Below are 55,557 nucleotides of genomic sequence, written 5' to 3' on the forward strand. Positions count from 1 at the left end.
GTCTCCTGAACCCTCCCTCGGCGGATTACGACGTCGTCATAGCCGGGACCTACTGAGAGGCGGGCTTCAATCTCGTCGCCACGGTGCAACTGGTCGAGGGCACGAACGCGGGTTATGTGGGCTTTGGCTTCCTTTAACATTGCTGGCCTCCTGGTTGGAGCTGGCGCCGGCTGTTCCGGCACTTCCAGTCTGCCGCCCCATTATTGCCAAGGCGTTTCACGACGGTAAGCGCTGGGTTAGGTTTCTGCGCCTCACTTGTTTCTTGGGTTTCTGCCCGCTTGAAACCTTTTTGGTGTTGCCGGACACTTCAGGGCAATGGCACTGGAACGGGACCAGCAGGGGGAAACGGTGATCGGGTTCAAAGATCGGGGCAGGCGCCTAATGGCCGGGCTGGTTGCTGCGGCACTGCTGCTCGCCGGATGTGCGCCGTCGGACACGCCAACTGCTGTCCTGCCGGATTCAGGCTCGTCCGGTACCGACGGTCGGGAAGCATACGTCGAGGAGGATACGCTCAACGCTTTCGCAGGCAACGGCTCAACTGGTGACTATGATCCTTTTCAATCTCCGGATGAACTGGCAACGGTCAGCGAGTTGGTAATTTCCGGAACGGTCGCGGGCGTCCGGGAGGGCCGAACCCTCTACTACCCGCAAAATGACCAGGCGCAGGGGACGACGTCCATCGTACTGATAGTGAACGTCACCGAGGCGGTGAAGGGTAAACTGCAGCCGGGAACCGACGGGCGGGCCTACATTGAGTTCTTTCAACCCGTCCAGAGCGATCTTTCGTCTTATGGCCGGGCCTTCCCTGAAGGCAGCTCGGTAGTGGCCTACCTGGCTCCTGCCGGAGAGGGTGAACCGAACGAACGTGTCGACGTCGCGATAGAAAACCCGGAGGCCGGAAGGCCGACTGGGCAGGTGTTGTACCGTCCAGTCAGTCCCCAGGGCCTGATTCTGCAGGTTGGAGGACACGACGTCGTGTGGCCCCTTCTGCGAGCTCAGAAGACGGGGCCCATCTCCCGGGCGCTGCCTGGTGGCGACCTGATCGCCGTTTAGGAACCCGCCGCGGTTACAGAATCCGGCGGTCCTCCGGGTGCTGGAGCCTGAACCACCGGAAGCCGTAACGGTCCAACTGGAGTTCGAACCCGCCGTCGTCCTCCACCTCGATGTCCTCCCCGTCCAGCAGGTCCAGCAGGACCGTCCCCCCGTAGCTTCGTTCGGGCTCATTAGGTGATGCCACGCTGGCTATCAGGGCCGCAGGTTGGGAGCCCATGTTGTGGGCCAGAACCAGGGTGGAACCATCGCTGGTGCAGCGGTGGAGCAGAACCCGTGGATGCGGCTGCTCGATTACCTCGAAGCGGCCCCAGCCCAACTCGGGACTTTCCCGGTAGCGCTGGATGAGTGTGGCCATGAAGTTCCACAGCGAGCCGGGATCGCGTTTGGCGCCGGCCGCATTGACGTTCTTTGGCCCAAAGTAGCCTTCGACGAGCGGTGCCACCAGCTGGTCCGCGGGGGCAGTAGAGAAGCCGCCGTTTTGTGTGTCGTTCCATTGCATAGGGGAGCGGACTGCGCCCCGCCCCTTGATCTCGAGGTTTTCGCCCATGCCGATTTCCTCACCGTAGAAGAGCACGGGGGTGCCCGGCAAGGAGAACAGCAGAGAATAGACCATGCGGATCCTGGCCGGATCACCGTTCAGCATGGTGGGCAGACGGCGACGAAGTCCCCGCCCGTACATCTGCATGTCCTCGTCCGGTCCGAAGGCCGCAAACACCTCTGCGCGTTCGGTATCGCTGAGCTTATCCAGGGTCAGCTCGTCATGATTGCGCACAAACATGGCCCATTGGTTGTCCGGATGGATGGCAGGCCGGCCAGCCAGCGATTTCGCTAAGGGACGTGCGTCTTCCCGTGCCAGGGAGAGGTACATGTTCTGCATTGTCAGAAAGTCGAACTGCATATTCAGTTCATTGCCCTCGGGCCCGCCGAAGTATTTCAGCTGCTCCTTGTAGGGCAGATTGACCTCTCCCAGCAGTACTGCGCTCCCGTTGCGCCTGTTGAGGAAGCTGCGCAGGGCGCTCAGGTAGTCGTGGGGATCGGTCCTTGCGGCCTCGTCCTCCGGTTCTCCGCGCAGCTCGAGGAAAAACGGAACTGCGTCCAGCCGGAAACCGTCCAGTCCAACCTGCAGCCAGAAGCCCATGGACTTGGCGATTTCGTCCCTGACCTTGGGATTTGCCACGTTGAGATCCGGCTGGTGCTTGGCGAACATGTGCAGGTACCACTCACCCGTGGCTGAGTCCTGAGTCCAGATGGCGGTTTCCTCTCCGGGGAAGACCACCTGGTCAGAAGTGTCAGGCGGAGTATCGCTGCGCCAGACGTAGTAGTCGCGGTATGGGTTGTCCACCGACTTGCGGGCTTCCTTGAACCAGGGGTGCTGGTCAGAGGTGTGGTTGATGACGAAGTCGGCAATGACCCGCATTCCCCTGTCCTTGGCTGCCCTGATGAACTCCACCACGTCCCCCAGCGTTCCCAGGCGCGGATCCACGCCATAAAAGCCCGTGACGTCATAGCCGTCATCCCGGTCGGGGGAGGGATAGAAGGGCATGAGCCAGAGGCAGCTCACACCCAAAGCGGCCAGATAGTCCACACGCTGCGTGAGGCCGCCGAAATCGCCGATGCCGTCGCCGTCGTTGTCGAAGAAAGTTTCGGGGTCCACGCAGTAGATCACGGCGTTCTTCCACCAGAGATCAGAAGTTTGAGCGAGTCTCACGGCGAAACCTCCTGGTCCAGGGTGACAGAGCCGTCAAGAGTGACTGAATTTAGGGGACCGGCGTTGGATCCCCGGAGTTCGGGCAGGACCCGTTCGGCGAAGGTGTTGATGAACGGTTCCTGATGCTGGCCGACGAAGTGCAGATACAACTCGTCAAAGCCAAGGTCCACGTATTCCTGCAGCCAGGCTGCATGCTGGGCTGTGTCCGCCGAGACGTTCACCACCTTGCGGATCTGTTCCTCTCCCACGGCCGCGCTGACGCCGTCGAAATGCGCTGCTGTAGGCAGGTCCCAGATCACCGGCGGCGAGAAGACGTTCGAGTGCCACTGGTCCAGGGCTATGGCCACGGCATCTTCTTCCCGCTCCGCCCAGGACAGATGCACCTGAAGCACTGCCTTACCTTGGCCGCCGTTGTCCCGGTACGCCGCAAGCATTTCCCGGAGCTTTTCAGCGGGCTGGTTGACGGTGACCAGCCCGTCAGCCCACGCCGCGGAACGACGCGCAGTGTCCACACTCACGGCAGGCGCGATCAGCAAGGGCTTGATCTCCGGAACATCCCAGAGCCTTGCCTGTTGCACCGTGACCACTCCGTGGTGCGTGACTTCCTCACCCGCATGCAGGCGACGAATGATCTCAACGCACTCCTCCAACCGTTGCTGGCGGATCTCTTTCGGGGGCCAGGGATCACCGGTGACGTGCTCGTTCATGTTTTCGCCGGACCCGGGGGCCAGCCAGAACCTGCCGGGAAACATGTCCGCTAGGGTTGCTGAGGCATGGGCAATGATCGTGGGGTGATAGCGCTGGCCAGGTGCTGTGACGACACCGAAGCGAAGGGATGTGGTGGCGAGTGCTGCCCCCAGCCAGGACCATGCAAAGCCGGAATGCCCTTGGCTTGCTGACCAGGGCTCGATGTGGTCGGAGCACATTGCGGCGTCGAACCCCGCTTGCTCTGCGAGCTGGACGTCCTTCAGCAGCTGGCCTGGACTGATCTGTTCATGCGACGCGTGAAATCCGAAGGTAGCCATCGTTAAGGTCTACCGTCGCTGCCCTCCGGATGTCGAGGATTTCTCCGCCCTGTTGCAGGCTTTGTTGCTGCGTCCAGATAAGGCAACGGGGGTAGCGCTGAGCGGGTGTCCGGGCAAGAATGGGCCTCATGCAGCTGCCTGTCATGCCCCCTGTCGCCCCCATGCTCGCCAAATCCGTCACCGCCATCCCGGACGGCAACCTGAGCTACGAGCCGAAGTGGGACGGATTCCGGTCCATCATCTTCCGCGACGGAGAGGAAGTGGAAATCGGCAGCCGCAACGGCAAGCCAATGACCCGCTATTTCCCTGAGCTGGTGGAAGCACTGAAAGCCAACCTGCCAACGCGCTGCGTGCTCGACGGCGAAATCATCCTGGTTGGACCATCCGGGGACCGCCTCGACTTTGATGCCCTCCAGCAGCGGATCCACCCGGCCGCGAGCCGGGTAAAGTTGCTGTCCGAGCAGACGCCCGTGAAGTTTGTGGCCTTTGACCTGCTGGCCCTGGAGGACCAGGACTTCACCAGCCAGCCGTTCTCCCAACGGCGCAGTGCCCTGGAAGAGGCGCTTTCCGGTGCCGACGCCCCGATCCATCTCACCGCCATCACCCACGACAGGACGAGGGCCGAGCAATGGTTCCATCAGTTTGAGGGTGCAGGACTGGATGGCATCATCGCCAAACCAATGGACGGCAAGTACCAGCCGGATAAACGGACAATGTTCAAAGTCAAGCACGCCCGCACAGCTGATTGCGTCCTGGCCGGCTATCGGGTGCATACCAGCGGAACGGACCTGATCGGCTCCCTGCTGCTGGGGCTTTATAACGACGACGGAGTGCTCGCCAGTGTGGGGGTGGTGGGCGCTTTTCCCATGAAGCGCCGCAAAGAACTTTTCGAGGAACTGCAGCCCCTGGTCACCGACTTCGATGACCACCCCTGGGCCTGGGCGAAGCAGGAGGAAGGCAAACGCACCCCGCGCAACGCTGAGGGCAGCCGGTGGAGTGCAGGCAAGGACCTGTCGTTCACGCCGCTCCGGCCGGAACGCGTCCTCGAGGTTGCCTATGACCACATGGAAGGCGAGCGTTTCCGCCACGTGGCGCAGTTCGTGCGCTGGCGCCCGGACAGGGACCCCCGGTCCTGCACCTATGACCAGCTCGAAGAACCCGTTAATTATGATCTGGCCGAGGTGCTGGCCACCAAGCCCTAGCACCAAACCCCAGCGGCCCTCCCTGCGCAGCGCGAGGGGAGGACCGCCGTCGTGACCTTTTTTGAAGCTGACCTGACCTTTTAGACAGACGACTGGCCGTGGTGTCGTGACCTTCGCAAGGAAACAGGGTCACGACGACGGAGCAGGCTACTTGCTTGACCTCACTTGTTCGGCATAAGAACAAGAGTGCGTATAGTGAACAGTTGGAGTACTCTAGAACCAGTCACACCGATAACCCGAAGGAGGTTGCTGTGCCAGAGAATTTCACGGCCGAAACGTACAAAGCTGATTCCCTCACCGAGGATCTGTCCGATGCAGCCGAAGTTCCCCCGATAGCGGCAACACCAAAAGTGGAGACGCAAGCGGATTTGAGTGCTGAGCTCAAGGCCATCGGCGATGCCTATGCCGCCAAGCTCAGCAGCGGCGGCGAGCCGGAGACCCAGCCACGGCTGGACTTCGCCCCCTACCGCAGCAGCATCCTCCGCCACCCCACCAAAAGCCTGCACCACGCGGATCCTGAAACCATCGAGCTCTACTCGCCGGCTTTCGGGCACCAGGACGTGCACGCGCTGGAATCCGACCTCACCATCCAGCACAACGGCGAGCCCCAGGGCGAACGCATCATCGTGGCCGGCCGGGTGCTCGACGGCGATGGCCGCCCTGTCGCCGGGCAGCTCGTGGAGATCTGGCAGGCCAATGCCTCCGGCCGCTACATCCACAAGCGGGACCAGCATCCCGCCCCGATCGATCCCCACTTCACCGGTGTAGGGCGCTGCATCACCGGGCCGGATGGATCCTACCGATTCATCACCATCAAGCCTGGCGCCTATCCGTGGAAGAACCATCTCAACGCCTGGCGTCCTGCGCACATTCACTTCTCGCTGTTCGGCAATGAGTTCACGCAGCGAATCGTCACCCAGATGTACTTCCCGGGCGATCAGTTGTTCCCGCTGGACCCGATCTACCAGTCGATCGTTGACCAGGACGCCCGCGACCGTCTCGTGGCCAGCTATGACCACGAGCTGACCGAACCCGAATGGGCTCTGGGCTACAACTGGGACATCGTGCTGACGGGGTCGAAGCGGACCTGGACCGAAAATGAGGCCCTCGGGGCGGAAGGTGACCACCATGAGTGACTCCATACTCACCGCGACACCAGGCCAGACGGTTGGCCCGTTCTATGGTTATGCCCTGCCCTACGAGAAGGACTGCGAGCTCCTTGCGCCCGGGTCGCCCGGATCCATCCGCCTCCAAGGGACGGTGTACGACGGCGCGGGTCACCCCGTTCCGGACGCCATGCTGGAAATCTGGCAGCCTGACGCTGACGGGAAGATCGTGCAGGGGACAGGCTCCCTTGTCCGTGACGGCTACACCTTCACCGGCTGGGGCCGCAGTTCGGTGGGCTATTCCGGCGTCTATACGTTCACCACAGTCAACCCGGGCCCCACCGGTCCTGGCGCTGCCCCGTTCATTGCCGTGGCGGTGTTCGCCAGGGGCCTGATGGACCGCCTGTTCACCCGTATTTATCTGCCGGAGAACCAGCAGGCACTTGCCGCGGACCCGCTGCTGAGCTCTCTCGATCCCGATCGCCGGCAGACCCTGATTGCCCGGCGTGATCCGGACGGCGGACTGACGTGGGATGTCCGGCTGCAGGGTGAGGGCGAGGCGGTTTTCCTTGATTTCGATGGCGGGTCCGCTGGTGGCAAGGACCGTCAATGACCGGTCCCGAGCCCCGCTTCGACGGCGACGTCGGCCTGCTGGCTCCCGTTTCGGCGTCGCCCCTTGTAGCGATCCTGACGGGCGACCGGGCGGTACTGGCGGCGATCCTGGCCGTCGAGGCAGCCTGGGCCTCGGTCCTGGAGAAGGCAGGCCTGGCACCGGCAGGGTCGGCCGCCGTCGTCACCGCGGCCGCTGACGTCAGCCGCTACGACGCAGGGGACATCGCTGTGCGTGCCCAAGGCGGCGGAAATCCGGTCATACCTTTGCTCGCCGATCTCCGCGCGCAGGTCAAGAAACTGGACACCGGCAATATCGGGGCCATTCGCGCGGTTCACACCTCGCTGACCAGCCAGGACGTCCTGGATTCGGCCCTTATGCTGCTGGCCCGCAACGCCGTTGCTGCGCTGCTGGCAGACGTCCACAGCACGACGACGGCGCTTGCGTCCCTCGCCGAACAGCATGCGGACACGCTGTGCGTGGGCCGCAGCCTGACCCAGCATTCCCTTCCAGTGACCTTTGGCCTCAGGACGGCGCAGTGGTTTTACGGACTGGCTGCTGCTGCCCGGAAGCTCGAATCGGTCCCGCTGCCGGTGCAGTGCGGTGGCGCCGCCGGAACCCTGGCGTCCGGAACCGTGTTGGCTGAAACCACGTCGGCGCGGACCACGTCGGGGAGGGAAACCGGACGGACAGCGAGAACAGCCGTGAGCGCGCTGGATCTCTCGGACCGGCTCGCCGCACAGTTGGGCCTCACCCCAACTCCGGCTCCTTGGCACACCAACCGATTCGCAGTGACTTCCCTCGGGGATGCACTGGCGGGGATGACCGACGCCCTGGGTAAAATCGCGGCCGACATCCTCTTCCTCAGCAGGCCGGAAGTTGCTGAAGTGGCCGAACCCCGGGCGGCAGGGCGGGGAGTATCCTCTGCCATGCCGCAGAAGCAAAACCCCGTACTCTCTGTCCTGGTCCGCAGCGCTGCCCTCCAGGCCCCCAACCTTGCCGCTCAGCTGCACCAGGCCGCCGCCAGCTTCAACGACGAACGCCCCGACGGCGCCTGGCACAGCGAATGGCAGGCATTCCGGGAACTGCTCCGGCTGTCCCTCGGAGCAGCCGGACTGGCCCGGGAACTCGCCGAAGGCCTGCAGGTCTTCCCGGGAGCGATGCGCCGCAACCTGGATCTTTCCGGACCGCTCCTGCTGAGTGAAGCCGTGACCAGCGCCGTGGCTCCACTGTTGGGTGAGGATGGCAGGGATCGGCTTCAGGCCGCGGTGGACCAGACTCTTCTGGCGCCGGCAGCAGAGCAGGGTGCCACCTACCGTCGCTTGCTGCGCGAAGCCGTCGAGGAGGACAAGCTTTCGGATCAGCGCCTCGAGGAGCTCCTGGACCCTGCCAACTACCTGGGCCAGAGCCATGAGATCTCGCGCCGTATTTTCGCTGCCTTCCCCGAATTTTCAGCGAAGCAAACGCAAGGAACCGAAGGGAGGCCGTTATGACAAGGCCTGCACTCAAGGCATCGCTGCTTTCACCCCAGCGGGAACTTGGCCGGAAGCCTCTATTGGTGGCGGGCCCCTCCCTCGGCACCTCGTCCGCAGTGCTGTGGGGGCACGCCGCCGCACTCCTGGGCAATGACTACGACGTCGTGGCCTGGGACCTGCCCGGACATGGCGTCTCACCTGCCGCGAAAGAGGCGTTCGACGTCGGCGAGCTGGCGGACGCCGTCGTCGAACTTGTTGATTCCATCGCGCCGGGCGCCACCTTCCATTACGCCGGGGTTTCCCTGGGCGGTGCAACCGGCCTGCAGCTCGGCATCAAGCACGGTGAGCGCCTCACCAGCCTCTGTGTTCAGTGCAGCGGAGCCAAACTCGGCACCCCTGATGGCTGGTTGGAGCGAGCGGAAACAGTCCGGAATCAAGGTACGCCGGTGATGATCCAAGGGTCAGCGCAGCGCTGGTTCGCCCCGGGCTTCATGGACCGCGAACCGGAACTGAGCAGCCGGTTGCTTCACTCCCTGCGCGACGCCGACAGATTCAGTTACGCCTTCTGCTGCGAGGCCCTCGCGTCCTTTGACGTCCGTGACGAACTCGGCAGCGTCCAGGTCCCAACCCTTGCAGCGGCAGGTGTGGAGGACGGGGTGGCCCCGCCATCCTTCGCTGAAGAGGTGGTTGCCGGCATTCGAGCCGGAGGAGGCTCAGCAAGGCTGGTTGCCCTGGATGGCGTTGCCCACCTGGCACCTGCGGAGGCGCCGGTCAGGGTAGCCAAACTGCTGCAGGACTTCATCGGAGGAATTGACAATGAGTGACGCAGAACGAAGTGGAGTGGTCCGCCCCGACGCCACGAGCCAGGAAATTTACGATGGCGGTATGGTGGTCCGCCGCGAAGTGCTGGGGGATGCGCATGTGGACCGCGCGAACGCGAACATGGATTCCTTTACTGAGGACTTCCAGGACATGATCACGCGGATTGCGTGGGGTGGAATCTGGACCAGGCCAGGACTTTCCCGGCAGATGCGGTCGGCCGTCACCATCACGGCGATGGTTGCGCACGGGCATTGGGAAGAACTGGCCATGCATATCCGCGCGGCCGTCACTAACGGCCTGAGCCGGGATGAGATCAAGGAAATCCTGCTGCAGACAGCCATCTATTGCGGGGTTCCCTCCGCCAACACAGCTTTTAAGACCGCCCAGCAGGTGTTCCATGCAATGGACGACACAGCAATGGACAGCACAGCAATGGACAACATAGCCATGGATGACAGAGGAATGGACCATACTTCATGAACCAGGCATACATTTACGACGCCGTCCGCACGCCTTTCGGTAAATTCGGTTCCGCGCTTGCCTCCATCCGGCCCGACGATCTGGCCGCCCATGTGATCGCTGAGTCAGTTAAGCGTGCACCCCAACTCGACGTAGAGCGCATCGATGAGGTTGTGTTCGGCAATGCCAACGGCGCGGGCGAAGAAAACCGGAACATCGCCCGAATGGGTACCCTGCTCGCAGGCCTGCCGGTCTCCATTGCCGGCACAACGGTCAACCGCCTTTGCGGCTCCTCTCTCGACGCGGCGATCATTGCCTCTCGCCAGATCAACGCCGGCGACGCCGAGCTCATGCTGGTGGGTGGCGCCGAATCCATGAGCCGCGCGCCGTGGGTGCTGCCCAAGACGGAGAAGCCCTACCCCGCCGGTGATCTCACGCTGGCCTCGACCACGCTGGGCTGGCGCCTGGTGAACAAAGCAATGCCCTCCGAATGGACCACTTCCCTTGGCGAAGCCACGGAGCGGCTCCGCGAAAAGTACGGTGTGACGCGCGAACAGCAGGATGAATTCGCCGCGGACTCGCACAATCTTTCCGCCAAGGCCTGGGACGAGGGCTTTTATGACAACCTCGTCTCAGTGGTGCCAGGAACCGATCTAACGCGGGATGAGGGCATCCGGGCCGGCTCCTCGGCCGAAAAACTGAGAGGGCTCAAAACCGTCTTCCGCACCGAGAACGGCACCGTCACCGCCGGCAACGCCTCCCCATTGTCCGACGGCGCCTCGGCTGCCTGGATCGGCAGCGAACGTGCCGCCGGGCTTCTCGCCATGGACCCCCTGGCCCGTATTGCTGGCCGCGGAGCCCACGCGAACGACCCCCAGTACTTTGGCTACGCTCCCGTGGAAGCCGCGAACAAGGCCCTCGCGAAGGCGGGGATCGGCTGGGACCAGGTGGGCGCCGTCGAACTTAACGAAGCGTTTGCCGCGCAGTCTGTTGCCTGCATCAACGCCTGGGGTGTGGATCCTTCCATCGTGAACCGGCACGGCGGGGCGATCGCCATGGGACATCCGCTCGGTGCCTCCGGTGCGCGGATCCTGGGCACTCTGGCGCGGAGCCTGCAGGCATCCGGCCAGCGGTGGGGCGTGGCTGCGATCTGCATCGGTGTGGGACAGGGGCTGGCGGTGGTGCTGGAAAACGTCACTGCTGATTCTGAGCCGGATAACAGGAAGGCCTAGGACATGCTGAATCTCATGGACACTGTGGAGGAGGCCGTTGCCGGAATCCAGGACGGCTCCACGGTGATGATTGGCGGGTTCGGCAACGCCGGACAGCCGTTCGAGCTGATCGACGCCTTGATGGATTGCGGCGCGAAGGAGCTGACCGTGGTCAACAACAATGCAGGCCAGGGGGATCAAGGGCTGGCTCTGTTGATCAGGGAGGGCCGGGTCCGCAAGATGATCTGTTCCTTCCCCCGGCAGTCTGACTCCTGGCATTTCGACGCCAAGTACAAGGCCGGCGAGATCGAGTTGGAACTGGTACCGCAAGGGAACCTGGCCGAACGTATCCGTGCCGCAGGTGCCGGGATCGGCGGTTTCTTCACCCCCACCGGCTACGGCACCATCCTGGCTGAAGGTAAGGAAACCCGGATAATCGATGGAAGGGGACAGGTTTTCGAGACGCCCATCCACGCCGACGTCGCCCTCATCAAAGCCCTCAAGGCTGACGGGAAGGGAAACCTCGTGTACCGCAAAACTGCCCGCAACTTCGGGCCCATTATGGCGGCGGCCGCCAAGCACACGGTGGTGCAAGTATCGGAGATCGTTCCGGTGGGCGGGCTGGACCCGGAGAACGTTGTGACGCCCGGCATCTACGTGAACAGCATTGTGAAGGTGGCCTGAGATGACTGTCCAGCCCAATAATCAGATCGGCCTTCAGACTGTGTCAATCAAGAGCAGGGAAAAGCCGCTGGGCCGCGATGACCTCGCGAGTCTGGTGGCACGTGACATAAAGCCCGGGTCCTTCGTAAACCTGGGAATCGGCCAGCCAACGCTGGTATCCAACTACCTCCAGCCTGAGCAGGACATCACGCTCCATACCGAGAACGGCATGCTGGGTATGGGTCCGGAAGCCACCCGTGACCAGATTGACGGGGACCTCATTAACGCCGGCAAAATCCCCGTTACAGAACTGCCCGGGGCCTCCTACTTCCACCATGCCGACTCGTTCGCCATGATGCGGGGCGGGCATCTGGACATCTGCGTTCTGGGGGCATTCCAGGTCTCTGCCGCGGGGGATCTTGCAAACTGGCACACGGGCGCCCCGGATGCGATTCCGGCGGTCGGCGGAGCCATGGACTTGGCGACCGGGGCAAAGGATGTCTTCGTGATGATGACGCTGCTGACCCGTGAGGGAGCGTCCAAGCTCGTGGAGACCTGTACATATCCGCTCACGGGGGTTGGCTGCGTGACCCGCGTGTATACCGATATGGCCGTATTCCTCACCGGACCCGACGGCGTTCAGGTGCGGGAAACCTTTGGCTGCACCTTCGAGGAGCTCCAGGCGCTGGTGCCCGTCCCGCTGGTGCCGGTCCCGGTTAAGGCTGCGCCCGCCGTCGAGCCCTAACTCCGCCAAGCCAATAGGATTGCTAACCATGACCAACCCAGCAGCGCCCCCACCGGCCGGCGACCAGTACGTGCAGTCGCTCGCGCGCGGGCTGGCCGTCATCCGTGCGTTCGACACCGACCATCCGCTGATGACCCTCACCGAGGTGGCAGCGCGCACCGATCTGACACGCGCTACGGCCCGCAGGTTCCTGCACACCCTGGTGGAGCTCGGATACGTGCGTACCGACGGCAAGACGTTCGGGCTCACGGCTCAGGTGCTGCAGCTCGGCTATGCCTACCTGTCAGGCCTGTCCCTGCCGCAACTTGCCCAGCCCCATCTGGAGGAGTTGTCGCTCAAACTGGGGGAGTCGACGTCGGCTGCCGTCCTTGACGGGACGGACATCGCCTACATCGCGCGGATCACCACGCGCCGGATCATGAACGTGGGCATCACCGTGGGCACCCGCTTCCCCGCCTATGCGACGTCGATGGGCCGCGTCCTCCTGGCTGCCCTGCCGCCGGCCAAGTTGCAGGAGTACCTGGCGGCGGCCGAAATCCGGCCATTGACGCCGCGGGGAGTCGGCACCAAGCAGGAACTGCTGTGGGTGCTTGACACGGTCCGGGCCCAGGGGTGGTGCCTTCTGGACCAGGAGCTTGAAATGGGCCTGATGTCTGTCGCAGCGCCTGTGTATGACGGACCAGGCAAGGTAGTGGCCGCCGTCAACGTTTCCCTGCAGGCACAGGCCGTGGCGGCCCAACCCGACCCCGACGCTTACCTGGATTCTGTGCGCCAGGAGATCGTGGAGACCGCCAAGCTCATCTCGGCTGACCTTTCGGCCAAGCACTAGCCACCTGCTGCCGCCCTGAGGGGTGGCTCACGGGACTACTTCCTGGTCTCAGCGAACATCCTTCGAAGCGTGAAAAAGCATCCGAGGGCACCGAGGAGCACAGCCACAAGGAAGTCCAGCTTGTAGGTTTCCACCAGGTCAGCGTTTGTCGTCAGGTTGTATCCGAGGAGCTCCCAAGCCTGAGGATCCAGGAGCATGGCAAAGGGAGATGCGCCGCCCATGAACTGAGCCATGTCCAACCACATACCTCCCACGAACGAGACCAGGACAGTAATCAGTGTTACGGCTGCAATAACCCAGACACCATTCCGACTGAAGCTTCCGCTGCCCAGCACGTACATACGGGCTGCACCTGCGGCTGCCACAAAACCGACGATCGAGGCCATAAAGCCTACGTTCCACAGGATCAGCCAAAGGATGACGCCGGCAGGAATGGCGACAAGCGAAAACAACGTCCCACGGACCACGTCTTCCCTGGCTGCCTGGGGGGCGGGCGGTGCGGTCCTGCCTGGAATGACTCCCTGCTGGTACTCCCCATAGTTCTGGAGACCGGCAGTCTGCTCGTTTTGGAAACCGGAGGAGTGTTCAGCTGCAGCAGGGTCTTGAGGCAGCCTTTGTCCATACTGCGGGCGTGGCGGTGTGTGACCGGATCCCTGTTCCGGTTTGGTCGCTTCGAAGTCCGCCCGCTCTTGCATGAATCCCCCAAATTTCGGTGTTACCTCAACAAATTCCGCTCATTGTTCCACGCGATTTAGGACTTGGCGATGGGCAAGTCTGGAACCAACGGATTGTGACGCGCCAACTCAGGGGACGGTTGCATGCTGGAGCCTTGTGGAAGGAGTAATAGACGCATCGGATGGCCGTTTCAGGATCTTGAGCTGTGGGGGCTGAAGGAGCCCGGTTGCCGAGAGCAGGAGGGGGCCTTCGAGGAACGGCAGCGGCACAGCCACCAATCCACTATGCGTCGATACCTCGAGCAGCCCTTGGTCGATGATGGCTCTTATGCGGTTTCCATCGGGAAGGGGGATATGCACATCCCTGAAGGCAGCATTGTCCGGGACACTGAGGATGAGCGAGTTTCCTGCATGCCTGATGGTTGCAACCGTCTTTTCGCCGGCCTTGAATTCAATGGCGGTCCGTTCTCCGGAGATCCAGGTGAAATCCGCTCCACCGGCCAACAGTGCGTCCGAGGATCCAGGATCATTGCCGGCTTGGTGCACTGAGACCGCGTAGGCTTCCAGATCCTGATGCGGGGTTGCAATCAGCGTGTCGTCCTCCAGCGTAAGTGTGTGGGGGATACTCAGCGCGCTGGCCCACTTCCCGTCCTGGCTGATGACCCCTCGGATCCAGAAGATCAGGGCTGGGTTTCCTTCCTTGTCGCGGAAAAACGAGGGAGCGTAGTATCCGGGACCGTACGTCAGCTGTTTCCAGGTGCGTGCCGTGAAGACGCCGTCACTGTAGGACCCCACGCCGTAGGCCACGTAGTGAAGGACGTCGTCCTCCCACACCGATGTCACCAGGACGTGGACGCCGTCAATTTCAAACAGCTGCGGGCACTCCCACATGGTTCCGGTCCAGGCCTGGTCCGTTTCTGAGGTCTGATCCCGTTCTGAACCGGGCCTTTCTGAGCCGGGCCGTTGGGCGGCGATGCCGTCGAGTTCCCACGTGTCCAAGTCGTGCGAGCTGTAGGAGATCGCCGCTCCGATTCCGCCTTCGAGCCCGGCCCCTACAAACATCCGCCACTTGTTCCCGTCCCTGAACACGAACGGATCCCGGTATGCCACGAGGCCCATATCCGGAGCCTTAATGACTGCTGGGCCCTTCGTCCAGTGGTTCCAGCTGTCGTCGTCGGGGATGGCTGAGCGGATAGTCCCGATTCCTATTCCCGGCTCCTGTACTGAGGTGTAGAAGAGCTTCGAATGGCCTGAGGCGTCGGTGGCGATGGATCCGGACCAGATTCCGTCATCGCCGTCCCCGGGCGCCAGGGCTATTCCTTCCTCAGTCCAAATGACTAGGTCGGGCGAAGTGGCGTGGCCCCAGTGGCAGTTGGACGCCCACGTGGTCCGGCCGGGGACGTACTGATAGAAGAGGTGGTATTTTCCGTCCTTCCAGGTCAGCCCCAGCGGGTCATTGATCCAGCCTGCGTCGGTGGTGAAGTGGAATTGGGGACGGGGATCTTGCTCGATCATGGGGTTCCTTCTTGTTTCTGGTCTCCGGCGGCATCTTTGGCCCCGGCTCGTAGACATGCAGAGATAGTCGGGCGTCCGAGGAGGTCCGTCCGAAGCGTCTTGCTGACTGCTAACTGCTGAGTGCTGTTAGCGGAGCGGTGGCCCCGCTACGGATTTCCGTACTACCAGCGGGCATCCCAGCACGGTCGGGTGGGCTGCGAATAAGGCCAGGTCTGTTTTGCCTTCGATGGCATCAATGAGGTTTTCAGTTGCCCATGCCCCCATTTCGTAATGCGGGAGCGCGACCGTGGTCAGGGCTGGATGGAGGTTTTCGGCGATGAGCGCCTGGTTGTCGAAGCCGACAAGGGAAAGGTCGTCAGGAATTTTCAGGCCAAGTTCTCCTGCTGCCCGATAGGCTCCCATGGCCATGCGGTCGTTGTAGCAGAAGATCGCGGTGGGCCGGTCCTTCCGTTTCAGCAGCCTCAGGGTCGCCTGGTAGCCGCCGGGCACTTCCGACTCTTCGGCCTCAACAAGATCGGGATGGAAGGTCAGGCCGGCCTCCGAGAGCGTGCTCTGGAAGGCCTCCAACCGCGAGTGGGTGGCGGGGACGTCGTCGGTGTTGATGATCATTCCGATCCGCTCGTGGCCGGCCTCGATCAGCGTCCTGACGGCTGCTGTGGCTCCTCCGAATTCGTCCGGGATAACTGAGGAGATTGAGCGGTTGATGTCCTCGGAGTCCACAAGGATCGCGGGGACGCCACGCAGGTTGTCCGGTACTGCCAGTTTGCGGTGATACATGGTGGCATACAGGACCCCATCCACTTGTCCCTTCAGCATTGCTGCTACGTCAGCCTGGCGGGATTCGTCTGTGGCAGTGCTGGAGGTATTGATGATCATGAGGTTGTAGCCGCGCCGCCGGGCAGTCTCCTCCGCACCCAGAATTATCCGTCCGGCGTGGGGTGTGGTGGCGATTTCTTCGCTGATGAATCCGAGCATGCCGGAGCGCTGGGTGCGCAGCGCCTGCGCCATGCGGTTTGGGTCGTACCCGAGTTCTCCCGCAACCGCTTTTACCCGTTCACGGGTTAGCGGGCTGACGCGGGCGTAGCCAACGTCATTGAGCACGTGGGAGACGGTGGTTACAGAGACCCCGGCCGCGGCTGCCACATCCTTGATACCGACTGATCTATTGGTCATTGGTCTCCCACGTCCTCATAGTGTTGGTACTGATCCTACGGTCGGCTTATCCGCATGTGCCGCCTCGAAACCGACCGTGGGTGTTGCCCTGAAGGCGTTAACAGTCCTGTCTGCGATAACTTGGGCGTCACTTCCGGAATCGAGGATCGTATTCCGAGCTGATTCGGAATCGACCATGACGGCGGTAACGGCGAGGCCGTCCGAAGCCTCGGTCGTCAAAAGAGCGTCCACCTGCGCCGAGAAGCAGGAGTCACTTGACTTGGATTGAACGTCCATCGCCACCACGTGGTTGTTGGAGACGAAGTTGCCATCCCCAGCCCTCAGCCGGATGATGACAGGCATCGCCCCTGTGGGCCGGATGCTTTGGGAGTCGAGGATCTGCGAGAAGTGGTTGCCGACGACTGAGTTGTTGCTGCCGTTGACACAGAGAAGTCCGTAGACGTCGTTCAGCCCGTTGTCGACTCCCAGGAAGGGCGTCCAGGGCTCGTGGTCACGCAAGAAGTGATTCGTGGCCACGAGATTCTCTGAACTGTTCGCTGCGAGAATCAGCATCCCGGGGTAGAACGAATGAAAACGGTTGTTGGTGACGCTTGAACGCGTGACGCCGTCGAAACGGACGCTGCTCGCACCACGGGGGAAGACGTTGTTTGCGGTTATCAGGAGCCCGCCATGCTTCTCGGCGTAGATTGAGTGACCCTTGAAGCCAGCTCCGATCAAGTTGTCGGTGATCTTTGATGCCTGTCCCCACCCGCGCAGTTCGATACAGCTTCCGCATTCAGCGATGAAGTTGTCATGAATGGAAAGCGCGTCCGCGTGGTAGATAGTGAGAGCATTCTCAAGGTAGACGAACCCCATGCCGGTTATGCGGAATGAGTCATTGGCGTTCGCCACAAAGATGCCGGTCTTGCCGTTGACGTACGTGTTCTCCGGATGCATCCCGGATCCATCCGGGTTGAAGTGCAACCCGTCGACGCAGAAGTTGGAGAACTCGACCGAGCTGATCCGCGGGCTCCCGCTTCGCTCAACATAGAAGGCGGCTCCCTTGGATTCATCCCCGTCTCTGTCGAGGGGAATGTCGACGAGAATGCGACTCCCTCCCGGCCACAGCTCATGCAGGCCGGGCCATTCCTCTTGGGGGACGTTGAACCGGATGCTCGACGACGTAAAGCCGTGTCCCGAGCCATGGATCCTCAGGAAGCTGACGTCGATCACCACCTGCGTCCGGAGGCGGTAGTCCCCGGGCGGAATGTAGATTACCGCGCCTGGCTTTCCTCCATCGTTCGCAGCAGTGACCGTCTGCCGGTCCTTGATGTCAGCGATGATGCTGTTGATTACTTCGCCGACGTCCTCGAACGGATCGCCGACTGGCCACGTAGTCACGTCGTAGCAGTTGTTGCTTGACATAGGTACTTCCCCTTGGGTTGTGGTTTCTTAGCCCTTGACCGCGCCGAGCGTCATGCCGGCGACGATCTTGCGCTGTAAGAGAAGCGTGAGAAGGATGACGGGGATCGAATAGACGGCAGCCAGGGCCGTCATGGATCCCCAGTCCAGCCCGAACTGGGTCTGGAAGTTCGCGATGACCACCGGGGTGGTCTGGGACCTGATGGCTGTCATCAGGAGTGCGAACAGGAACTCGTTCCAGGACGCGAGGAAAGCGAAGATCGCCGTGACCGCAATGCCCCCGGACACCACCGGAATGACCACCCGCCACAGCGCGCCAAGCCGGCTGCAACCGTCCACGGTGGCCGCCTCTTCAAGGTCCTGCGGCACGGCCTCAAAGAAGCTGGACATAAGCCAGATCGAGAGCGGGAGGGAGATGGTGGTGTGCGCGATCGACAGCGCGATGGGCGTATCCGCAAGTCCCGCCGTCGCCATCATGGAAGCCAGCGGGATACCGATGGCAACCGGCGGCACCATACGGGTCACCAGCGCAGCCATGATGAACACCCGGCCACTCGGGGTCTTGTACCTGGTGATCCCATAGGCCGCCGGCACCGCCAGGACCAGGGACAGTGCCGTGCTGATGATGGCCGTCTGGGTGCTGTTGATGAAAGAAGCGAGCACCCCGCTGCGTCCCAGAGCGTTGGTGTAGTTTTCCAGCGTCCAGTCCTTGGGCAGGATGGTCGGCGGCACAGCGATGGTGTCGATCGGAGTCCTGAAGGAGGTGAACAGCAGATAGAGGAACGGGAACCCATACAGCACCATGGCTATCGCGAGGAGAATCCAGAGCAGGGTCCTGGTGCTGCGCTTGCCCGCTTCGAGGCCCTCCGCGTGGTGGCGCGGGCGGCGCGCCTTGCCTCCCCCTGCCTCTGTTTGGTTTCCGTGACCCTTCCGGGAAGCGATGGATGCCGGTGGCAGAGCGGTTTCCGGTGCGCGGGTGCCGCCAAGGCGTGAGTTTGCGATGCTCATCAGTTGTCCTTTCCTGGCCGCCAGATGGTGGCGACGGCGAAGAAGGCGACGCCGAGCATGGCCAGCAGGTAGATGGTGCCCATGGCGCTTGCCAGCCCCGGATCGCCGAAGCGGATCATGGTGCGGTAGATCAGCAGGCTCATGGTTTCCGAGGCGGACTGCGGACCGCCGTTGGTTTGAATGAGGATGGTGTCGAAGGCCCTGGCGGCATCAATGCCGCGCACCACAAGGGCGACGGCGATGACGGGCCGGAGCAGGGGAAGGATGATACGGAAGAGCAAGGCCGGTGCCCGCGCCCCGTCCAGCCGGGCCGCCTCGATGAGGTCTCCGGGGATGTTCTGCAGTCCCGCAAACAGCACAAGGCACATGAACGACGTCGTCAGCCAGATGTCCGGAATCGCCACCGAGAAGAGCACGATATTCGGGTCCGAGAGCCAGCCGATCTGGTTGGGGTTCTGCAGTATTCCGGCCTGGTGCAGGAGCGTCCCGATCAGTCCGAAGTTGTCGATCATGAGGAACTTCCAGAGCAGGCCTGCCACGATCGGGGCAATCATCAGGGGGTACAGGAAGACGGTCCGCCAGATCTGGGAATTGCGGCCGAGCATGGTGAACAGCAGGGCCATACCCAGACCGAGGGCGAATTCGAGGGTAACCACTATGAGGGTGTAGGCGAGCGTGCGCCAGCCGGCTCCCATGAATGCCTCTGAGGCGAAGGCACGGAAGTAGTTGTCCAGCCCCACGAAATCACGGGATCCGCCAGCCATGGGCGAGATTTTGAAGAAGCTGTCTGTCACAAGACGGAACAGCGGGTAGGCCACGAATACGGCGAGGAACACAGCCGCCGGGGCCATGAGGAACATTGCGAAGCGGCGATCGGAGATGCGCACGGTTTTCTCTTCCGCTGGTTGGGGCCGCGGCCGGCACTGGCGGAAGCCAGGTGCCGGCCGCGGGGTCTTACTTAAGGAGGTCCTGGATCTGCTTCTTGGCATCGGCCAGGAGGGCTGTGGAGTCCCCGCCGGCTACAGCTTTTTGCAGGAGGGGCACCAGAACGGTGTCAACGATCTGCTGCCACTTTTCGGTCGCCGGACGGGTGGCAGTGGCCTTCCCGTTGAGGGTCTCGATCAAAGGGCCGAAGCTTTCATAACCGGGCTGGTCCTGGTACTTCTCGAAGGCCGAGATGCGCGAGGCCAAGCCAAGGCTGGACTGAATGCCGAGGTCGTTGTGGTCGTAGGCGCACTTGATGAACTTCTTGGCGTTGTCCGTGTTCTTGGTGGCCTTGGGAACCGTCAGGTACCACGGGCCCGGAACACCTGCTACGCCAGCGCTGCCGCCGATCATCGGAGCTGTACCAACCTTGCCGGCCACCGGGGAGTCCTTGGGGATCTGCCGGTAGGCGTGGGCCCAGAAGCGCGTCATGGCCGTCTTGCCCTGGTTGAACAGGTTCTGGGCGGCTGCCCAGTCAACCTGTGCTGCGCCCGGAGGGGCGGACGACGCAAGGCTGGTGTAGAAGTCCAGGGCTTCCTTGTGTGCTGCGTTGTCTATGACGACGTTGTTGTTTTCGTCCAGCACCATGGGGGAACCCGCCTGGAGGACGTGGGCCAGCCATTCGGTCTCCACCCCGCCCTTCACGTCGGTTCCATACATCCCGTCCTTGGTGAAAAACTCCGAGACTTCCTGGTACTGCTTCCATGTGGTGGGCGCGGCCAGATCGTAGCCGTACCTGGCCTTGAAACCGGCCTGGTTCTGCGGGTCCTCGAACAGGTCCTTCCGGTAGAGGATGATTTCGGCGTTGGTCCAAGCGGGCATGCCAATGAAGTGGCCATCAACATTCGCTTCCTTGACGAGGGCCGGGAAGATGTCCTTTTTGGCCTCGTCGGTGAAGAGTTCGTCGATGGGCTGGACCACGTCCTTGAAGCTGGGCAGCCAGACGGAGTCCAGGGCGGCGACGTCAAAGGAGACGTTGCCGGAGGAGAACTCGCTGGAAAGCCTGTTGAACATGCCGTCGTAGGGGAGTTCGACGAAGTTGACGTCTATCCCGGCGTCCTTCTTGCACTGCTCGGCGACACCGGTCAGTTCGGCGTGGCCGCCGGCCTCCACCAGGACGTTCACGGTGCTGGCGGCGCTGCCCGACGACGTCGGGCCCCCAGCACCGCAGCCGGCGGCTGTAAGTGCGACGGCGGTGCAGAGGCCGCCAATAGTGGCAAACCTGTTGATGGTTTTTCGAGTGGACATCGCTGTCGACTCACTTTCTCTGGGGAACGGAAAATTCAGAAGAGGAGGGAGGAACGCTGACAAATCGTTTTGGTAAAACGACTTGGCACCAAGAGTAAGCGTCGCTTCCGGCGAGTGTCAAGGGTCACATTTGGCACTGCCCCGTTAAAGCGGATGAGCCCGGGCCCACTGAAGGAACCGGCAGTACCTTCCCGCAAATCCCCAATTTGAGGGAATTACCTTTCTCTTCGCGCCAAGCGGACCCAAGGGGCCATAGACTCGTGCCAACCACGTGCAGCAGTGTTGCTCCGCAAGGCGTCCGCCCCAAGGCGAAGAGCCAGGAGGTCCGCCGCTGCACTCGTCGGAAGGGGAGTGGCGGGTGAAGCTAGGAATACCGCGGGAACGCCGGGATGGAGAGCGGCGGGTGGCTGCGACGCCGGAAACGGTGAAGAAGCTGACGGGCCTTGGTCTCGACGTGTTGGTAGAGGCGGGGGCCGGAATGGCTGCCGGACACAGCGACGACGATTACCGCCAGTCCGGAGCCCACATCATCCCCGAGCTGGGCCTTGCCGAAGTGGATGTCTACGCCCACGTGCGCCCGCTGGGATCGGCAACGGCGCAGAGCCTCAAACCTGGAGCAATCACGGTTGGTCTTGCCTCGCCGTCGTCGGAGCTTCCCACAGTCCAGGCGCTCGCGGCAGCCGGGGTGACCTCCTTCGCGCTTGAACTGGTGCCGCGCATCTCACGCGCCCAATCCATGGACGCCCTCTCTTCCCAAGCCCTGGTGGCCGGTTACCGCTGCGTTCTTGAGGCGGCGATGCGCCTTCCCCGCTTTTTTCCGCTGTACATGACCGCGGCCGGAACAATCCCTCCGGCCCGCGTGCTGGTGCTCGGCGTCGGGGTGGCCGGACTCCAGGCCATCGGCACCGCAAAGCGCCTGGGTGCCCGCGTTTCGGCCAACGACATCAGGCCTTCCTCTGCGGAGGAAGTCACGTCCATGGGAGGCACGTTCATCAAACTGGATCTTGAAACTGCGGAGGCGTCCGGGGGCTACGCCCGGGAGCTCAGCGCCGATCGCGGCGCCCTGCAACGCCAGTTGTTGGCCCCGCACGTGGCCCAGTCAGATGTACTGATCACGACGGCGGCAGTCCCCGGACGGCGTGCCCCTCTCCTGGTGACCCGGGAAATGGTGCAGGGCATGCGCCCCGGCTCCGTCGTCGTCGACCTCGCGGCTGAGTCTGGCGGAAACGTGGAGGGCTCCGTTCCCGGAGAGGATCTCCAGGTTCCCACCGCAGATGGCAAGGGAGCTGTCACTGTGGTGGGCATGAAGGATGCGGCGTCCGCAATGCCGGCAGATGCGTCACGGCTCTACGCCAAGAATGTGGCGAACCTGCTGGCCCTGATGACGAAGGACGGCGTTGTGGCGCCGCACTTTGAGGATGAGGTCCTGGCAGCTTCCTGCCTGACGCACGACGGCGTTGTGCGGCACGAGCCGACCGCCCAAGCGCTGCATCTGCTCGCCTTGGAGAGCGCCCCCGCACCCAACGTCCCTTCGCCAAACGCAGCCTCGCTGAATGTCGCTTCGCAAAACGCCCCTTCGCGAAATGAGGGGGTGTCCTGATGGATCCGATCAGTTTGCTCACCATCACCGTGTTGGCGGTTTTTGTGGGCTTCGAAGTGGTTTCCAAGGTTTCCAGCACCCTGCATACCCCGCTGATGTCGGGGGCCAACGCCATCCACGGCATCATCCTGGTGGGCGCCATCATCGTTGCCGGCCAGGCCGCCGACCCTTGGGTGCTCGCGGTGGCCCTGCTCGCAGTAGTCCTGGCCACAGCCAACCTGGTGGGCGGCTTTGTGGTGACGGACCGCATGCTGGAAATGTTCCGGGGACGTAAGAAGGCGGGCCTGGAGAAACCCGGTACCGCAAACCGGGAGGTCCAAAAGTGATACTCCTTGATCCTGTATGGACGGCGCTGCTGTATCTGGCTGCTGCTGTTTTCTTTATCCTCGCGCTCAAGGGCCTCAACTCCCCCCGCACTGCCCGCCAGGGAAACCTCCTCGGCGCCTTCGGGGCGCTGGTGGCGGTCATCACCGTATTCCTCTCGGCAAGACTGGACAACGTTCCCTGGATCCTTGGTGCCATTGCCGTCGGCACAGCTGTGGCCGCGCCAGTTGCCCGTCGCGTGCAAATGACCCAGATGCCTCAGCTCGTGGCCCTCTTCAACGGGGTGGGAGGCGGTGCCGCGGCGCTCGTTGCGCTTCTGGAACTGGGACATGCCGGGGAATCCTGGGTGCGCCTGGCGGTTGCCTTCACTTTGCTGGTGGGTGCCGTCTCCTTCGCCGGCTCGGCCATTACGTTTGCCAAACTGCAGGAGCTAATGACCACCCGGCCGATTGTGTTCCCGGGCCTGCCGGTGCTGATGGCCGCTGTGCTGATCGCAGCGCTGGGCGCCGCTACCGCCGTTGTACTGACCGGTTCGTTGGCGCTGGCGTTGATACTGATGGTGCTGGGACTGGCTGCAGGTGTTCTGCTGGTGCTTCCGGTGGGTGGGGCGGACGTCCCCATCGTCATTTCGCTGCTGAACGCCTTCACCGGCCTCGCCGTCGCGGCCAGCGGACTGGTGCTGGGCAACGTTCTTCTCCTCGTCGCCGGTACGCTGGTGGGCGCCTCGGGTACCATCCTCACCCGGGCCATGGCCGCAGCGATGGGCAGGAGCGTAGCAGGCATCCTCTTCGGGGCATTCCGCGGAGGCTCGACGGCGGGTTCGACGACGGCGAGTGACCGGCCGGTCCGGTCCTCCAGTGCCGAGGACGTCGCTGTGCTGCTGGGCTACGCGCAACGCGTGATCATCGTTCCCGGGTACGGCCTGGCCGTTGCCCAGGGGCAGCACACGGCAGCGGAACTGGCCCAAGCCCTTGAGGCCCGCGGCATCCAAGTGGACTTCGCCATCCACCCCGTGGCAGGACGCATGCCCGGACACATGAACGTCCTCCTCGCCGAGGCCAACGTTCCGTACGAGTCGCTCAAGGAAATGGGCGAGATCAACTCCGAGTTCAGGACTGCCGACGTCGCTTTGGTGGTAGGAGCCAACGATGTGGTCAACCCGGCAGCCAAGACTTCCTCGGGCTCGCCGATCTACGGCATGCCCATCCTCGAAGTCGCCGACGCGCGGCAGGTGGTCTTCCTCAAGCGCTCCATGCGCCCCGGCTTTGCCGGCATCGAAAATGACCTCATGTTCGAACCGCAGACAACCCTGCTGTTCGGGGACGCCAAGGAATCCCTCACCAAGGTGCTCGGCGCAGTCAAGGGACTCTAAAAGTCACGACGCTTTATGTGGCCTTCGCCGGGGTGACCGCGTTTCAGTCCTGGTGGTTGGCTCGATCCCCCGAGAACTGTGTGGACACCGTGATTAGAACGCCGTCGGGATCGTCCCTGATGGTGAGGCACAGTTCCCTGTCCACCACCGAGGCGTGGATGTCTTCGCTTCCCTCCGGAGCGAGCTGCTCAGCAAGCCTCGTTACTGCCCGGGCCATGGCCCGGCCCCAATCATGCGGGTCCCTGCTGTTCGCCTCGGCCTCTGCTGAAATGTTCTCCGCTTCGGTCATGCTCCGCCGCCTTCCGCATTGCTTTCACGGCCCCCCAGGAGTATCCCGGACAGGCCGGAGTCTTCCATAACGTAGCCAGCCTATGGGTCGAAGGGGTGGAGCGTCCACGACCCCGCGCCGCTGCTGCCTATCCCGGTCAATCCCCGATACGATTTCAGTTCGGGGCTTTCCCGTCGCCATGCGGCGAAGACGCCACTCTTTCAAGGACGCTATGACAGCCACTAACGCCATCCCCACTTTGCGGGCAGCCGTCGTCATCAATCCTGCAAAATCTGTCGGCCCGGAGTTACGCGGTTCCATTTTCAGGCTGTGCGAGACCCAGGGATGGGCCGAGCCGCTATGGCTGGAGACCACCATCGAGGACCCTGGCGAGGGCCAGACCCGGGAAGCGCTGGAAGCAGGAGTCGACGTCGTTATTGCGGCAGGCGGTGACGGTACGGTCCGCTGCGTGGCCGAGATCCTTGCAGGCAGCGGGGTTCCGCTGGGCCTGGTGCCGCTGGGCACCGGGAACCTGCTGGCACGGAACCTGGGCGTCAACATCACAGACCCGGTAGCCGCTGCCTACGACGTGCTGAACGGCACGGAGCGGACGGTGGACGTGATCCGGACCAACCTGGACGGCTCTGCCGACCGGCAGGTTTTCCTGGTGATGGGCGGCCTGGGCTATGACGCAGCCATCATGGCGGACACTATCGATGTGCTCAAAGACAGGATGGGCTGGCTGGCCTACGTAGAAGCCGGCATCCGGAAGCTTCCCGGAAAGCCGGTGCGTGCAAGGATCAGCATGGACGGAAAACATCCTGTGCGGCGGCGCATCCGCAGTGTGATGATCGGCAATTGCGGAAGGATTATGGGCGGCGTGGAGATATTCCCCGAGGCCAAGGTGGACGACGGCGCCCTGGACCTCCTGATCCTCGCGCCACGCGGCCGCCTGGGTTGGCTGGGTGTGGTGGCGGGCATCTTCGGCCGGAACAAGCGCACGAACACCTCGGTGGAATACTTCCAGGGCAAGTCTGCCGAAATCACCTTGGAGCACGAACAGGAATTCCAGCTCGACGGGGACCACGTCGGCACGGGTAAGCACCTCGCAGTGGCCCTCGAGCCTGCGGCGCTCAAGATCAGGATGATGAACGACTGAGGGATAGCGGTGCTTGCGAAGGTGTCCAAGTACTAGGGCTGGTGACGTCCAGGACTTCGGAGTCGCGGGATGAGCTTCGGTCGCCGCAATGAGGACTTGTGAGGACGTTTTTGCCCAGCATGGGGACGGCTGTCCTGCTAGATAGCTTCGGCTTCGGAGATGATGGCGGGCAGAGCGGATGTTCGGGGGCAGGGCATTTTCCTTCCCTGTTATTTGTCGTCGTGGGTTTATCCTGTGCAAGGGGGTAAACATGCTGGAGTCTCGCAGTAACAGGTTTCTGTCCTTTGTAGGCAGCCACTTGCTGGTGAGCGTTTTATGCGTTCAGGTCGCGTTCACTGTCGCGATTCTGACCTTGCTGGGCTCTGGACATTTGGTTTCGCTGGATTCTCCTGAGCTGCGGGGGCTTCTGGGTTCCGTGGCGGGATTGCTGATCCTTTTGGCACTCCATGCCGCGTGGCGCGACAGGAGGGCCCGGCATGGTGAGAGATCCAGGGCCGAGGGTCTTTCGGATCTTATGGACTCCGTGCTGCACCCCCGCCGGGAATGGTGGTGGGCTATGGATGAGGCCGGAACGTTCACTTTCTCCAGCAGCGCCTCGCTGGATCTCCTGGGCTACGCTCCTTTTGAGCTGGAAGGGCAACCGGCGAGCATTGTGATCGACCTGGACGATCTGGCCAAGGCCCGCCAATCCGTCGCCGCTGCCCTGGCACCTGATGGTTCCAGCTGGTCCGGAGTCGTTGTAAGGTGCCGGCACCGGGACGGGACCCCGTTATGGATGGAGGTATCAGGACACACCCGCCCGACAATCCACGGCGCCAACACAGGATTCGAAGGCGCTTGCAGGCCTCTGCGCCCGCAAACCGAGCGGGTGCTGGCTCTGGAGCGCACCAGGGGACGGATCGAGCAGGTGCTAAGGGAACGGACGTTCCTCACGGCCTTCCAACCCATTCACGAACTCGCCACGGGTAGGGTCGTCGGAGTCGAGGCGTTGGCGCGCTTCGTGGACGATGACGGCGGCAGCCCGGAGCGCTGGTTTTCCGAGGCTGCGACGGTGGGTCTGGCCGCCGATCTGGAGTTCGCAGCCCTGGAATCAGCGCTCGCCGCCGCGACCGGGCTGCCATCCCACCTGTATGTGGCACTTAATCTTTCACCGGAGACCTGCCTGGATCCGCGGCTGCCGGGGTTTCTCGCCAGATCAGGTATCAGTGCGGACCGGTTGGTGCTGGAACTGACCGAAAACCTGGCCGTAGCAGCTTATGCCCCGCTTGTCGCGGCGCTGGCACCGCTCCGCTCGCGCGGTTTGCGGATAGCGGTCGACGACGCCGGCGCGGGTTTCGCCTCCATGCGCCATATCCTCCACCTGCACCCGGACATCATCAAACTCGACAGGAGCCTCATCGCCGGAATCGATCAGGACCCCGGCCAGCGCGCCCTCGGCGCGGCAATGGTGGAATTCGCACAACGGATCCGGGCGCACCTCATCGCTGAGGGCATCGAGAGCGAAGCTGAGTTGGCCGCGGTGACAGGGCTGGGGATGTACGCCGGTCAAGGGTACGTGTTGGGTCGGCCCACAGCCGATCCTCAGAAATGGGTCACCTGGGAAGCTGTGCAAGGACGGGACACGGCCTGAAGCGTCCCTTCCCGTCTGGGGCAGTAAAAAGCCTTGGTGGCCGGTTCCCCGGCCACCAAGGCTGGCAATGTACATTCAGTGGTGCACGTGTTCTTAGCCGCGGGCTGAGGTGCGGGTTGCTGTCACGCTGCGCGCCAGGACAACGCCCAAGGCGACCATGGCCAGACCCAAGATGAGGTGCAGCCAGTCGTCGGCGTCGTTAAACGGAACGAAGTTGGCGTTTGAATCATGCGGCACTACCAGGCCGTAGAGCCAGAGGACCAGGTAAAGAGCGCCGCCGCCGATCAGGTAGTTCCGGGCTTGGGTGGCGCTGCGTGCCATAACGATTCCTGCCACACCGAACAGCAGATGGACGATGTTATGGAGAATGGAAACCTGGAAGATGCCCAGAAGCAGAGCCTCTGAACCGGGTCCCGCTGCTCCGAGGGCCGCGTAGTTGCTGGTAACACCGGGGATGAATCCCAAGATGCCCACCAGCAAGAACACTGCTCCAACCACCATTGCTGCCGTCTGGATGGTTGTCCGGCGACCTGTCTGGTTGGTATTTACCATGATGTTCTCCTGCCTTATACGGCAACTGTTTAACAGATGTTGCGTTGCAGGGTGCCACGCTCCGGTTCGGCCGATCTACGTCGCATCCTTGAGATACATCATAAGTATGCTTATCAAATTACGGAAGTGTTTGGAGTAACGTTTTTAGCTCTACTTGACGGGCGATCTGTCAGGGCCATGGGCCAGGATTTCCGCCAGTTCAGCCAGCCGGTGGGCGCGGGCGGATTCCGCGGGAGTGAAGGGTTCGCCAGGCCTGGAGAAGATAAGCGGCCCATGCCACGCCGTCGGGATCTTCAAAGCAGTGCCGGCAACCCGTGATCCGGATGCTGCACGCCCGGTTCCAGGTTCTGCAGGTGGTGTGTTTCCTCCGGGAGGGCCGTCCGTACTGACCACATGTGCCCGTAGCAGTTCGGCAACTGCCAAAGGAAGCTCGGCCGGGTTTGCAGCGATTCGCGAGGCGAGGCTGAGGGCTTTGGTCTGGCCATCAGCCATAGCCAGTGCGGTGGTGGGCCAAATATGCGGGTGTCGCCCGCCGGCCTCCCTCAAAGCCGCCAAAATCTCGGTTTCTCCCAGGTTTCCCGGCGCTGCCAGCACAAATTCATCGAGCACTCCGCCAGCGACGGGATGGACGTGAATGCTGAGGATGTTCGTGTCCAGTCTGGCCAGGGCACGGGTGACCTTCTGGAGCGAGCCCGGCTGGTCACGAAGTACGGTTCGTGCCCGCCACAGAGCCGGTGCCTCCACCAGCCGGCTGCGGTGGCGGAGGGCGGGGGCGTGAAGCCACTTCTTCAGGAGCCGGGCGGCCGAAGGCTCAGCTACCCAGATCACCAGGAAAGTAGCTGTGAAGGTCAGGACCAGGACCTTGGCAACGTATGGCAGATGGGTTTCCACAACGGCAGCGTGCACCAGGAGCTCGATGGGGAGCATCACTGCGATGTTGGCCAGGGTCAGCCGGGCTCTAGTAGGTTCAGGCATCTGGCCGCAGACCTCGCAGCTCAGGTCAGCCGGGAGCGGGATGTTCACCTTTGGCTTCATAAGCCCATACTGTCCGCTGGCTGTTTCGGCTGTATTGCCCCCGCGTAAGGATCAGCGGAAGGTTTCGCAGCCCTTGCTTCCGCCGCCGGCGTCTATAGACACCGGTTAGCGGGAGTTCTCGCTGCTGCGGTCAGCTTCCGCCATTTTCGTCAGCAGATCGCGGATCTCGGCCAGAAGGGCGGTGTCTGCCGGGATCGGTTCCTCTTCGGGTTCCTCAGTGGCGAGGCGTTGCTTGACGAGGGAGTTGATCCTGTTCATGGGCGCCACAAAGATGAAATAGACCACGGCCGCCGTAATCAGGAAAGTCACTAACGCTGTGAGGACCCCGCCAATGTTGACGAACGTCTTGTCGTTTCCGGGCCAGATAGTGAAGCCCAGCCCTTCTGTCTCCACCCCGCCGGCCGCTGCAATGATCGGGTTAACAATGTTGGTGGTGAAGGCCGCAACCAGCGCTGTGAACGCTGTACCGACGACGACGGCGATCGACAGTTCGATGACATTGCCGCGAAGAATAAAGTCTTTGAACCCTTTGAACACGGGACCTCCAGTTGTGCGTAAATACCTCGGAATCAACCGATAGAAGATACCACTGCGAGGAAGGTTTGCTCGGCTTCGGGGCTCATCCGAAATCCTTCAGCGGAGTCTGTGAACGCATTGCCGGGTGCTTTTAGGCTCATCGGGGCTGGTGCCTGCAGTCATCCTCTGCGAGGGCAGTCTCGATGGCGTCGATGACCTCAGCTGAGTCGGGCTCAACGGTTGGAGCAAAGCGGGCCACCACGTCGCCGTCGCGGTTTACCAGGAACTTCTCGAAGTTCCACTTCACCAGGCCGGGGAGCACACCGCTGTTGAACTTGGTCAGCTCCGCGTAGAGCGGATGCTGGTCCTTGCCCCGGACATTCGACTTCACGGTCAATGGGAAGGTCACGCCGAAATTCCGCTGGCAGAACTCGGCGATTTCGCTGTCGTTGCCAGGCTCCTGGCCGGCGAACTGGTTGCAGGGGACCCCGAGGACCTCAAAGCCACGGTCCTTGAACTTTTCGTAGAGCGTCTCCAACCCCGTGTATTGGGGCGTAAATCCGCAGTTGGAGGCCACGTTGACCACCATCACCACGTTTCCCTCGAAACGGCCGAAGTCTGTCTGGGTTCCGTCGTTCAGGGTGAGGGGAATGGAGTACAGGGATGACACGGTCTGGGTCCTCGCAAAGTGGGTCTTACCGGAAATTCGTTGCCACCATCAGCCTAAGGGCTCAGACTGGGGGTTTCCTGCCAGATACTGGATGCTGGGAACGTCGATTAAAGGGGGCCGCCGGAGTGGGCGTCGCAGGACCAACTGATGCAGGACAAACTGAACCGCAAACGACCGAGGTCCTCACCGTCCAAGGGTTGGCCAAGCGCTATGGGGACCTGGCCGCCGTCGACGGTGTCTCCTTCACCATCGCTCCGGGCGAAACCTTCGGCCTCCTGGGCCCGAACGGTGCAGGTAAAACAACCACCATCTCCATGGTTGCCGGCCTGATTGCGGCCGACGCCGGTACCGTCACGGTCGCCGGAAAGGGGATGGGCCCAACCGAAACTTCTGCCAAGCGGCATCTCGGCCTGGTCCCCCAGGAGCTGGCGATCTATCCCGACCTGACCGGGAAGGAGAACCTGAACTTCTTCGGCCGGCTCCAGGGTTTGAACGGCAGGGACCTCTCCAGGCGTACGCAGGAGGTGCTGGAACTCATCGGCCTGGCCGATCGGGCCGGCGACCTCACCAAGAACTACTCTGGCGGGATGAAGCGCCGGCTCAACATCGGCATCGGCCTACTGCACCGCCCCACGCTGCTGATCCTCGATGAGCCGACTGTCGGCGTCGACCCCCAATCCCGCAATTCCATACTGGAAGCGGTGGAGGCGTTGTCTTCAGAGGGAATGGCTGTCCTGTACACGACGCACTACATGGAGGAAGCCGAGCGGCTCTGCGACCGGATAGCCATCATTGACGAGGGCAGCGTCCAGGCAGAGGGGACGCGTGACCAGCTGATCAAGCTGACCGGCGGAGTGGACCGCATCAACCTTCATGGCAGCGGAAATTCCGCGGCCGCCGCCGCTGCCTTGCGGCTCGTTCCGGGAGTGCAGCACGTGGACGGCGACGGCTCAGCCCTCTCGCTGACCGTGCAGGATGGCCCGAGCGTCCTGGCTGGAATCGTCACTGGTGCAGGTAACGCCGGGATGTCGGTGACGTCTGTGGAAATCACCCGTCCGGACCTGGAATCCGTGTTTCTCCATCTCACCGGAAAGGCGCTCCGGGACTGATATGCGCCAGCTGTGGATCATGATTCTCAAAGACCTGAGGCAACGCGTCCGCGATAGGTCAGTCTTCGTTTTTTCACTCGTTGTTCCGCTCGCCTTGATGGGTGTGCTGAGCCTCGTCACTGGCGGTTTCGGCAGCGACGACCCCGGGCTGGAGCCTGTGACGGTTGCCGCAAGCGCCGTCAAAGATGACCAGTTGGCTAAAACCGTTTTGGACACCGTTGAGTCCCAGGAGGTAGTGGACGTTACTCTCAATAGGATGTCGGCCGACGACGCCCGTGCGGCCGCCCGGTCAGGGGCAGCCGACGTGGCAATCATCATCCCTGATGACTTCGGCGGCTCGCTCGGATCGGGGTCATCACCCACGGTGCAGGTGGTTCAGGGCGACGGCGCCGGGCTGGAAACGGACGTCCTCATCTCCGTGGTGGTTGGAGTTGTGGACCAGTTGCATGCCGCTTCCGTAGCAGCGGCCGCGGCGGGTTCTGCCGGACTTCCCCCTGAAGCAATTCCCGCAATCGGGAACCAGGCGGCGGCGGGAGCCCCTGCTCTGACCCTTAAGGAAGGGCGGGCCTCGGACGAGCAGCTTTCTTTCCAGGGAACACTGGTTGCCGGCCAGGCCGGCCTCTTCCTGATGTTTACCGTCGGTTTCGGAGTCCTGGGACTGCTGGCGGAGCGCGAGCAAGGCACCCTGGCGCGTCTGAAGTCCATGCCCCTCGGCCACGGAACCATCGTGGCGTCCAAGGCCGCCGTCGGGTTTATCCTCGGCGTGGCGGCCACCGGAGTGTTGCTGGTGACCGGATCGCTGCTGTTCGGAGTGGATTTCGGATCCCCTCTGGTGGTTGGTGCGCTGATTCTCAGCGTGGTGGCCGCGGCAACAAGCCTCACCTTCATCGTGGCCCGCATGGTCAGGACTGCCGAACAGGCGAATGTGGCGCAGTCCATCCTGGCCATGGTGCTGGGTATAGCAGGCGGGGCATTCTTTCCCATCCAAGGCTCCGGCTTTGCCCAGACGCTTTTGGACATCAACCCGGTTGGCGCGTTCATCCGCGGTCTGGGGATTTCCGCCGGCGGGGGCGGTTTGGCAGAGGTTAGTACTCCCATCGCTGTGATGCTGGTGTTCGCCGGGATCTGTCTGGTCATAGCCAGGATCATTCCGGACCGGGGGGCGCGGGCATGACGGCAGTGCTGGCGCTCGCGGGTGTGGAGCTGAAACGGTTCCTGCGGGACAGGTCAAACATCTTCTTTGTGTTCATCTTTCCGCTCATGCTGATCCTGCTGATCGGCTCACAGTTCGGAGCGGGTGCGGGGCAGTCTCGCGTAGCCATTTCGGGTTCCGGAACCTCGCTGGCGGAAGCCATCAAGACGAAACTCGAAGCAGCCGACGTCGACGTCACCTTCGCGGGCGCGGATGCCGTGCGGCAGGAGCTGAGCCGCGGCAGCACCGACGTCGGGCTGTTCATCTCAGAGGCGGCCGCTGCAGAGTTTGATGCCCGCGGGTCCGTAGTCGGGCGGCCCGCTGAGGTTGAGGTGGTGATGGGGTCGCAGTCCGGCGCGCAGGCAGTATTGCAACAGGTGCGTACGGCCATTCAATCGGTCAACGTGGAGCGCGGCCAGCTCGCAGCCCTGACCCAGGCAGGCCTGCCGGCTGCGCAGGCGGGTGATGCGCTGGCTGCCGCCTCGCAGAGGCTCTCGGCCCCGAAAGTGGAGGTGGTGGATACCAGTGAAATCGCTCAGGAGTTCCGGGGCCTGGGCCAGTTCGACCTTGGAGCAGCCCAGCAGCTGCTGCTTTTTGTGTTCTTGAGTTCACTGACAGGCGCCACCACCCTGATCCAGGCAAGGAGACTTGGCGTGATCCCGCGGATGTTGGCAGCACCTGTTTCAAGCGGGCAAGCCATAGCCGGGCAGGCTCTGGGCAGGTTCGCTATTGCGCTGGTGCAGGGCGGCTACATCATGCTGGGCACTGCACTGCTCTTCGGTGTCCAGTGGGGCAGCATTTCACTGTCAGTGCTGGTTTTGGCGTTGTTCTGCACTGTTTCAGCGGCGGCTGCCATGGTGATCGGATCCGTGATGGACAACGACGGCGCTGCTTCCGGAGTGGGGGTCGGAGCGGGCTTGGTTCTGGCCGGGTTGGGCGGCTGTATGGTGCCTCCTGAACTGTTCCCCGAAACCCTCAGGACGGTCTCCTACATCACTCCACACCGGTATGCGTACGACGCGTTTGCTGAGATCCAGCGGCATGAAGGCGGATTAGGGGACATCCTGCCTCAACTCGGAGTGCTTGCGGCCATGGCGGTTGCGCTGTTGCTGCTGGGTTCCTGGCTGTTGCGCCGGAGCCTCAACAGATCCCTCTGACTCTCCTGAGGCGGGGTAGGGTTCGCCCTGATCAGCCAGCGCACTCCCACCGTTCAGCGCATGTACTTTCAGTACGACCCAGACGAAAATGTGGCCGAGTGGAACGATGACCGCATCTGGGAGACCTTCCGCAGCCGGGTGAATGGCAACGGGTTCACGCTCAAGGAGGGTCCGGTCATCGACAAAATGGTGCTGAAATTCCGCAGTTTCGTGCACACGCCCATACGCCATGGCAACCTCTTCCTGGCCGGGGATGCCGCCCACACCGTTCCCCCAACCGGGGCGAAGGGCCTCAACCTGGCGATCCACGACGTGAAGATGTTGTTCGAGGGGCTGGACAGCTATTACTCCCGTGGCTCCACAGAGCTGTTGGACTCGTACAGCAGCCGCGCCCTGGACCGTGTGTGGAAAGCCCAGCAATTCTCGTACTGGATGACTTCGATCCTCCATACCCCGGCGGACGCTGACGACTTTTCACGCGCCCGCCAACTGGGGGAGCTTACCTCGGTGGTTTCCTCCCGCCACGGCCAGGCGTACCTGGCTGAGGCTTACACCGGCTGGCCGGGAGCAGCGTAGGGAGGCACCGCCGTCGGCGTTTTCCCTTCCTCCCGCGCGGACGGGCGGTCTGGCTAGGGAGCAGCGCTGGAAACGGTGGCTGGAAGGGGGCTCTCGGACGTTGCTGGCGACGGCGGAAGTTCCTGCGGCGTACGGCCAGCCCGTCGGCGTGCCCGCCCCCGTCTGTGTACGGACGGCCCTGGCCCGCATAGACGGCCCTGGCCAGCAACGGTTATGCGGGGGAGGGCCGCCCGAGGCACACGGCCGCCCGGCAACATGGCCACACGGCTACCCGGTGACGGGGCCACCGGGCCGCCGTCGAGCGCGTACACTCAGCCCGTGCAGGAGATCACAATCGTTGGTGGCGGAATAGCCGGCCTGGCCCTTGCAGCGCGCCTGGATCCCCGGCGCTTCCAGGTAACGCTTCACGAGCAGCGGACGCAGCTGCCCACCGTAGGCACATCCCTGCTGATGTGGCCGAAGGCGCAGGAGGCACTTGCTGCGGTGGGGGTTCTCGATGCTGTCAGGGATTCCAGCCCGGCCTTGGCTGTCGGGTCCCTCCGCAGCGCTGGGGGTGACCCATGGCTGGTGGTCCCCGCCGGCGGGACCATCGCTGTGTCCCGGCCGGAACTCATCCGGCTGCTCGAGTCGGCTCTACCGGATTCCGTCCGCCGTGAAACCGGACGCTTTGAGGGCGTCAGCCCAAAGAACCACAGCCCAAAGGGATCAGAAGTATTGGTTGGAGCAGATGGAGTAGGCAGCGTTGTTCGCTGCAGCGTATGGGGCGAGTCCACGCGACCCCGCCTGACTCCCTATGTGGCAGTCCGCGGTGTTGTTCCGGGGAGGCTCTGGGAGGATTGCTCGGGGGAGTACTGGGGGCGAGGGGACCTGTTCGGCATTGGTCCCGCCGCCGGAGGCACCAACTGGTACGCCTCCTTCCACTCCGGCTTCCGGCCTGAACTGGCACCGGGCGAGATAGACGTCGGGAGGGCCCTTGAGTTGGCCCGCTTGCGGTTTGACGGGCATGCAGCGGCCATTCGCGAGGTTCTCACAACCGCCGAAACCGAGGCGACCCTGGCGCAGCGGATCTGGACCACGCCCCCGCTGGCCGGGTACGTCCGGAGCCGGGTGGCGCTGGTGGGAGATGCAGCCCATGCCATGACGCCCAATCTGGGGCGGGGAGCCTGCGAGGCGGTGATCGACGCCGTGACCCTGGCCGACCTCCTCAACTCCCGGCCAGTTGACACCGCCCTCCGGGCCTATGACCGTCAGAGACTCCTGCGTACCCAGGCCTTGCGTCTTGGCTCGGCCGCCATGATGCGCCTCGCGCTGGCGGGACGCCTGCAGCCCGTCCGCGATCTGGTACTGCAGGCAGCCAGCGGTCGACGGCGGAAATTTCCACCGCCGTCGAACTAAGGGTGTTAGGCCATGGCCGTGTGGGCTGCGGTGTGCGAATCGATTGTCTTTGCATAGCAGTGCGAATGCTCCTGGCCGATGTAGGGGCCGAAGCTCGGCACTTCCGCAAATCCGCTGTGCTCGTAGAAATGCCGCCCATCGGGCTGCGCCGATCCCGCCTCGGCAGTCACCGTGGTGAAACCCTGCTGGTGGGCATGCCCTTCCAGCGCCGCCAGGATGGAGCTGGCGACTCCGGAGCCGCGCATGTACGGAATGACATAAAGACGTTTGATCTCGACAGTACGGTCATCCAGCATCCGCAATCCGCCGCAGCCTACTGGCTGTCCGGAGCTCTTCTCGTAGGCCACCAGGAACACGGCAGTATCAGCTTCCGACGGCGGCGGGCCAGGCTCGTGATCGGCCGTTCCGAAGCGGGCATCCAGTTCCGCCTGCTGGGCTGCTCGAAGATCGGCACCAACGGGGTTCGCCCAGGTGACCTGACGGATGTTGAGACGCGGGTTGGTCTGCATGACTGCCTCGATTCGAGATCGCATTCGCCGAAGGGGTATGCAACTCAAGACTAGAAACCAGCGGTTACCGCAGTGTTTCGCGGCGGTAAGGGCCGGGAGAACTTTTCAGTTTGGCTTAATCCGGTTCAAAATCAGTAGGAGTCGCCCGTGGGGTCTTCCGCCGTCGGGTCTGCCAAAGCCAGCCCGCCCACCGGGCTGCCGTCCCAGTGGAGGAGGTTCCAGCCGCCGTCGGGGTCTCCCTCCAAGGCAACGATGCCCGTGTTCGCCAGGATGTGCCTTGCGGCGAAGTCGATGTCGATGTTGTGGGTGCGGGCGGCAGCCCAGACGCGGATGGCAGCGCCGTGGCTGACCACTGCAACCGATCCGGAGCCGTCTGTTCCAACTGGCGCTGCCGCCGCCGCAATGGTGGCGATGGCGGCGTCGTAACGGCCGAAAAAATCGTGGCCGTTCGGGCCATCAGGCATTCGGCGGTCCAGATCGCCGGAGGTCCAGGCGAATGCCGTACGCATGTAGCGCATGTGCGATTCGTGGTCCGTCAGTTTCTCCAGTGCGCCGGCCTCAATCTCGTGCAACCCGTCCATCACCTGGATCTCCAGGCCGCGGGCCCGGGCCAACGGGGTGGCGGTAACCTGGGTCCGGAACAGCCTGGAGGCATAAAGGGCGTCGATCTGCTCATTCGCCAAGGCCCTGGCCAGCGCCGCCGCCTGCCGCTGACCGAGCTCGGTCAGGCCAGGGCCTGGGTGCGCAGTATCCAGCTGCCCGAGAACGTTCCCGGGCGTCTGGCCGTGGCGAATGAGCAGGAGCCTCATTTCAGATGATCGACCAGCTGATCAGCGATCCCCGTGTACTTGGCCGGGGTCAGTGCCAGCAGCCGGGATTCCGCCTCTGGAGAGAGGCCCAGGCTCTGGACGAACTCCCGCATGCGGGCTGCGTCCACGCGCTGGCCCCGCGTGAGGTCCTTGAGTCGTTCGTACGGGTTCTCCATGCCTTCGACGCCTGCGATTGCCTCTGCGCGCATCACCATCTGGATGGCTTCACCCAGGACTTCCCAGTTGGTGTCCAGGTCCCTGGCGAGGACGTCCTCAGCCACATCAAGGCGCTCCAGCCCCTTGGCCACATTGGAGATGGCGAGGAGCGAATGTCCGAATGCAACGCCGATATTGCGCTGGGAAGAGGAGTCCGTCAGGTCACGCTGCCAGCGGGAGGTCACCAACGTGGAGCCCAGTACGTCCAGCAGCCCGGAGGAGATCTCCAGGTTTGCCTCGGCGTTCTCGAAACGGATGGGGTTGACCTTGTGAGGCATGGTGGAGGAACCCGTGGCTCCCTCTACCGGAACCTGCGCGAAATAGCCGATGGAAATGTAGCTCCAGATGTCCGTGCAGACGTTGTGCAGGATCCGGTTGAAGCGGGCGACGTCGGCGTACAGCTCTGCCTGCCAGTCGTGGCTTTCGATCTGCGTCGTCAGCGGGTTCCAGGTGAGGCCGAGTCCTTCAACGAAGGACTTGGAGACCTGCTGCCAGTCAGCGCCGGGCACCGATGCGACGTGGGCGGCGTAGGTTCCCGTGGCACCGTTGATTTTTCCGAGATATTCGGTCTTTGCGATCCGCTCCAGCTGGCGGTTCAGGCGGTGCGCAACGACGGCCAGCTCCTTGCCCAGCGTGGTGGGTGTGGCGGGCTGGCCGTGCGTGCGTGAGAGCATGGGGATGGCACGGTTGTCTTCCGCCATCCTCTCGATCTGCGCCACCAGGGACCGTGCAGCCGGCAGCCACACGTCCTCCACAGCACCCTTCACGCCCAGCGCGTAGGAGAGGTTGTTGATGTCCTCGGATGTGCAGCCGAAGTGCACCAGAGCGGTGAGGTTTTCGATGCCGATTTCCTGCAGCCTGCGGCCGATGTAATACTCCACAGCCTTGACGTCGTGGACAGTTACTGCCTCGATCTCCGCCAGTTCCTGAACGCCGGCGGCATCGAATTCAGTGACGATGGCGCGGAGCCGCTCCTGCTGCTCCTTCGTGAGGGGTCCGGCTCCGGGGAGAACGTTGTTGCCTGTGAGGTGAATCAGCCACTCGACCTCCACAGCGACGCGGTCCCGGTTCAGGGCTGCTTCTGACAGGTAGTCAACGAGCGGCGCGACGGCGGACTGGTAGCGGCCGTCCAGCGGGCCGAGCGCGATCTGGACCGGGGAAGCGGCAAGCGCAATGCGTCCGGAGGGCGTACGGGTGTCAGCTGTGGCGGCAGTTTGAGGCATGCGGCAATTCTTTCATGAACTTCGACTCTGCCTAAGCCGGGCGAGCATGTGACTTCCCGCCAGCAGCAGCATGGATGGTAATGCCCGCTTATCCACATAGCCGCCATGGTCTGTTCACGCCGGAAAGGAGGTTCTTTACAGTCAAAGTTCAGTGACAGCCGTGAACTTCCCTGGACGCCGATGAGCCCGGGATTCCGCTGCCACATATCCACTTTTTTGGGGGGTCCAAAACAATGAGCAGCGCCATCACGCCGGTGGATCTTAATCAGTGCGCTTCCCGGAGCTATGAGGTCCAGCTGTTGGCTGGACGGGTAGAGGCGGGGATAACTGAAGTCGAAACTGTACATCGCCGGCTTTCCCAACTGGAGCTCACAAGCTGGGAGTCGCCGGCCGGCAGGGCCTACCGCCTGAGTGTAGGGCTCCAGGCTGCCGCCTTGCGTCGGGCGATGGAGAAGCTGAATCAGGCGGCCGCCGCGGTGCGGTACCACGCCCAGAATGTGGCGGAGTCCTCCACGCGGACTGCGGCAGGCGGTTACTGATGGCTGAGATTTCGCCAGGAGGTGCAGGTGGGCCAGTCCGCCCTCAGTTGCCTCCGCCTGATGGGGATCTATCCATCAGGGGCGGAGTTGGTGGCATCAGCTTCCAGCTTTCCGAGCTTGCGGCGGGCGCGGCGGCGCTGGACGTCCTCGTCGGCATCCTCACGGCAGTTGAGGCCGCCACGCACAGCGTCTGGCAGGAGCTGTGCAATTACGCGGACGAGCCTAGGTCCAGCGGAGTGGCGGCCCTCGATGCCGTGGGGGAGGGTCGCCGAGCGGTCGGGGCGGTTCGGCAGGAACTGCAGGACATCGGCAACCAGGTGCGTGCCTGTCAGCGTGAGTATGAGGCAGCCGAGAGCCAGAGTGGCCAGAATCTCCGCATGGGAACGGGGTCCTTTGAACTGTTCTCTGCCCAGATCACAGATAGCCGACTCACCGGATTCATGAACCGGGAAACAACAGAAGCCCTCGCCCGAAATTTGCCTCTGAGCCTGGGCCTCCTCCTCGGAGTGCGGCCGGATCTGGCTTTAGCGGCAGCGAAGGCTCTTGGTGCTGGTTCCAGGGGATTTGGTGTCCCGTCCATTATCCGGATCCTGGCAGAAGGGGGGAACCTGGACCTCAAGCCCCGTCCCGTCAAAGCAGTGGAGGAAGCCACGTCCGATACTGATCTGGATGCTTCGCCCGCAGGCCTGCTGGCCAGGGCCAGGAGCGTCGATGCCCAAGGACACGGTCGCATCGAAATCATCCAAACCGTCCACGAGGGACAAAAGGCTTTCATCGTGATCATTCCGGGCACTCAGCCAGGTGACCGCAGGGGCGGCGACAATCCCTTTGATGAAGCCGGTATCGCTGAAGGGCTTGGCTACGACTCCCAATTCACCAGCGCGGCAATCCGTGCTGCCCTCCAGCAGGCCGGAGCAGCAGCGCAGGACCAGGTGGTGGCCGTGGGCTACAGCCAGGGAGGCGTCCATGCCATGAACCTCAGCAACGATCAGGCATTTCTTGCGGAGTACGACCTGAAGTATGTGCTGACTGCCGGCTCCCCGGTCGGCGGAATAACTCCGCAGCCTGGAATCAGCAGCCTGCAACTGGAGCACCGGCAGGACTGGGTACCAGGGAGCGACGGCGTTCCCAGCCCGGATACCAGCGACCGGGTCACGGTGACGCTGAGCAGTCCTGTGCTGACCCCCTCAGGGGAGGAAGCCGGGCTGGGACCAGGGCACAGACTTACCAACTATGAAGAAGGGGCCAGGGCGGTTTCAGCCAGCGATGACCCCTCGCTGATAGCCTCGACCGCCGCTCTGGCCGGGGTGGTCGGTACCGGTGGTGCCGCCACGGCTACCCGCTTCCGCATGGTCCGCGAACCTCAGGTCCCGAGGGAGGCCGGTCGCGTTTCGGATGCCCGGAAAGAACGGCATCCGGGCTTTCCGTATGGCGGCCGGTAGCCGTGTCTGGCGGCGGCTGGCTGTCCCGGAAGGCCGTTAGCCGCGGCGTGCTCCCGGAATCCGGCTGGCAACCAGGGAAATGATGGTGATAATGATGGCGGCCAGGATAGCTGTCCAGAAAAAGCTGTCGATGGTGAAGTCCACAGGGGTAAAGCTGCTGAGCCAGGAAGTCAGGTAGAGCATGGCTGCGTTGATGATGATGGTGAACAGCCCAAGCGTGAGAATAGTGATTGGCAAGGAGAGCAGGCTGACCAGGGGACGCACAAAAGCGTTGACCAGTCCAAAGATCAATCCAATGAACAAATAAGCGAGGATGAGCCCGATGGTGTCGGTTCCTTCGGTGACGCCTGTCCTGGCAACGGCCTCAGAAGCGGCTGACGTGGAAATCTCCAGCCCCGGAAGGATCCAGCTCGCAATCCACAAAGCCAGCCCGTTGATTACAACCCGCACAATGAAAGAACCCATCCCCCATGTTTTCACACGCGGGCAGGCGGCAGATACGTGGAAGTAGGCTAGTTCACATGACGACACCAGAAAAGACTGCCGCTGGTATCAGGCCGCGGCCAGTGGTAGACAGGCTCCCGCGCTACGCCGCCGGAAAGCCGCCCCTCGCCGTCGAGGGCATCACGAGTTACAAGCTGTCTTCGAACGAGAATCCGCTGCCGCCAATCCCCGCCGTCGTGGAAGCCATCGCGGCGCAGACAGATTTCAATCGCTACCCTGATCCGTTGAGTACCAGGCTGCGGACGGCCCTGGCGGGGTTTTTGTCTGTTCCGGCGGACGACATTGTCACAGGCACGGGAAGCCTTGGTGCCCTGAACCAGCTTCTTGCTGCATTCGCCGGCCAGAACGACGACGGCAAAGCAGACGAGGTGATCTACGCATGGCGCTCATTTGAGGCATATCCCATTTGTGTAGGACTCGCAGGCGCCGAGGGCATCAGGATCCCCCTGACCCCTGAAGGGCGCCATGACCTGGAGGCGATGGCCGCGGCAGTTTCGGCGCGAACCAAAGTTATTCTTCTTTGCACGCCCAACAACCCCACCGGACCAAGCCTGGGCGCCGAGGAGACGGAGCGCTTCATCAACACCGTCCCGTCCGACGTGATTGTGGTAATCGACGAGGCCTATCAGGAATTCGTACGCGACCGTCATGCGGTCGAGGGCATCGACCTGTACCGGAAGTACCCCAATGTAGTGGTGCTTCGGACCTTCTCGAAAGCCCATGGGTTGGCAGGCCTTCGGGTGGGCTACAGCATCTCCCAGCCACATCTCACGCAGCACCTCCGGGTTGCCGCCACACCCTTCGCCGTCTCGCAGATAGCGGAAACTGCAGCTGTGACCTCCCTGCAGAACTTCAGCCAGGTTGTAGAAAGGGTACAAGGGCTGGTGGACGAACGTGACCGGGTAACTGAGGGCCTCAAGGAACTGGGCTGGTTCGTTCCTGAGGCCCAGGGAAATTTTGTCTGGCTCAACCTGGGCGAAAACAGCTCGGATTTCTCCCGTAAGGCAGAAGAAGCAGGACTTTCCGTCAGGGCCTTCGGGGACGAGGGTATTCGCGTCACCATTGGAGAAACAGAGGCGAACACCCGGTTCTTGGAACTCTGTGCGAACTATACAAAAGCCCCACAGCGTTCCTAGCGCTTAACGAGGCGCCTCCCGCTACCTTACTGCGGATAAAGTAAGGATCAGTAAGCCACAATATATGCTCCGACAGGAATGTATTCCCTGAAAAGCATATATCCCAGCGACATTGCAGCGCATTCTTATGCGGCAAGCAAGGAGACGGTATGGGCGCCACACATCTGCCCTCCACCGAGTTCGACGGAACCGAGGTAGACGACCAGCTCGAGGCGGAAGCCGAGGCGGCCATGGGGGAACCCGATGCCCAGATGGTGCAGCTGCTGGGACCGGACGGAACCTTGGGCAGCGATCCTGTTTTCTCGGAGTACGCCAACAACCTCGACGCCGGCAAACTCCGCAGCTTTTATGCGGACATGGCTGCGATCAGGCGGTTCGACCAGGAGGCCACAGCCCTTCAGCGGCAGGGACAGCTGGCGCTCTGGGTCCCGCTGACCGGGCAGGAGGCAGCCCAGATCGGCTCAGGCCGGGCCAGCCAGCCCCAGGACTATATCTTCCCCACCTATCGCGAGCACGGCGTGGCCCTGACCAGGAACGTTGACCTGTCCGAACTCCTACGGCAGTTCCGCGGTGTCTCCAACGGTGGATGGAATCCCAAGGACACCAATTTCCATCTGTACACCCTGGTTCTTGCCGCGCAGACCCTTCATGCCGTGGGCTACGCGATGGGGATCCAGCGCGACCAGAAGCTCGCTGCGGCCTCGGACCCGGCGGGAACGGAGCCGGCTGCCGCTGTCGTTGCCTACTTCGGGGACGGTGCCAGCTCCGAGGGCGACGTGCATGAATCCATGGTCTTTGCCTCCTCGTACAACGCTCCCGTGGTGTTCTTCTGCCAGAACAACCATTGGGCTATCTCGGTCCCAAGCGCCGTGCAGACCCGCATTCCCCTCTCCAACCGGGCCAAGGGCTACGGCTTCCCCGGTATTCGCGTGGACGGCAATGATGTCATCGCCGTACATGCTGTGACGGAGTGGGCGCTTGAGCACGCACGTTCGGGCAAGGGGCCTGTTTTGATTGAGGCCTTCACCTACCGGTTGGGCGCGCACACCACCGCTGATGATCCCACCAAATACAGGCTCTCCGGTGAGGAAGACGCCTGGCGGGCGAAGGATCCTCTCGCGAGGCTTGAAGTCTACCTGCGCACCGCTGGCCTGGCAGATGATGCCTTCTTTGAGCAGGTCAAGGCCGACGGCGATGAACTCGCCTCGTATGTGCGGCGCACCACCCACGATCTTGAGACCCCGGACATCCGGGCCGCCTTCGCGAACGCCTACGTGGAATCGCACCCGCTGGTGGCGGAGGAGCTCGCCTGGTTCGAGCAGTACAGCGCAGGATTTGAAGAGGCAGCTGAAGGGGCGGCGCACTGATGACCACCATGACCATCGCGAAGGCGATCAATGAGGGCCTCCGGGCTGTATTGGCCAACAACCCCAAGTCCTTGCTCATGGGCGAGGACATCGGACCCCTCGGCGGCGTCTACCGCGTCACCGATGGGCTGATCGGGGAATTCGGCGCCGACCGAGTCGTGGACACACCCCTCGCTGAGTCCGGCATTATCGGTACAGCAATCGGGCTGGCCCTGCGCGGCTATAGCCCGGTCTGCGAGATCCAGTTCGACGGCTTCGTGTTCCCGGGGTTCAACCAGATCACCACCCAGCTGGCCAAAATGCATGCGCGCAGCCACGGTAACCTCACCGTTCCTGTGGTGATCCGCATTCCGTATGGTGGCGGCATCGGTTCGGTGGAACACCACTCGGAATCACCCGAGGCACTGTTCGCGCACACCGCAGGCCTTCGCATCATCACCCCGTCCAACGCCCACGACGCGTACTGGATGATCCAGCAGGCGGTGGAGTGCCAGGACCCTGTTATTGTCTTCGAGCCCAAGCGCCGGTACTGGCTCAAGGGTGACGTTGACATCCAGGCCCCCGGCCTCGCCGATGATCCTTTCAAGGCCCACGTGATCCGGGAAGGCCAGGACGCCACCGTCGTTGCGTACGGGCCTCTCGTTCCGGTGGCCCTGGCGGCGGCAAACGCGGCGGAGGAAGACGGCCGCAGTGTCGAAGTCATCGACCTCCGTTCCATTTCCCCCATCGACTTCGATACCGTCACGGAGTCCGTAAAAAAGACCGGCCGGCTGATCGTGGCCCACGAGGCTCCCACCTTTGGTGGAATCGGCGGCGAGATTGCCGCACGTATCAGTGAGCGGGCGTTCCTGTCGCTGGAGGCTCCGGTGATCCGGGTGGGAGGCTTCCACATGCCTTATCCCGTTGCCAAGGTTGAAGAGGACTACCTGCCGGACATCGACAGGATTCTTGAGGCGCTGGACCGCGCCCTGGCCTACTGAATCCAGCCTGTCTGCAGCACGTCCCAACGCCGCCCTTGATCGTTTCGAAACCGAGGATCCCATGACTCTGAACAAGTTCAACCTTCCCGACGTGGGCGAAGGGCTGACCGAGGCTGAAATCGTCTCCTGGAAGGTCAAGGCCGGCGACACCGTGGCTATCAACGACGTCCTTTGCGAGATTGAAACCGCTAAGTCGCTCGTCGAACTGCCGTCGCCTTTTGCCGGTACCGTCACCGAACTGCTGGTCCCCGAAGGCGTGACCATCGACGTCGGCACCCCCATCATCAGCGTCAGCGACGCCGTCGCTGGGGACCCAACTCCCGCGGACGTACCGGCGCCTGCCCTTCGGAGTGCAGAACCCGCCGCTTCGACGCCCGCCGCTTCGACGCCGGCCCTGCCGCTGTACGGCAAGCTGCCGGAGGATACTCCCGGCACGGGTCCGGAGGCGGGCGGACCGCTGGTCGGATCCGGTCCCAAGGCCGACGCCGTGAAACGCCGGCCGCGGAAAGCCTCGGGCATGGGCATCCCGGCAGGTGCATCCGTAACGCCTGTTCCTCCCGCTGACGTGCCGGCCGCCGTCGCGCCTCCTCAGGTCCAGCGAATGGAAACTCCGGACGCAACAGCCACGGCTGACGCCATCCCCGACGCCGACCGCCAGACCCTGGGCGGCACCATCAGCGGGCTGGTGAACAAAGTCTTGGCGAAGCCCCCTGTCCGCAAAATTGCCCGGGATCTTGGCATCGACCTCTCCGACGTCGTTCCTACAGGCGCCCGTGGGGAAGTTACCCGGGAGGACCTGGTGAGCTACCAATCGCAGCGCGACGCCGAATTGGATAAGGCCGATTCGTTCTGGGGGAAGTCCGGCAAGCCGCAGGACCAGCGCATCGAGCGCATCCCGGTCAAGGGTGTCCGCAAGGCGACGGCCAAGGCGATGGTGGAGTCGGCGTTCTCGGCCCCGCACGTCAGCATCTTTGTGGATGTTGATGCAAGCCGGACCATGGAATTCGTGAAGCGGCTCAAGGTATCACGTGATTTTGAGGGCATCCGGGTCTCCCCCCTCCTGATTCTCGCAAAGGCAGTCATCTGGGCTGCGGCGCGTAATCCCAGCGTCAATGCCACCTGGGTGGACAGCACCGACGGCAGCGACACAGCTGAAATCCACGTCAAGCACTATATGAACCTGGGTATTGCCGCCGCTACACCGCGGGGCCTCATGGTGCCCAACATCAAGAATGCCCAGGATCTCTCCCTCAAGGAGCTGGCCCTGGCCCTCAATGACCTGGCAACCACAGCACGTGCAGGCAAGACGCAGCCCGCGCAGATGCAGGGCGGCACGCTCACTGTGACGAACATTGGCGCGCTGGGAATTGATACCGGCACCCCCATCATCAACCCGGGCGAGGTAGCCATTGTCGCCTTCGGTACCATCAAGCAGAAGCCATGGGTGCTGGACGGAGAGGTCATCCCGCGCTGGATCACTACTCTGGGTGGCTCCTTTGACCACCGCGTGGTGGATGGGGATCTGTCGGCGCGGTTCATGGCGGACGTCGCAGCGATTCTCGAAGAGCCTGCCCTGCTGCTTGACTGAGCGAGGGCCTAATAAGCTGATGGTGACGGCCAGCGAATGCTGTACGCGGACCGCGTGACAGTGACTTCAGACGTAAGCCCGCAGGTCCGCTCGGCGGGTCTCTTGCTGCTGCTGCTGATTCCGGTGGTTGGATGGGCCCGAGCGGCGCTTGGTGCCCATACCGTTGGCCAAGTAGTTGCCGGTTCGCTGTTCGGCGGAATAGTCATGGCCGGAGCGTGGTCGCTCCTCCGGTGATTGATGGCAACCGGAGGAGCTTCACACGAAGGTGAGGAAGGGCGGCAGCCTCAGGCGACGTCGTCCGTCTTGGCAATGTAGACATCGCAAGGAGCGCTGTGGGCAACGCTGTTGGCCACGCTGCCCAGCACCCGGCCAATTCCCCGCATACGACGGTTGCCCACCACGATCATCCGGGCGTCATTCCGCTCGGCTTCATTGATCAGTGCCTCGGCCGGCTTTCCGCGCGCCGCGGAATACGTCACGGACAACTCCGGCGTCCGCAGGCGATCGGCGACGCCGCGGGCGACTTTCTCCGCTGCGCCGGCGTCAGAGACGATCCACTGGTCGCTCCCGCTTCCGAAGACTTCAGTGCGGTCGCTGTCGAACGCACTCACCACGTGGAGGGTGGCTCCCATGGAAGCGGCGAGACCTGCGGCCGTCTCGGCAGCCTTCATCGCCGTTTCACTGCCATCTACGCCGACAACAATAATTCCGGTCATATTCCTGCTCCTTTAAGTCGATGCATCTCCGGGCTAAGCCCGGGATGTTTTCAGGCTACAGTGCTGCAATTGCTTCCCGCATCACGGGTGCCAACCTGCGGACACCTTCGTCTATGGATTCGGGTGGGACCGCGCTGAAGGCAAGCCTGAGCTTGTTGGAGGGTTCAGTCGAATGGGTGAATGCTGCCCCAGGAATGAAAACAACGCCAGCCTCGATGGCCTTGTGAAGCAGCGGATAGGTATCCACTCCAAGGGGAAGTGTGACCCAGACAAAAAAGCCACCCTCCGGCCGCGTCCAGCTCATACCCTCGGGCATGTGCTGCTCGAGAGCAGCCAGCATAGCCTGGCACCGCTCCTCGTAGAGCCTGCGGTACGTGCGGATCTGCCCCTTCCAGTCAAAGTCCCGCAGGTAGGCAGAAACCAGCATCTGGTTGAAGGCAGGGGGGCACAGCATTACGGATTCGGAGGCCAGATAGTAGCGGCGCTGAAGGTGTGCCGGGACCAGTGCCCAACCCACCCGCAACCCTGGCGCGAAGATCTTGGAGAACGAGCCGAGGTAAATTACGTCGTCCGGGTTGTCCGTCCTCAGCGGGGCTAGGGGCTGCCCGTCGAAGCGCAGAAGACCGTAGGGGTTATCTTCCAGGATCAAGATATTTGCGTCGCGGCATATATCAACTATCTCTTGGCGGCGCTCCTGGGCAAGAGTAATGCCTGAAGGGTTGTTGAAGCTGGGGATGGTGTAGAGGAATTTGATCTTCTTCCCAGCACCTTGGAGAGCAGCGATTTTCGCTTCCAGCAATTCAGGGACGAGGCCATCTTCGTCCATGGGAACGGTCTCCACCTGCACCTGGTACGCCTCAAAGGCATTCAGGGCACCCACATATGTTGGATTCTCCACGAGGACGACGTCACCGGGATTGCAAAAGACCTTTGCTGCGATGTCCTGGGCCGACTGCGAACCGGCCGTGACCACGACGTTCTCCGGCAGGGCGTCAAGGATTCCCTCCTCGGCCATGACCTCACAGATCTGTGTCCGTAACTCCAGCGTGCCCTGGCCGCTGCCGTACTGCAGCGCGATCATTCCCTGTTCGGCGATGATCGCGGCAGCTGTTTCTGCGAGCCGGTCCAGCGGTAGTGACTGCAGGTACGGGTTGCCTCCCGCCAACGACACGAGCCCCGGGCGCATGGAAATGTCAAAAACATCGCGTACGGCTGATTGCTTGATGTTGGCGGCCCGCTCCGAGAAGAGTTCCTCGTGGCGGTGGGCGGACGTAGCCGCTCGTTCGATTGCTTCAACGGCTTCAGCGGGCAGCAACTGTGCTGCGGCATCCAGTGTCTCGTGGCTCACATTCCTCAGGATACAACCATCAGTTGCTGATTATGCAACCTCTGTTGCCCATGGGCGCGGACTCGGATGCCAGCTCCTCCGCCTGCCCAGATCTAGCGAAGGCTGAGGACCTCCGCCAGTCGCCGTCCGTTAATGTAGATTTCCGCCCGGGTTGCCCCTACTGCCGTAACGGCTGTCTGGGTCAGCTGTGCCTCAATCCTGGGAATGTCGCAGGTGCCCCCAGGACTCACAGTGCCACTCAGGTTCACCACCACTGTGGATCCGTCGAAGTAGCCCGAGACGAAGCTGAGAGTGGAAGAGGCCAGGGAGTTGTAGAGCCCGTCAGGGGCGGATCCGCCGCCGCTGCTCCCGGGCAGCAGGGCCTGAAGAGCAGATTGAAGTGGTTCGTTTGCGAGCGGGGCGGCAAGAGGTACGGACACCAGACTGTCGTTGCAGCCGAAGCGGACTCCGCCACTGCCGCCGTCGTCGAGCATGACGAAGTAGGCCGTTCCGGACTGCTGGGCACTGGGAGCTGGAGGATTACCCGCAGGAAGCGCGGCCCCTTGTGCGGGGGAGGGTTCAGGCGTAAGTGCCGGGACTGGCGACGAAGCGGTCGACGGAGACTCTCCTGGCATGGCGTCCGGCGGCGGCGTTTCAGCTGCAGGCTCCTGGTAAGGCTCACTGGTTCCGCGGGGTGCCAACTGAGCCTTGCCCGCTTCAGCAGGCTCCGTTGCAGGCGTTGGTGCCCGTTGGGCTTCCGGCTCGGGTGCGGCAAGCGCGGGTCCCGGTGTCAGTTGGCTCGCCGCTGAACCTTCCGTGGCGTCGCTGGTGGAGCGCGCGTCGGACGTTGTGCAGCCTCCCAGCCACAGGGGAATTGCCAGGCAGCAGGCCAATCCCGCTACCCTCGTGAAACCCTGCGAGGTCCTCATGACAACCCGCACCTCCAGCCCCGCTGCAATCCGTATATCAACGTTACGGCTCAGCGGGGAAGGGCGGAATATGTTTCAGATGACGGTTCGGCGACAGCTGTGTCACGGTTTGATACGTGCGGCGGCCCTCAGGGATCAAGGTCGAAATGCAGAACGCCTCCCGGCTGCCTGAATCGGCGGCCGGGAGGCGTCGTACATCAGCTGGAAAGATCAGGCAGCGGCGACAGGGCTGCTCTCAGCAATGGCATGGAAGACATCCTTGATCTGCCCGACGATCTCGGCGTCGTCCTTCGGGTGGATTTCAGCAAAGCGCACCACGGAACCCGGCACGGCGAGCTTGACGCCCTCAATGACCTGGGCGCCGGCGATGCCGACAGCCTTGCGGGTCTCATCCTGGGCCCAGACTCCGCCGAACTGACCGTAAGCGGTTCCGACAACGCCGGTGGGCTTGCCGGTGAGAGCGCCTGCACCGAACGGACGGGACAGCCAGTCGATGGCGTTCTTAAGGGAGGCGGGGATCGTGCCGTTGTGCTCGGGGGTCACCAGCAGCAGGGCGTCGGCGTCGGACGCGGCTGCCCGCAGTGCTGCTGCCGCAGCGGGAACCTGGCCTTCGACGTCGATGTCCTCGTTGTAGAAGGGGATGTTTCCCAGGCTTTCGTGGATGATGACATCGACCTGCTCCGGCGCATTGACCTGGATGGCCTCGGCAAGCTTCTGGTTGGTGGACTCCGCGCGCAGGCTGCCGACGAGGGCGAGTACGGTGCTCTTTGACATGAAAAACTCCTTCTGTCTGGCCACCGGAAGGCGGCGGCCGGTTGGTTGGGGAGGCTTTGTGGGCCCTTCACTGATCTAAACGGACTGCGGTCCGGTTCTTATTCCCGGGTCTAGAATGTTTTTTGTGAGCCTTATCCCAATCCGCTCCGGATCCCCGGGTGAGGATTCAGAGCGCAGCGACGCCGCCCGGAACCGGGAACGCCTGCTCGTGGCGGCACGTGAACTCCTGGACGAGTGCGGAGTTGACTCTCTCACAATGGACAAGCTCGCCAAACGCGCAGGGGTCGGCAAGGGAACGGTCTTCCGGCGGTTTGGCAGCAAGGCAGGCCTCATGATCACGCTCCTGAGCGACGCAGAGGCGGAATTCCAAGGGCGTTTTATGTTTGGCCCTCCTCCGCTTGGACCGGGTGCGCCGCCACTGGAGAGGTTGGTGGCCTTCGGCCACGCGCGCATTGGTTACCTTCTGGAATTCGGAGACCTGGCACGGGCTGCTGACCAGTCGGTCTATACCAAGCTGGAGGTTCCCGCCACGCTGCTCTGGCACCGCCACGTCGAATTACTCCTCCGCGCGGCCGGAATGCAGGCAGATCCCTGGCTCATGGCGTTGTTCCTGGGGGCAGCCCTGGACCCCGAGCGGCTGCTCTATGCAGTGCGTGTGCAGGGCGTGACACCGGAACGTCTGGCGGAAGCATGGAGCGAGCTGGCCACCCGGGTGGTCCGCCGGGATTAGCCCGCCCCCGGACGCTCCCTCACGTTTCGCGGGTTTTTGGGGGACGCTCCTTCACGTTTCGCGGGTTTTTGGGGAACGCTCGCTCATGTTTCGGGGGTTTTTGGGGAACGCTCCCTCAGCTATGGCCCGCCTGGAGCGGCTACCCGTCGGGATGTGAGGGAGGGTTGGGGAAATTTGGTCGGGATGTGAGGGAGGGTCCGGGGGTAGCGTTGCCCCATGACTACAGACTCTTCCGTTCATGCCAGCAGGCCAGCCCCCATCCGAACCGCGGTGGCCGGGTATGGGTTGTCGGGCAGCGTTTTCCACGCCCCGCTGATCGCGGCTAATCCTGCTTTCTCCCTCGAGGTCATTTCAACGTCCGACGCCGGCCGGAAGTCCGCCGCGTCCGAGCGCTACCCGGTGACGAGGCTCGTGGACACCCCCGAAGGCATTCTCGGGCTGGCAGGGGAGCTCGACCTGCTGGTCCTGGGCACCCCTCCGGCAACCCACTTTCAGCTTGCGAAGGCCGCGCTGGAAGCGGGCCTCGACGTCGTCGTCGATAAGCCTTTTGTAGTGACCAGCAGTGAAGGTGAAGAGCTCGTCGGACTGGCCGCACGCCTTGGGCGCGTACTCACGGTTTTCCATAATCGCCGTTGGGACGGCGATTTCCTTACTCTCAGGAACATCCTCGCCGACAGCGCCCTTGGAGGTGTGGCCCGGTTCGAATCACGGTTCGAGCGTTGGTCGCCCCAAGTATCCAAAGCCTGGAAAGCGGAAGCAACGGCCGAGCAAGGAGGAGGGGTTCTGTTTGATCTGGGCACCCACCTTCTGGACCAGGCGCTTCAGCTTTTTGGCCCGGCCACTGTCACCCACGCCGAACTCCAGATCAGGCGGCCCGGCGAAAACGTGGACGACGACGCCTTCCTGGCCCTGCGTCACGAGTCGGGTGTTATCAGCCACCTCTGGATGAACATGTTGTGCGCCCAGCAGGGTCCCCGCTTCCGCCTATTGGGTAGCGGGGGCGGGTTCACAAAGCATGGCGTGGACCCCCAGGAACCCTACATCGTGGCCGGTGGAAGCCCGCTGGACCTCGACTACGGCCTCGAAGCCCCTGAGTGGGCCGGGACTCTCGGCCGCGACGGCCACCTGGACAAGCTGCCAACGGAACGGGGCGCTTACCCGGAGTTTTACCGGCTCCTGGGGGAAAAGATCCACGACGGCGGGGCCTCCTCGCGGCGTCCGCTCCCAGTCAACCCCCAGGACGCAGTCGCCGTCCTCAAATTAATAGAGCAGGCTAGGACGTTGGCATGGGACGGGGCCTAACGACTGAATGGCAGCCATCCAGAAAGCGTGCGTCAAAGCGACGAAGGAGCAGCACGCGTTGGATGACTGCCATTCAGTTGGCAGCCAGGGGATTAGGCGCTAACCAACTGGTGCCAATCGGCGACGAGCGGCAGGTTGTGTGCCTCCGACACCGAATGGTGGGCCACATGGCCGGCAGCGATGTTGAGGCCAGCGGCCAGCGCGGGATCCTTCTCGAAGGCCGCCTTGACGCCCAGGTTCGCCAACGCGACACCGTAGCGCAGGGTGACGTTGGTGAGCGCATAGGTGGAGGTGTTGGGAACGGCGCCGGGCATGTTGGCCACGCAGTAGAAGATGGTGTTGTGGACCTTGTACGTGGGCTCCTGGTGAGTTGTGGGGTGGGTGTCCTCAAAGCAGCCGCCCTGGTCCACCGCGATGTCCACCAGGACCGAGCCCGGCTTCATCCGTGCAACGAGCTCGTTCGTCACCAGCTTGGGGGCCTTGGCGCCCGGAATCAGCACGGATCCGATCACCAGGTCAGCGTCCACCACTGACTTCTCAATCTCGTACTTGTTGGACGCGACCGTCTTCAGGCGGCCCTGGTACTGGGCGTCCAGTTCCCGAAGGCGGGGAATGTTGATGTCCAGGATGGTGACGTCCGCGCCAAGCCCTAGCGCCATTGCCGCGGCGTTGGTTCCGGCTACTCCGGCGCCGAGCACCACAACCTTGGCGGGACGGACTCCTGGTACGCCGCCCAACAGCACACCCTTGCCTCCGGCCGGGGCCATCAGCGAAGCGGCTCCTACCTGGACCGACAAGCGGCCTGCCACCTCAGACATCGGGGCCAGGAGCGGAAGTGTGCGGCCTTCCTGCACTGTTTCGTAGGCGATGGCAGTGACGCCGGAGTTGATCAGTTCGTGGGTCAGTTCCGGTTCCGCTGCCAAGTGCAGGTAAGTGAACAGAATGAGGCCCTTGCGGAAGCGGTGGTATTCGGCCTTGATAGGTTCCTTGACCTTCATAACCATGTCTGCGCGGCCCCAGACATCGTCGGGATCAGCCACGATCTCGGCGCCGGCAATCGAGTATTCCTCGTCGGTGATTCCCGAGCCCAGCCCTGCACCGCGCTCCACCAGGACTGTGTGGCCGTGCATGAGGAATTCGTGAACACCGGCAGCGGTGATAGCTACGCGGAATTCGTTGTTCTTGATCTCTTTGGGGATACCGATGATCATTTTGGGCTCCAGGTTCGGCGGCTTTGTAAGGGCCAGGGTGGAAGTGTGGGTGTGATTCCAGAATAAATCCGGTTGTGAGGCACACGACATCGAGGCTCTCAGAACAGAATCCAACTTCCGCCTGTTTTCAGGGTTTTCCTCAGATTGGCCTCGACATTTGTCGAATTCTCTAGCGTCAACTGTCGCCTGGTGTTGGTACGGAAAGGTGAGGTCACGCCGGCCGCATGAGCAGTACTGTTGCAGCATGCAACAACAGGATGTGGAACAGCTCGTCGAGCACGTGGCACTCAAGTTGGGGCGGGGGCTTTCGCTTGAGGACCTCGACGGCGTCCTGCTCGCCTACAGCTCCAACCAATCCCATGCCGACCGCGTGCGGGTGAACTTCCTGCTGAGCAAGCGGGTCCCGGCGGATGTCAGCGCCTGGCAGCTTTCGCACGGGATCGCGACGGCGGTGCGTCCCGTCGTCGTGCCTGCCAACGAGGACCTGGGGATGCTGGGCCGCGTCTGCGTCCCGCTGCTGGTGCGCGGTTTCCGCGTGGGGTACCTATGGGTCCAACAGGATCTTGAAGACGAAAGCGCGACGGCGATCCTGAGTCAGCTGCCAGGCGTCCGGGAGGAGTTGGAGGTGCTGTCCGGCCTCCTGCTCGAGTCCAACACAGCAGAATCGGAGTTCCGCCGCCGCCGCGAGCAGGAGTTCCTTAAGGCGTGTGCCGGGGAAAGCAACGCTGTGGCGGCCGTCGCCGGTTGGAAGGAAGTTCAGGGCAAGGGGCCTTGGCAGCTCGTGACCATCATCGATGCCGATGGCTGGACTGAAGGCCCGGATCCCATCGCCTCCACGCTCATCCACAGGTCTGCCGCGCTGCAGGCAACCATCGGAGTGGATTCCACCCTGTTCAGTGCCGGCACCGAAACCCACGCGGTGGTGCTGTTCCGGGAGTCCATTGGCCGGGCCAGCCACGCCCAGGTCCTGGTGCATTACCAGTTGGAGCTGGCCAAGCGTTCCGGGCGGCCCGTTCAGCGCATCATCCTTGGATGCAGTGAAGGTTTCAGCAAGCCGCGGGAGCTGAGCCATGCCTACAGTCAGTCGAAGCAGGCGGCGCAGGCAGCAGCAGTTGATCCGCAGCTCGGCGAGCTGGTGGACTGCCGTGATACCGGAATGTACCAGCTGCTGGCCTCAGCCGGCGGCGGGACAGGAGCATGGGCAGATGCAGGTTCCGTGTACTTCCATCTCCTGGAGGACCACGACCGCAACGGCGAGCTTCTCCCCGTGCTTGAGCTGCTCTACGACAATGACGGCTCGGTTCAGGACGTTGCTGACAAACTGCATCTTCACCGGAGCAGTATCTACAACAGGCTGGGCAGGATCCGGCAGGTGCTGGGGGTTGATCCGCTCAAGGGAATGGTGCGGCTGGAACTCCACGCGGCGCTCAAGGCGCGGCGCTGGGCTTCCCGCCCACGCATCTGAGCCCGGCCTGCGGCGTGAGCCCGGCCTGGAGCGCAGCTAGCCGCCGAACACCTTGTTCTCCAGGAAGCTGTTGCGGAATTTGTGCTCAGGGTCAACCCGCTCGGCCAGCGAAATGAAGTCTGCGAAGCGGGGATACAGGGGTGCGAGGGCAGATGCATCTGCCTGGAAGAGCTTGCCCCAATGCGGCCGGGCGCCCAGCGGAGCCAGCCTCTCCTCCAACAGTGGAAGGACCTTCTCAACAGCCGCCTGCTCAGGCTTCCAGGTGAAGTGGAGGCCTACCGAGGACTGACCGTAGGCGGGGCTGAGCCATAGGTGATCAGCGGCGATGGTGCGGATTTCCGAGACCTGCAGCAGGGGAGTGATGTGCTCAGAGAGTCCCCGAATTGCAGCGATGGCCTCCGTGGCATGCTCGCGTGGCACAAAGAATTCGCTTTGCAGCTCGGCGCCGCTGCTTGGCGTGAAGGCCATCTGAAAGTGTGCCAGGCGCTCGGACCAGGGCCCGGGAACGCCCAGTTGCTGGGTGCAGTCCTCCCCGGAGAAGCCAGGCAAGGGGTGCATGGCTCGAATGGCCGGGGCTCCGCCGTAAAAGCTCTCCCGGACAGCGGCAGGTGGCACGCTGCCGTCGTAGCCGCGGGTCTTCAGCCACGACTGGGCCACCATCTCCCCCTGCCAGTCCGTGAACAGGCTGACGCTGTAGGCGCTGGCGGTGACGGCGTCGAAATCCACGAGCACCTGCTCCCAGGAGAGTGCTTCGAAAACGTCCTGTCGAACAGAAAAGGTGGGCTCGATGTCCAGGGTCACCCGCGTGACGATACCCAAGGCGCCGAGTGCCACCACGGAGCCGTCGAAGTCCGGGTCTCCGCGGCGCAGGGTACGAAGGGCCCCATCGGCTCCAATCAGCTCGAGTTCAGCCACGGACGTCGCGAGATTGCCGTTGGCATCGCCGGACCCGTGGGTGGCCGTGGAAATGGCCCCTGCTATGGAGATGTGCGGCAGCGAGGCGAGGTTGGGCAGCGCAAAGCCGTTCCGCTCGAGCTCCTCAGCAAGGGTTCCATACCGCGTTCCGCCGGAAACCCTTACCATCCGAGCGGCGGAGTCAATATTAACGGCGGGCTCCAAGGCCTCCAGCGATAGCAGGGCCCCGTAGGAATCGGCGATGGAGTTAAAGGAGTGGCGGGAGCCGAGAGCTCTGATCTTCCGGGCACTGGCGACGAGCTCCTGCGCTTCCTGCAAAGAACCAGGCCGGTGGATCACGGGGGCTCCATAGCGGTAGTTGCCGGCCCAGTTCAGTTCATCAAGCTCCGTGCGCATAGCTCCCCTTCGC

54 protein-coding genes and 2 pseudogenes (1 of these 56 running past the window's edge) are annotated in these 55,557 nt (G+C 62.9%); 31 read left to right on the top strand and 25 right to left on the bottom strand.

What is annotated here, in order from left to right; all coding sequences use genetic code 11:
• Window positions 1-140, bottom strand: the 5' portion of a protein-coding gene (locus tag M1E05_RS01430) for a hypothetical protein (protein WP_247048541.1). It extends 97 nt beyond the left edge of the window; only the first 140 of its 237 coding nucleotides appear in the window; it begins with the start codon at window positions 138-140; the stop codon falls past the left edge of the window.
• A 175-nt stretch (window positions 141-315) separates the two neighbouring features.
• Here M1E05_RS01430 and M1E05_RS01435 point away from each other — a divergent pair, with 175 nt between their 5' ends.
• A complete protein-coding gene (locus tag M1E05_RS01435) occupies window positions 316-1,053 on the top strand; it encodes a hypothetical protein (RefSeq protein WP_461164218.1) in 738 nt (245 codons plus the stop codon).
• 13 nt (window positions 1,054-1,066) lie between these two features.
• Here M1E05_RS01435 and M1E05_RS01440 read toward each other — a convergent pair whose 3' ends face one another.
• Together M1E05_RS01440 and M1E05_RS01445 are read right to left on the bottom strand one after the other, a co-directional pair.
• Window positions 1,067-2,761, bottom strand: coding sequence for an alpha-amylase family protein (locus M1E05_RS01440; RefSeq protein ID WP_461164219.1), 1,695 nt, complete (start codon window positions 2,759-2,761; stop codon window positions 1,067-1,069).
• On the bottom strand, window positions 2,758-3,786 hold the full coding sequence (locus M1E05_RS01445) for a TIGR03885 family FMN-dependent LLM class oxidoreductase (RefSeq protein ID WP_458112528.1): 1,029 nt from the start codon (window positions 3,784-3,786) through the stop codon (window positions 2,758-2,760). The genes M1E05_RS01440 and M1E05_RS01445 overlap by 4 nt, the downstream gene beginning before the upstream one ends.
• Before the next feature lie 128 nt (window positions 3,787-3,914).
• Here M1E05_RS01445 and M1E05_RS01450 point away from each other — a divergent pair, with 128 nt between their 5' ends.
• From M1E05_RS01450 to M1E05_RS01495, 10 genes are all read left to right on the top strand, one after another.
• The gene (locus M1E05_RS01450) at window positions 3,915-4,988 is read left to right on the top strand and encodes an ATP-dependent DNA ligase (protein ID WP_461164220.1); all 1,074 of its coding nucleotides are present in this window, start codon (window positions 3,915-3,917) and stop codon (window positions 4,986-4,988) included.
• A gap of 305 nt (window positions 4,989-5,293) precedes the next feature.
• On the top strand, window positions 5,294-6,124 hold the full coding sequence (pcaH, locus tag M1E05_RS01455; protein ID WP_461165310.1) for a protocatechuate 3,4-dioxygenase subunit beta: 831 nt from the start codon (window positions 5,294-5,296) through the stop codon (window positions 6,122-6,124).
• A complete protein-coding gene (gene pcaG / locus M1E05_RS01460; protein ID WP_461164221.1) occupies window positions 6,117-6,707 on the top strand; it encodes a protocatechuate 3,4-dioxygenase subunit alpha in 591 nt (196 codons plus the stop codon). The genes pcaH and pcaG overlap by 8 nt, the downstream gene beginning before the upstream one ends.
• Complete coding sequence (locus M1E05_RS01465) at window positions 6,704-8,197, top strand: lyase family protein (protein WP_461164222.1); 1,494 nt, start codon at window positions 6,704-6,706, stop codon at window positions 8,195-8,197. Before pcaG ends, M1E05_RS01465 begins: the two co-directional genes overlap by 4 nt.
• Window positions 8,194-9,003: an alpha/beta fold hydrolase gene (locus M1E05_RS01470; protein WP_461164223.1), complete on the top strand. Its 810-nt coding sequence runs from the start codon at window positions 8,194-8,196 to the stop codon at window positions 9,001-9,003. The genes M1E05_RS01465 and M1E05_RS01470 overlap by 4 nt, the downstream gene beginning before the upstream one ends.
• Window positions 8,996-9,481 carry a 4-carboxymuconolactone decarboxylase gene (gene pcaC / locus M1E05_RS01475; protein ID WP_461164224.1) on the top strand — a complete coding sequence of 162 codons (486 nt, stop codon included), beginning with the start codon at window positions 8,996-8,998 and terminating at the stop codon, window positions 9,479-9,481. The genes M1E05_RS01470 and pcaC overlap by 8 nt, the downstream gene beginning before the upstream one ends.
• Entirely contained in the window at window positions 9,478-10,692 is a 1,215-nt protein-coding gene (locus M1E05_RS01480) for a thiolase family protein (protein ID WP_461164225.1), read from the top strand. Before pcaC ends, M1E05_RS01480 begins: the two co-directional genes overlap by 4 nt.
• Before the next feature lie 3 nt (window positions 10,693-10,695).
• Window positions 10,696-11,355: a 3-oxoacid CoA-transferase subunit A gene (locus tag M1E05_RS01485; RefSeq protein WP_461164226.1), complete on the top strand. Its 660-nt coding sequence runs from the start codon at window positions 10,696-10,698 to the stop codon at window positions 11,353-11,355.
• A gap of 1 nt (window position 11,356) precedes the next feature.
• Window positions 11,357-12,079 carry a 3-oxoacid CoA-transferase subunit B gene (locus M1E05_RS01490; protein WP_461164227.1) on the top strand — a complete coding sequence of 241 codons (723 nt, stop codon included), beginning with the start codon at window positions 11,357-11,359 and terminating at the stop codon, window positions 12,077-12,079.
• 28 nt (window positions 12,080-12,107) lie between these two features.
• Window positions 12,108-12,908, top strand: a complete 801-nt coding sequence (locus M1E05_RS01495) for an IclR family transcriptional regulator domain-containing protein (RefSeq protein WP_461164228.1) — start codon at window positions 12,108-12,110, stop codon at window positions 12,906-12,908.
• A 35-nt stretch (window positions 12,909-12,943) separates the two neighbouring features.
• On the opposite strand, the gene M1E05_RS01500 is transcribed toward M1E05_RS01495, so the two are convergent.
• From M1E05_RS01500 to M1E05_RS01530, 7 genes are all read right to left on the bottom strand, one after another.
• Entirely contained in the window at window positions 12,944-13,603 is a 660-nt protein-coding gene (locus tag M1E05_RS01500; RefSeq protein ID WP_461164229.1) for a hypothetical protein, read from the bottom strand.
• Between the two features lie 108 nt (window positions 13,604-13,711).
• On the bottom strand, window positions 13,712-15,097 hold the full coding sequence (locus M1E05_RS01505; protein ID WP_461164230.1) for a glycoside hydrolase family 32 protein: 1,386 nt from the start codon (window positions 15,095-15,097) through the stop codon (window positions 13,712-13,714).
• Window positions 15,098-15,223: 126 nt separating this feature from the next.
• Window positions 15,224-16,270 (bottom strand): LacI family DNA-binding transcriptional regulator, encoded by a 1,047-nt coding sequence (locus tag M1E05_RS01510; RefSeq protein WP_461164231.1) that lies wholly within the window; start codon window positions 16,268-16,270, stop codon window positions 15,224-15,226.
• Window positions 16,271-16,285: 15 nt separating this feature from the next.
• Entirely contained in the window at window positions 16,286-17,674 is a 1,389-nt protein-coding gene (locus tag M1E05_RS01515; protein WP_461164232.1) for a right-handed parallel beta-helix repeat-containing protein, read from the bottom strand.
• A gap of 27 nt (window positions 17,675-17,701) precedes the next feature.
• Entirely contained in the window at window positions 17,702-18,679 is a 978-nt protein-coding gene (locus M1E05_RS01520; protein WP_461164233.1) for a carbohydrate ABC transporter permease, read from the bottom strand.
• Window positions 18,679-19,566 (bottom strand): carbohydrate ABC transporter permease, encoded by an 888-nt coding sequence (locus tag M1E05_RS01525; protein ID WP_458112509.1) that lies wholly within the window; start codon window positions 19,564-19,566, stop codon window positions 18,679-18,681. Before M1E05_RS01525 ends, M1E05_RS01520 begins: the two co-directional genes overlap by 1 nt.
• Window positions 19,567-19,633: 67 nt before the next feature.
• Window positions 19,634-20,911, bottom strand: coding sequence for an ABC transporter substrate-binding protein (locus M1E05_RS01530; RefSeq protein WP_461164234.1), 1,278 nt, complete (start codon window positions 20,909-20,911; stop codon window positions 19,634-19,636).
• Between the two features lie 358 nt (window positions 20,912-21,269).
• Between M1E05_RS01530 and M1E05_RS01535 the strand changes: the two genes are divergently transcribed.
• Genes M1E05_RS01535 through M1E05_RS01545 form a run of 3 tightly spaced genes read left to right on the top strand, consistent with a single transcriptional unit; the run spans window position 21,270 to window position 24,207 of the window.
• The gene (locus tag M1E05_RS01535) at window positions 21,270-22,511 is read left to right on the top strand and encodes a Re/Si-specific NAD(P)(+) transhydrogenase subunit alpha (protein WP_461164235.1); all 1,242 of its coding nucleotides are present in this window, start codon (window positions 21,270-21,272) and stop codon (window positions 22,509-22,511) included.
• Entirely contained in the window at window positions 22,511-22,837 is a 327-nt protein-coding gene (locus M1E05_RS01540) for an NAD(P) transhydrogenase subunit alpha part 2 (protein ID WP_458112506.1), read from the top strand. Before M1E05_RS01535 ends, M1E05_RS01540 begins: the two co-directional genes overlap by 1 nt.
• A complete protein-coding gene (locus M1E05_RS01545; RefSeq protein ID WP_458112505.1) occupies window positions 22,834-24,207 on the top strand; it encodes an NAD(P)(+) transhydrogenase (Re/Si-specific) subunit beta in 1,374 nt (457 codons plus the stop codon). The genes M1E05_RS01540 and M1E05_RS01545 overlap by 4 nt, the downstream gene beginning before the upstream one ends.
• Before the next feature lie 43 nt (window positions 24,208-24,250).
• On the opposite strand, the gene M1E05_RS01550 is transcribed toward M1E05_RS01545, so the two are convergent.
• The gene (locus tag M1E05_RS01550; RefSeq protein WP_458112504.1) at window positions 24,251-24,496 is read right to left on the bottom strand and encodes a hypothetical protein; all 246 of its coding nucleotides are present in this window, start codon (window positions 24,494-24,496) and stop codon (window positions 24,251-24,253) included.
• 211 nt (window positions 24,497-24,707) lie between these two features.
• On the opposite strand from M1E05_RS01550, the gene M1E05_RS01555 reads away from it, so the two are divergent.
• A complete protein-coding gene (locus M1E05_RS01555) occupies window positions 24,708-25,634 on the top strand; it encodes a diacylglycerol/lipid kinase family protein (protein ID WP_461164236.1) in 927 nt (308 codons plus the stop codon).
• A 250-nt stretch (window positions 25,635-25,884) separates the two neighbouring features.
• Window positions 25,885-27,264 (top strand): sensor domain-containing phosphodiesterase, encoded by a 1,380-nt coding sequence (locus tag M1E05_RS01560; RefSeq protein WP_461164237.1) that lies wholly within the window; start codon window positions 25,885-25,887, stop codon window positions 27,262-27,264.
• A 93-nt stretch (window positions 27,265-27,357) separates the two neighbouring features.
• Here the strand turns inward: M1E05_RS01560 and M1E05_RS01565 are convergent, their stop codons facing one another.
• The 4 genes from M1E05_RS01565 to M1E05_RS01580 all read right to left on the bottom strand — a co-directional run bounded on the left by M1E05_RS01565 (window position 27,358) and on the right by M1E05_RS01580 (window position 30,037).
• On the bottom strand, window positions 27,358-27,816 hold the full coding sequence (locus M1E05_RS01565; protein ID WP_458112501.1) for a DUF4383 domain-containing protein: 459 nt from the start codon (window positions 27,814-27,816) through the stop codon (window positions 27,358-27,360).
• 150 nt (window positions 27,817-27,966) lie between these two features.
• Window positions 27,967-28,851: an ACT domain-containing protein gene (locus tag M1E05_RS01570; RefSeq protein ID WP_461164238.1), complete on the bottom strand. Its 885-nt coding sequence runs from the start codon at window positions 28,849-28,851 to the stop codon at window positions 27,967-27,969.
• Window positions 28,852-28,956: 105 nt separating this feature from the next.
• Entirely contained in the window at window positions 28,957-29,388 is a 432-nt protein-coding gene (gene mscL, locus M1E05_RS01575) for a large conductance mechanosensitive channel protein MscL (protein WP_458112499.1), read from the bottom strand.
• A 136-nt stretch (window positions 29,389-29,524) separates the two neighbouring features.
• Window positions 29,525-30,037 carry a glutathione peroxidase gene (locus M1E05_RS01580; protein ID WP_461164239.1) on the bottom strand — a complete coding sequence of 171 codons (513 nt, stop codon included), beginning with the start codon at window positions 30,035-30,037 and terminating at the stop codon, window positions 29,525-29,527.
• A 125-nt stretch (window positions 30,038-30,162) separates the two neighbouring features.
• Between M1E05_RS01580 and M1E05_RS01585 the strand changes: the two genes are divergently transcribed.
• From M1E05_RS01585 to M1E05_RS01605, 5 genes and pseudogenes are all read left to right on the top strand, one after another.
• Window positions 30,163-31,146, top strand: coding sequence for an ABC transporter ATP-binding protein (locus tag M1E05_RS01585; protein WP_461164240.1), 984 nt, complete (start codon window positions 30,163-30,165; stop codon window positions 31,144-31,146).
• A gap of 19 nt (window positions 31,147-31,165) precedes the next feature.
• The gene (locus tag M1E05_RS01590) at window positions 31,166-32,320 is read left to right on the top strand and encodes an ABC transporter permease (protein ID WP_461164241.1); all 1,155 of its coding nucleotides are present in this window, start codon (window positions 31,166-31,168) and stop codon (window positions 32,318-32,320) included.
• Window positions 32,317-33,495 carry an ABC transporter permease gene (locus M1E05_RS01595; protein ID WP_461164242.1) on the top strand — a complete coding sequence of 393 codons (1,179 nt, stop codon included), beginning with the start codon at window positions 32,317-32,319 and terminating at the stop codon, window positions 33,493-33,495. Before M1E05_RS01590 ends, M1E05_RS01595 begins: the two co-directional genes overlap by 4 nt.
• An 18-nt stretch (window positions 33,496-33,513) precedes the next feature.
• Window positions 33,514-34,071: pseudogene (locus M1E05_RS01600) on the top strand (FAD-dependent monooxygenase); the annotation flags it as partial.
• Between the two features lie 318 nt (window positions 34,072-34,389).
• Entirely contained in the window at window positions 34,390-35,466 is a 1,077-nt protein-coding gene (locus tag M1E05_RS01605) for an FAD-dependent monooxygenase (RefSeq protein ID WP_461164243.1), read from the top strand.
• 5 nt (window positions 35,467-35,471) lie between these two features.
• Here M1E05_RS01605 and M1E05_RS01610 read toward each other — a convergent pair whose 3' ends face one another.
• The 3 genes from M1E05_RS01610 to purB all read right to left on the bottom strand — a co-directional run bounded on the left by M1E05_RS01610 (window position 35,472) and on the right by purB (window position 38,223).
• Window positions 35,472-35,975: a GNAT family N-acetyltransferase gene (locus M1E05_RS01610; RefSeq protein ID WP_309106371.1), complete on the bottom strand. Its 504-nt coding sequence runs from the start codon at window positions 35,973-35,975 to the stop codon at window positions 35,472-35,474.
• Window positions 35,976-36,106: 131 nt separating this feature from the next.
• A complete protein-coding gene (locus tag M1E05_RS01615) occupies window positions 36,107-36,784 on the bottom strand; it encodes a histidine phosphatase family protein (protein ID WP_461164244.1) in 678 nt (225 codons plus the stop codon).
• Window positions 36,781-38,223: an adenylosuccinate lyase gene (gene purB, locus M1E05_RS01620; protein ID WP_461164245.1), complete on the bottom strand. Its 1,443-nt coding sequence runs from the start codon at window positions 38,221-38,223 to the stop codon at window positions 36,781-36,783. The genes M1E05_RS01615 and purB overlap by 4 nt, the downstream gene beginning before the upstream one ends.
• Before the next feature lie 233 nt (window positions 38,224-38,456).
• Between purB and M1E05_RS01625 the strand changes: the two genes are divergently transcribed.
• Entirely contained in the window at window positions 38,457-38,762 is a 306-nt protein-coding gene (locus M1E05_RS01625; RefSeq protein ID WP_461164246.1) for a hypothetical protein, read from the top strand.
• On the top strand, window positions 38,762-40,204 hold the full coding sequence (locus M1E05_RS01630) for a hypothetical protein (RefSeq protein WP_461164247.1): 1,443 nt from the start codon (window positions 38,762-38,764) through the stop codon (window positions 40,202-40,204). The genes M1E05_RS01625 and M1E05_RS01630 overlap by 1 nt, the downstream gene beginning before the upstream one ends.
• A gap of 36 nt (window positions 40,205-40,240) precedes the next feature.
• Here the strand turns inward: M1E05_RS01630 and M1E05_RS01635 are convergent, their stop codons facing one another.
• Window positions 40,241-40,669: a phage holin family protein gene (locus M1E05_RS01635; protein WP_458112486.1), complete on the bottom strand. Its 429-nt coding sequence runs from the start codon at window positions 40,667-40,669 to the stop codon at window positions 40,241-40,243.
• Window positions 40,670-40,725: 56 nt separating this feature from the next.
• On the opposite strand from M1E05_RS01635, the gene hisC reads away from it, so the two are divergent.
• The 5 genes and pseudogenes from hisC to M1E05_RS01660 form a co-directional block, all read left to right on the top strand.
• Window positions 40,726-41,844 (top strand): histidinol-phosphate transaminase, encoded by a 1,119-nt coding sequence (gene hisC / locus M1E05_RS01640; protein ID WP_461164248.1) that lies wholly within the window; start codon window positions 40,726-40,728, stop codon window positions 41,842-41,844.
• Window positions 41,845-41,993: 149 nt separating this feature from the next.
• Window positions 41,994-43,211 (top strand): pyruvate dehydrogenase (acetyl-transferring) E1 component subunit alpha, encoded by a 1,218-nt coding sequence (gene pdhA / locus M1E05_RS01645; RefSeq protein ID WP_458112484.1) that lies wholly within the window; start codon window positions 41,994-41,996, stop codon window positions 43,209-43,211.
• On the top strand, window positions 43,211-44,191 hold the full coding sequence (locus tag M1E05_RS01650; protein ID WP_458112483.1) for an alpha-ketoacid dehydrogenase subunit beta: 981 nt from the start codon (window positions 43,211-43,213) through the stop codon (window positions 44,189-44,191). Before pdhA ends, M1E05_RS01650 begins: the two co-directional genes overlap by 1 nt.
• A gap of 61 nt (window positions 44,192-44,252) precedes the next feature.
• Window positions 44,253-45,779: a dihydrolipoamide acetyltransferase family protein gene (locus M1E05_RS01655; RefSeq protein WP_458114589.1), complete on the top strand. Its 1,527-nt coding sequence runs from the start codon at window positions 44,253-44,255 to the stop codon at window positions 45,777-45,779.
• A gap of 105 nt (window positions 45,780-45,884) precedes the next feature.
• Window positions 45,885-46,013, top strand: a pseudogene (locus tag M1E05_RS01660) (phosphatase PAP2 family protein); the annotation flags it as partial.
• A gap of 50 nt (window positions 46,014-46,063) precedes the next feature.
• Here the strand turns inward: M1E05_RS01660 and M1E05_RS01665 are convergent.
• The 4 genes from M1E05_RS01665 to M1E05_RS01680 form a co-directional block, all read right to left on the bottom strand.
• Window positions 46,064-46,495, bottom strand: a complete 432-nt coding sequence (locus M1E05_RS01665; protein WP_458112482.1) for a universal stress protein — start codon at window positions 46,493-46,495, stop codon at window positions 46,064-46,066.
• A gap of 55 nt (window positions 46,496-46,550) precedes the next feature.
• A complete protein-coding gene (locus tag M1E05_RS01670; protein WP_461164249.1) occupies window positions 46,551-47,843 on the bottom strand; it encodes an aminotransferase-like domain-containing protein in 1,293 nt (430 codons plus the stop codon).
• Between the two features lie 92 nt (window positions 47,844-47,935).
• Window positions 47,936-48,751, bottom strand: a complete 816-nt coding sequence (locus M1E05_RS01675; protein ID WP_461164250.1) for a GerMN domain-containing protein — start codon at window positions 48,749-48,751, stop codon at window positions 47,936-47,938.
• A 210-nt stretch (window positions 48,752-48,961) separates the two neighbouring features.
• Window positions 48,962-49,525, bottom strand: coding sequence for an NAD(P)H-dependent oxidoreductase (locus M1E05_RS01680; protein ID WP_461164251.1), 564 nt, complete (start codon window positions 49,523-49,525; stop codon window positions 48,962-48,964).
• Between the two features lie 124 nt (window positions 49,526-49,649).
• On the opposite strand from M1E05_RS01680, the gene M1E05_RS01685 reads away from it, so the two are divergent.
• Both M1E05_RS01685 and M1E05_RS01690 read left to right on the top strand, forming a co-directional pair.
• Window positions 49,650-50,255, top strand: a complete 606-nt coding sequence (locus tag M1E05_RS01685; protein WP_458112478.1) for a TetR/AcrR family transcriptional regulator — start codon at window positions 49,650-49,652, stop codon at window positions 50,253-50,255.
• A gap of 216 nt (window positions 50,256-50,471) precedes the next feature.
• Window positions 50,472-51,557, top strand: coding sequence for a Gfo/Idh/MocA family protein (locus M1E05_RS01690; RefSeq protein ID WP_461164252.1), 1,086 nt, complete (start codon window positions 50,472-50,474; stop codon window positions 51,555-51,557).
• Window positions 51,558-51,649: 92 nt separating this feature from the next.
• Here M1E05_RS01690 and ald read toward each other — a convergent pair whose 3' ends face one another.
• Window positions 51,650-52,768 (bottom strand): alanine dehydrogenase, encoded by a 1,119-nt coding sequence (gene ald / locus M1E05_RS01695; protein WP_461164253.1) that lies wholly within the window; start codon window positions 52,766-52,768, stop codon window positions 51,650-51,652.
• A gap of 244 nt (window positions 52,769-53,012) precedes the next feature.
• Here ald and M1E05_RS01700 point away from each other — a divergent pair, with 244 nt between their 5' ends.
• Window positions 53,013-54,233, top strand: coding sequence for a PucR family transcriptional regulator (locus tag M1E05_RS01700; protein ID WP_458112475.1), 1,221 nt, complete (start codon window positions 53,013-53,015; stop codon window positions 54,231-54,233).
• A gap of 36 nt (window positions 54,234-54,269) precedes the next feature.
• Here the strand turns inward: M1E05_RS01700 and M1E05_RS01705 are convergent, their stop codons facing one another.
• The gene (locus tag M1E05_RS01705; RefSeq protein ID WP_461164254.1) at window positions 54,270-55,544 is read right to left on the bottom strand and encodes a D-arabinono-1,4-lactone oxidase; all 1,275 of its coding nucleotides are present in this window, start codon (window positions 55,542-55,544) and stop codon (window positions 54,270-54,272) included.
• Window positions 55,545-55,557 lie beyond the last annotated feature (13 nt).

Source organism: Arthrobacter sp. R4-81 (assembly GCF_054792365.1).

Coding starts and splice junctions, on each gene's coding strand:
- M1E05_RS01435 (WP_461164218.1), top strand. CDS start 316: ATGGCACTGGAACGGGACCAGCAGGGGGAAACGGTGATCGGGTTCAAA.
- M1E05_RS01445 (WP_458112528.1), bottom strand. CDS start 3,786: ATGGCTACCTTCGGATTTCACGCGTCGCATGAACAGATCAGTCCAGGC.
- M1E05_RS01450 (WP_461164220.1), top strand. CDS start 3,915: ATGCAGCTGCCTGTCATGCCCCCTGTCGCCCCCATGCTCGCCAAATCC.
- pcaG (WP_461164221.1), top strand. CDS start 6,117: ATGAGTGACTCCATACTCACCGCGACACCAGGCCAGACGGTTGGCCCG.
- M1E05_RS01465 (WP_461164222.1), top strand. CDS start 6,704: ATGACCGGTCCCGAGCCCCGCTTCGACGGCGACGTCGGCCTGCTGGCT.
- M1E05_RS01470 (WP_461164223.1), top strand. CDS start 8,194: ATGACAAGGCCTGCACTCAAGGCATCGCTGCTTTCACCCCAGCGGGAA.
- pcaC (WP_461164224.1), top strand. CDS start 8,996: ATGAGTGACGCAGAACGAAGTGGAGTGGTCCGCCCCGACGCCACGAGC.
- M1E05_RS01480 (WP_461164225.1), top strand. CDS start 9,478: ATGAACCAGGCATACATTTACGACGCCGTCCGCACGCCTTTCGGTAAA.
- M1E05_RS01485 (WP_461164226.1), top strand. CDS start 10,696: ATGCTGAATCTCATGGACACTGTGGAGGAGGCCGTTGCCGGAATCCAG.
- M1E05_RS01490 (WP_461164227.1), top strand. CDS start 11,357: ATGACTGTCCAGCCCAATAATCAGATCGGCCTTCAGACTGTGTCAATC.
- M1E05_RS01495 (WP_461164228.1), top strand. CDS start 12,108: ATGACCAACCCAGCAGCGCCCCCACCGGCCGGCGACCAGTACGTGCAG.
- M1E05_RS01500 (WP_461164229.1), bottom strand. CDS start 13,603: ATGCAAGAGCGGGCGGACTTCGAAGCGACCAAACCGGAACAGGGATCC.
- M1E05_RS01505 (WP_461164230.1), bottom strand. CDS start 15,097: ATGATCGAGCAAGATCCCCGTCCCCAATTCCACTTCACCACCGACGCA.
- M1E05_RS01510 (WP_461164231.1), bottom strand. CDS start 16,270: ATGACCAATAGATCAGTCGGTATCAAGGATGTGGCAGCCGCGGCCGGG.
- M1E05_RS01515 (WP_461164232.1), bottom strand. CDS start 17,674: ATGTCAAGCAACAACTGCTACGACGTGACTACGTGGCCAGTCGGCGAT.
- M1E05_RS01520 (WP_461164233.1), bottom strand. CDS start 18,679: ATGAGCATCGCAAACTCACGCCTTGGCGGCACCCGCGCACCGGAAACC.
- M1E05_RS01530 (WP_461164234.1), bottom strand. CDS start 20,911: ATGTCCACTCGAAAAACCATCAACAGGTTTGCCACTATTGGCGGCCTC.
- M1E05_RS01540 (WP_458112506.1), top strand. CDS start 22,511: ATGGATCCGATCAGTTTGCTCACCATCACCGTGTTGGCGGTTTTTGTG.
- M1E05_RS01550 (WP_458112504.1), bottom strand. CDS start 24,496: ATGACCGAAGCGGAGAACATTTCAGCAGAGGCCGAGGCGAACAGCAGG.
- M1E05_RS01555 (WP_461164236.1), top strand. CDS start 24,708: ATGACAGCCACTAACGCCATCCCCACTTTGCGGGCAGCCGTCGTCATC.
- M1E05_RS01560 (WP_461164237.1), top strand. CDS start 25,885: ATGCTGGAGTCTCGCAGTAACAGGTTTCTGTCCTTTGTAGGCAGCCAC.
- M1E05_RS01565 (WP_458112501.1), bottom strand. CDS start 27,816: ATGGTAAATACCAACCAGACAGGTCGCCGGACAACCATCCAGACGGCA.
- M1E05_RS01570 (WP_461164238.1), bottom strand. CDS start 28,851: ATGAAGCCAAAGGTGAACATCCCGCTCCCGGCTGACCTGAGCTGCGAG.
- M1E05_RS01590 (WP_461164241.1), top strand. CDS start 31,166: ATGATTCTCAAAGACCTGAGGCAACGCGTCCGCGATAGGTCAGTCTTC.
- M1E05_RS01595 (WP_461164242.1), top strand. CDS start 32,317: ATGACGGCAGTGCTGGCGCTCGCGGGTGTGGAGCTGAAACGGTTCCTG.
- M1E05_RS01610 (WP_309106371.1), bottom strand. CDS start 35,975: ATGCAGACCAACCCGCGTCTCAACATCCGTCAGGTCACCTGGGCGAAC.
- M1E05_RS01615 (WP_461164244.1), bottom strand. CDS start 36,784: ATGAGGCTCCTGCTCATTCGCCACGGCCAGACGCCCGGGAACGTTCTC.
- purB (WP_461164245.1), bottom strand. CDS start 38,223: ATGCCTCAAACTGCCGCCACAGCTGACACCCGTACGCCCTCCGGACGC.
- M1E05_RS01625 (WP_461164246.1), top strand. CDS start 38,457: ATGAGCAGCGCCATCACGCCGGTGGATCTTAATCAGTGCGCTTCCCGG.
- M1E05_RS01630 (WP_461164247.1), top strand. CDS start 38,762: ATGGCTGAGATTTCGCCAGGAGGTGCAGGTGGGCCAGTCCGCCCTCAG.
- M1E05_RS01635 (WP_458112486.1), bottom strand. CDS start 40,669: ATGGGTTCTTTCATTGTGCGGGTTGTAATCAACGGGCTGGCTTTGTGG.
- hisC (WP_461164248.1), top strand. CDS start 40,726: ATGACGACACCAGAAAAGACTGCCGCTGGTATCAGGCCGCGGCCAGTG.
- pdhA (WP_458112484.1), top strand. CDS start 41,994: ATGGGCGCCACACATCTGCCCTCCACCGAGTTCGACGGAACCGAGGTA.
- M1E05_RS01650 (WP_458112483.1), top strand. CDS start 43,211: ATGACCACCATGACCATCGCGAAGGCGATCAATGAGGGCCTCCGGGCT.
- M1E05_RS01655 (WP_458114589.1), top strand. CDS start 44,253: ATGACTCTGAACAAGTTCAACCTTCCCGACGTGGGCGAAGGGCTGACC.
- M1E05_RS01665 (WP_458112482.1), bottom strand. CDS start 46,495: ATGACCGGAATTATTGTTGTCGGCGTAGATGGCAGTGAAACGGCGATG.
- M1E05_RS01675 (WP_461164250.1), bottom strand. CDS start 48,751: ATGAGGACCTCGCAGGGTTTCACGAGGGTAGCGGGATTGGCCTGCTGC.
- M1E05_RS01680 (WP_461164251.1), bottom strand. CDS start 49,525: ATGTCAAAGAGCACCGTACTCGCCCTCGTCGGCAGCCTGCGCGCGGAG.
- M1E05_RS01690 (WP_461164252.1), top strand. CDS start 50,472: ATGACTACAGACTCTTCCGTTCATGCCAGCAGGCCAGCCCCCATCCGA.
- ald (WP_461164253.1), bottom strand. CDS start 52,768: ATGATCATCGGTATCCCCAAAGAGATCAAGAACAACGAATTCCGCGTA.
- M1E05_RS01700 (WP_458112475.1), top strand. CDS start 53,013: ATGCAACAACAGGATGTGGAACAGCTCGTCGAGCACGTGGCACTCAAG.
- M1E05_RS01705 (WP_461164254.1), bottom strand. CDS start 55,544: ATGCGCACGGAGCTTGATGAACTGAACTGGGCCGGCAACTACCGCTAT.